At 62.8% G+C, this 56,658-nt stretch carries 54 protein-coding genes and 3 pseudogenes (2 of these 57 running past the window's edge); 18 read left to right on the top strand and 39 right to left on the bottom strand.

Translation table 11 applies throughout. The annotated features are described in order from the left end of the window. From DWV00_RS09570 to DWV00_RS09555, 4 genes are all read left to right on the top strand, one after another. Positions 1–22: the final stretch of a helix-turn-helix domain-containing protein gene (locus tag DWV00_RS09570; RefSeq protein WP_115533323.1), read on the top strand. 755 nt of this gene lie to the left of the window's left edge; the window shows 22 of its 777 coding nt (coding positions 756–777); its start codon lies off the left edge, out of view; the stop codon is at positions 20–22. Between the two features lie 186 nt (positions 23–208). Next, positions 209–1,156, top strand: coding sequence for a CorA family divalent cation transporter (locus DWV00_RS09565; protein WP_245964800.1), 948 nt, complete (start codon positions 209–211; stop codon positions 1,154–1,156). Between the two features lie 208 nt (positions 1,157–1,364). Continuing rightward, positions 1,365–2,033, top strand: a complete 669-nt coding sequence (locus DWV00_RS09560; protein WP_115533400.1) for a nitroreductase family protein — start codon at positions 1,365–1,367, stop codon at positions 2,031–2,033. 58 nt (positions 2,034–2,091) lie between these two features. After that, positions 2,092–2,748, top strand: a complete 657-nt coding sequence (locus tag DWV00_RS09555) for a BON domain-containing protein (protein ID WP_115533321.1) — start codon at positions 2,092–2,094, stop codon at positions 2,746–2,748. A gap of 33 nt (positions 2,749–2,781) precedes the next feature. On the opposite strand, the gene DWV00_RS09550 is transcribed toward DWV00_RS09555, so the two are convergent. Beyond that, positions 2,782–3,771 (bottom strand): zinc-dependent alcohol dehydrogenase family protein, encoded by a 990-nt coding sequence (locus DWV00_RS09550; protein ID WP_115533320.1) that lies wholly within the window; start codon positions 3,769–3,771, stop codon positions 2,782–2,784. A gap of 31 nt (positions 3,772–3,802) precedes the next feature. Next, complete coding sequence (locus DWV00_RS09545) at positions 3,803–4,084, bottom strand: DUF1488 family protein (protein WP_115533319.1); 282 nt, start codon at positions 4,082–4,084, stop codon at positions 3,803–3,805. 253 nt (positions 4,085–4,337) lie between these two features. On the opposite strand from DWV00_RS09545, the gene DWV00_RS09540 reads away from it, so the two are divergent. Genes DWV00_RS09540 through DWV00_RS09530 form a run of 3 tightly spaced genes read left to right on the top strand, consistent with a single transcriptional unit; the run spans position 4,338 to position 5,565 of the window. Further along, entirely contained in the window at positions 4,338–4,664 is a 327-nt protein-coding gene (locus tag DWV00_RS09540) for a c-type cytochrome (protein WP_115533399.1), read from the top strand. Between the two features lie 40 nt (positions 4,665–4,704). Continuing rightward, positions 4,705–5,076 (top strand): DUF3564 family protein, encoded by a 372-nt coding sequence (locus DWV00_RS09535; protein WP_115533318.1) that lies wholly within the window; start codon positions 4,705–4,707, stop codon positions 5,074–5,076. Positions 5,077–5,112: 36 nt separating this feature from the next. Continuing rightward, positions 5,113–5,565 (top strand): hypothetical protein, encoded by a 453-nt coding sequence (locus DWV00_RS09530; RefSeq protein WP_115533317.1) that lies wholly within the window; start codon positions 5,113–5,115, stop codon positions 5,563–5,565. Here DWV00_RS09530 and DWV00_RS09525 read toward each other — a convergent pair. From DWV00_RS09525 to DWV00_RS09505, 5 genes are read right to left on the bottom strand one after another with little or no spacing between them, the layout of a single operon-like run. Then, a complete protein-coding gene (locus tag DWV00_RS09525) occupies positions 5,526–7,013 on the bottom strand; it encodes an efflux transporter outer membrane subunit (RefSeq protein WP_115533316.1) in 1,488 nt (495 codons plus the stop codon). The two genes, DWV00_RS09530 and DWV00_RS09525, sit on opposite strands and share 40 nt — an antisense overlap. Continuing rightward, complete coding sequence (locus DWV00_RS09520) at positions 6,991–8,076, bottom strand: HlyD family secretion protein (protein WP_115533315.1); 1,086 nt, start codon at positions 8,074–8,076, stop codon at positions 6,991–6,993. Before DWV00_RS09520 ends, DWV00_RS09525 begins: the two co-directional genes overlap by 23 nt. After that, on the bottom strand, positions 8,073–8,771 hold the full coding sequence (locus DWV00_RS09515; RefSeq protein ID WP_115533314.1) for an ABC transporter ATP-binding protein: 699 nt from the start codon (positions 8,769–8,771) through the stop codon (positions 8,073–8,075). Before DWV00_RS09515 ends, DWV00_RS09520 begins: the two co-directional genes overlap by 4 nt. A gap of 2 nt (positions 8,772–8,773) precedes the next feature. Then, on the bottom strand, positions 8,774–9,910 hold the full coding sequence (locus DWV00_RS09510) for an ABC transporter permease (RefSeq protein WP_115533313.1): 1,137 nt from the start codon (positions 9,908–9,910) through the stop codon (positions 8,774–8,776). Further along, positions 9,907–10,119 carry a DUF2964 family protein gene (locus DWV00_RS09505; protein WP_181885404.1) on the bottom strand — a complete coding sequence of 71 codons (213 nt, stop codon included), beginning with the start codon at positions 10,117–10,119 and terminating at the stop codon, positions 9,907–9,909. The genes DWV00_RS09510 and DWV00_RS09505 overlap by 4 nt, the downstream gene beginning before the upstream one ends. A 294-nt stretch (positions 10,120–10,413) precedes the next feature. Here DWV00_RS09505 and DWV00_RS09500 point away from each other — a divergent pair, with 294 nt between their 5' ends. The 3 genes and pseudogenes from DWV00_RS09500 (at position 10,414) to DWV00_RS09490 (ending at position 14,334) form a co-directional block, all read left to right on the top strand. Then, complete coding sequence (locus tag DWV00_RS09500; RefSeq protein WP_115533312.1) at positions 10,414–12,186, top strand: PHA/PHB synthase family protein; 1,773 nt, start codon at positions 10,414–10,416, stop codon at positions 12,184–12,186. A gap of 37 nt (positions 12,187–12,223) precedes the next feature. Next, positions 12,224–13,156: pseudogene (locus DWV00_RS09495) on the top strand (bifunctional enoyl-CoA hydratase/phosphate acetyltransferase); the annotation flags it as partial. Next, positions 13,153–14,334 carry an acetate/propionate family kinase gene (locus DWV00_RS09490; protein ID WP_115533310.1) on the top strand — a complete coding sequence of 394 codons (1,182 nt, stop codon included), beginning with the start codon at positions 13,153–13,155 and terminating at the stop codon, positions 14,332–14,334. The pseudogene DWV00_RS09495 and the gene DWV00_RS09490, both read left to right, overlap by 4 nt. 867 nt (positions 14,335–15,201) lie before the next feature. On the opposite strand, the gene DWV00_RS09480 is transcribed toward DWV00_RS09490, so the two are convergent. Both DWV00_RS09480 and DWV00_RS09475 read right to left on the bottom strand, forming a co-directional pair. Further along, positions 15,202–15,642 (bottom strand): hypothetical protein, encoded by a 441-nt coding sequence (locus DWV00_RS09480; RefSeq protein WP_115533308.1) that lies wholly within the window; start codon positions 15,640–15,642, stop codon positions 15,202–15,204. A 95-nt stretch (positions 15,643–15,737) separates the two neighbouring features. Beyond that, the gene (locus tag DWV00_RS09475) at positions 15,738–16,559 is read right to left on the bottom strand and encodes a hypothetical protein (protein ID WP_181885403.1); all 822 of its coding nucleotides are present in this window, start codon (positions 16,557–16,559) and stop codon (positions 15,738–15,740) included. A gap of 220 nt (positions 16,560–16,779) precedes the next feature. Between DWV00_RS09475 and DWV00_RS33975 the strand changes: the two genes are divergently transcribed. Next, complete coding sequence (locus tag DWV00_RS33975; protein ID WP_181885402.1) at positions 16,780–16,935, top strand: hypothetical protein; 156 nt, start codon at positions 16,780–16,782, stop codon at positions 16,933–16,935. A gap of 53 nt (positions 16,936–16,988) precedes the next feature. Here the strand turns inward: DWV00_RS33975 and DWV00_RS09470 are convergent, their stop codons facing one another. The 3 genes from DWV00_RS09470 to DWV00_RS09460 all read right to left on the bottom strand — a co-directional run bounded on the left by DWV00_RS09470 (position 16,989) and on the right by DWV00_RS09460 (position 18,833). Then, a complete protein-coding gene (locus DWV00_RS09470) occupies positions 16,989–17,465 on the bottom strand; it encodes an MbcA/ParS/Xre antitoxin family protein (RefSeq protein WP_115533307.1) in 477 nt (158 codons plus the stop codon). 47 nt (positions 17,466–17,512) lie between these two features. Beyond that, positions 17,513–18,175, bottom strand: coding sequence for a type IV toxin-antitoxin system AbiEi family antitoxin domain-containing protein (locus DWV00_RS09465; protein ID WP_245964799.1), 663 nt, complete (start codon positions 18,173–18,175; stop codon positions 17,513–17,515). Between the two features lie 187 nt (positions 18,176–18,362). Continuing rightward, positions 18,363–18,833 carry a hypothetical protein gene (locus DWV00_RS09460; RefSeq protein WP_115533306.1) on the bottom strand — a complete coding sequence of 157 codons (471 nt, stop codon included), beginning with the start codon at positions 18,831–18,833 and terminating at the stop codon, positions 18,363–18,365. Positions 18,834–18,977: 144 nt separating this feature from the next. On the opposite strand from DWV00_RS09460, the gene DWV00_RS09455 reads away from it, so the two are divergent. The 3 genes and pseudogenes from DWV00_RS09455 to DWV00_RS09445 all read left to right on the top strand — a co-directional run bounded on the left by DWV00_RS09455 (position 18,978) and on the right by DWV00_RS09445 (position 20,951). Further along, entirely contained in the window at positions 18,978–19,274 is a 297-nt protein-coding gene (locus DWV00_RS09455; protein ID WP_115533305.1) for a helix-turn-helix domain-containing protein, read from the top strand. A 548-nt stretch (positions 19,275–19,822) separates the two neighbouring features. Further along, positions 19,823–20,143, top strand: a pseudogene (locus DWV00_RS09450) (2OG-Fe(II) oxygenase); the annotation flags it as partial. Between the two features lie 145 nt (positions 20,144–20,288). Next, a complete protein-coding gene (locus DWV00_RS09445; protein WP_115533304.1) occupies positions 20,289–20,951 on the top strand; it encodes a phosphoribosyltransferase in 663 nt (220 codons plus the stop codon). A gap of 59 nt (positions 20,952–21,010) precedes the next feature. On the opposite strand, the gene DWV00_RS09440 is transcribed toward DWV00_RS09445, so the two are convergent. From DWV00_RS09440 to DWV00_RS09400, 9 genes are all read right to left on the bottom strand, one after another. Then, positions 21,011–22,714 (bottom strand): SpoVR family protein, encoded by a 1,704-nt coding sequence (locus DWV00_RS09440; protein WP_115533303.1) that lies wholly within the window; start codon positions 22,712–22,714, stop codon positions 21,011–21,013. Next, complete coding sequence (locus DWV00_RS09435) at positions 22,711–23,979, bottom strand: YeaH/YhbH family protein (RefSeq protein WP_115533302.1); 1,269 nt, start codon at positions 23,977–23,979, stop codon at positions 22,711–22,713. Before DWV00_RS09435 ends, DWV00_RS09440 begins: the two co-directional genes overlap by 4 nt. A gap of 169 nt (positions 23,980–24,148) precedes the next feature. Further along, positions 24,149–26,071 (bottom strand): PrkA family serine protein kinase, encoded by a 1,923-nt coding sequence (locus tag DWV00_RS09430; RefSeq protein WP_115533301.1) that lies wholly within the window; start codon positions 26,069–26,071, stop codon positions 24,149–24,151. 958 nt (positions 26,072–27,029) lie between these two features. Further along, on the bottom strand, positions 27,030–28,970 hold the full coding sequence (locus DWV00_RS09425) for a methyl-accepting chemotaxis protein (protein WP_115533300.1): 1,941 nt from the start codon (positions 28,968–28,970) through the stop codon (positions 27,030–27,032). Positions 28,971–29,264: 294 nt separating this feature from the next. Next, positions 29,265–30,293, bottom strand: a complete 1,029-nt coding sequence (locus DWV00_RS09420; protein WP_115533299.1) for a LacI family DNA-binding transcriptional regulator — start codon at positions 30,291–30,293, stop codon at positions 29,265–29,267. A gap of 128 nt (positions 30,294–30,421) precedes the next feature. Beyond that, positions 30,422–31,432: an ABC transporter permease gene (locus tag DWV00_RS09415; RefSeq protein ID WP_115533298.1), complete on the bottom strand. Its 1,011-nt coding sequence runs from the start codon at positions 31,430–31,432 to the stop codon at positions 30,422–30,424. Next, on the bottom strand, positions 31,429–33,018 hold the full coding sequence (locus DWV00_RS09410; RefSeq protein WP_115533297.1) for a sugar ABC transporter ATP-binding protein: 1,590 nt from the start codon (positions 33,016–33,018) through the stop codon (positions 31,429–31,431). The genes DWV00_RS09415 and DWV00_RS09410 overlap by 4 nt, the downstream gene beginning before the upstream one ends. Positions 33,019–33,250: 232 nt before the next feature. After that, a complete protein-coding gene (locus DWV00_RS09405) occupies positions 33,251–34,222 on the bottom strand; it encodes a sugar ABC transporter substrate-binding protein (protein WP_115533296.1) in 972 nt (323 codons plus the stop codon). A gap of 262 nt (positions 34,223–34,484) precedes the next feature. After that, positions 34,485–34,766, bottom strand: coding sequence for a hypothetical protein (locus DWV00_RS09400; RefSeq protein WP_115533295.1), 282 nt, complete (start codon positions 34,764–34,766; stop codon positions 34,485–34,487). A gap of 382 nt (positions 34,767–35,148) precedes the next feature. On the opposite strand from DWV00_RS09400, the gene DWV00_RS09395 reads away from it, so the two are divergent. Together DWV00_RS09395 and DWV00_RS09390 are read left to right on the top strand one after the other, a co-directional pair. Next, the gene (locus tag DWV00_RS09395; RefSeq protein WP_115533294.1) at positions 35,149–35,592 is read left to right on the top strand and encodes a hypothetical protein; all 444 of its coding nucleotides are present in this window, start codon (positions 35,149–35,151) and stop codon (positions 35,590–35,592) included. 182 nt (positions 35,593–35,774) lie between these two features. After that, positions 35,775–36,374 (top strand): BPSL1445 family SYLF domain-containing lipoprotein, encoded by a 600-nt coding sequence (locus DWV00_RS09390; RefSeq protein WP_115533293.1) that lies wholly within the window; start codon positions 35,775–35,777, stop codon positions 36,372–36,374. A 133-nt stretch (positions 36,375–36,507) separates the two neighbouring features. On the opposite strand, the gene DWV00_RS09385 is transcribed toward DWV00_RS09390, so the two are convergent. From DWV00_RS09385 to mltG, 9 genes are all read right to left on the bottom strand, one after another. Further along, entirely contained in the window at positions 36,508–37,593 is a 1,086-nt protein-coding gene (locus DWV00_RS09385; protein WP_115533292.1) for a glycosyltransferase family 4 protein, read from the bottom strand. 266 nt (positions 37,594–37,859) lie between these two features. Next, complete coding sequence (gene otsA, locus DWV00_RS09380; protein WP_115533291.1) at positions 37,860–39,236, bottom strand: alpha,alpha-trehalose-phosphate synthase (UDP-forming); 1,377 nt, start codon at positions 39,234–39,236, stop codon at positions 37,860–37,862. Between the two features lie 4 nt (positions 39,237–39,240). Next, positions 39,241–39,618 carry a Rap1a/Tai family immunity protein gene (locus DWV00_RS09375; RefSeq protein ID WP_115533290.1) on the bottom strand — a complete coding sequence of 126 codons (378 nt, stop codon included), beginning with the start codon at positions 39,616–39,618 and terminating at the stop codon, positions 39,241–39,243. 88 nt (positions 39,619–39,706) lie between these two features. Then, entirely contained in the window at positions 39,707–40,444 is a 738-nt protein-coding gene (locus DWV00_RS09370) for an ankyrin repeat domain-containing protein (RefSeq protein ID WP_115533289.1), read from the bottom strand. Between the two features lie 73 nt (positions 40,445–40,517). Then, positions 40,518–41,309, bottom strand: a complete 792-nt coding sequence (locus DWV00_RS09365) for a TatD family hydrolase (RefSeq protein WP_115533288.1) — start codon at positions 41,307–41,309, stop codon at positions 40,518–40,520. A gap of 57 nt (positions 41,310–41,366) precedes the next feature. Then, positions 41,367–41,894, bottom strand: a complete 528-nt coding sequence (locus tag DWV00_RS09360; RefSeq protein ID WP_115533287.1) for a GNAT family N-acetyltransferase — start codon at positions 41,892–41,894, stop codon at positions 41,367–41,369. Between the two features lie 64 nt (positions 41,895–41,958). Then, on the bottom strand, positions 41,959–42,993 hold the full coding sequence (locus tag DWV00_RS09355) for a DNA polymerase III subunit delta' (RefSeq protein WP_115533286.1): 1,035 nt from the start codon (positions 42,991–42,993) through the stop codon (positions 41,959–41,961). A 76-nt stretch (positions 42,994–43,069) separates the two neighbouring features. Then, positions 43,070–43,690 carry a dTMP kinase gene (gene tmk / locus DWV00_RS09350; RefSeq protein WP_115533285.1) on the bottom strand — a complete coding sequence of 207 codons (621 nt, stop codon included), beginning with the start codon at positions 43,688–43,690 and terminating at the stop codon, positions 43,070–43,072. Further along, positions 43,691–44,707 carry an endolytic transglycosylase MltG gene (gene mltG / locus DWV00_RS09345; protein ID WP_115533284.1) on the bottom strand — a complete coding sequence of 339 codons (1,017 nt, stop codon included), beginning with the start codon at positions 44,705–44,707 and terminating at the stop codon, positions 43,691–43,693. It abuts the gene before it with no gap. A 78-nt stretch (positions 44,708–44,785) separates the two neighbouring features. Here mltG and ygfZ point away from each other — a divergent pair, with 78 nt between their 5' ends. Further along, a complete protein-coding gene (gene ygfZ / locus DWV00_RS09340) occupies positions 44,786–45,814 on the top strand; it encodes a CAF17-like 4Fe-4S cluster assembly/insertion protein YgfZ (protein ID WP_115533283.1) in 1,029 nt (342 codons plus the stop codon). Between the two features lie 452 nt (positions 45,815–46,266). Beyond that, positions 46,267–47,082, top strand: a complete 816-nt coding sequence (locus DWV00_RS09330) for an NRDE family protein (protein ID WP_115533282.1) — start codon at positions 46,267–46,269, stop codon at positions 47,080–47,082. Between the two features lie 30 nt (positions 47,083–47,112). On the opposite strand, the gene DWV00_RS09325 is transcribed toward DWV00_RS09330, so the two are convergent. The 9 genes and pseudogenes from DWV00_RS09325 to DWV00_RS09285 form a co-directional block, all read right to left on the bottom strand. Further along, positions 47,113–47,973 carry an SDR family oxidoreductase gene (locus DWV00_RS09325; RefSeq protein WP_115533281.1) on the bottom strand — a complete coding sequence of 287 codons (861 nt, stop codon included), beginning with the start codon at positions 47,971–47,973 and terminating at the stop codon, positions 47,113–47,115. Positions 47,974–48,076: 103 nt separating this feature from the next. After that, positions 48,077–49,075 carry an NADP-dependent oxidoreductase gene (locus DWV00_RS09320; RefSeq protein WP_115533280.1) on the bottom strand — a complete coding sequence of 333 codons (999 nt, stop codon included), beginning with the start codon at positions 49,073–49,075 and terminating at the stop codon, positions 48,077–48,079. 80 nt (positions 49,076–49,155) lie between these two features. Next, the gene (locus DWV00_RS09315) at positions 49,156–49,674 is read right to left on the bottom strand and encodes a PaaI family thioesterase (RefSeq protein ID WP_115533279.1); all 519 of its coding nucleotides are present in this window, start codon (positions 49,672–49,674) and stop codon (positions 49,156–49,158) included. A 45-nt stretch (positions 49,675–49,719) separates the two neighbouring features. After that, a complete protein-coding gene (locus tag DWV00_RS09310) occupies positions 49,720–50,022 on the bottom strand; it encodes a Dabb family protein (RefSeq protein WP_245964797.1) in 303 nt (100 codons plus the stop codon). A gap of 111 nt (positions 50,023–50,133) precedes the next feature. Beyond that, on the bottom strand, positions 50,134–51,579 hold the full coding sequence (locus DWV00_RS09305) for an efflux transporter outer membrane subunit (RefSeq protein ID WP_181885401.1): 1,446 nt from the start codon (positions 51,577–51,579) through the stop codon (positions 50,134–50,136). 13 nt (positions 51,580–51,592) lie between these two features. Next, positions 51,593–53,668 carry a MacB family efflux pump subunit gene (locus DWV00_RS09300; protein WP_115533278.1) on the bottom strand — a complete coding sequence of 692 codons (2,076 nt, stop codon included), beginning with the start codon at positions 53,666–53,668 and terminating at the stop codon, positions 51,593–51,595. A 3-nt stretch (positions 53,669–53,671) separates the two neighbouring features. Continuing rightward, on the bottom strand, positions 53,672–54,880 hold the full coding sequence (locus DWV00_RS09295) for an efflux RND transporter periplasmic adaptor subunit (protein ID WP_115533394.1): 1,209 nt from the start codon (positions 54,878–54,880) through the stop codon (positions 53,672–53,674). 235 nt (positions 54,881–55,115) lie between these two features. Further along, positions 55,116–55,742: a bifunctional nicotinamidase/pyrazinamidase gene (gene pncA / locus DWV00_RS09290; protein ID WP_115533277.1), complete on the bottom strand. Its 627-nt coding sequence runs from the start codon at positions 55,740–55,742 to the stop codon at positions 55,116–55,118. Positions 55,743–55,797: 55 nt separating this feature from the next. Then, positions 55,798–56,658, bottom strand: a pseudogene (locus DWV00_RS09285) (3-hydroxyacyl-CoA dehydrogenase); its annotated part runs 441 nt beyond the window's last position; the annotation flags it as partial.

Here is a 56,658-nt window from a genome sequence, read left to right as displayed (position 1 = left end):
CGGGCGGTTGTCACAGGTTTGATCAACGAATACCCCTCCGCGCTCATTGGGCGATGTGCGGACAGAAACGAGCGCTGACCGACGCCACTACGGCGGGATTCCATCGTAAATCGGCGGCTTCGAGGCGAGCGAAATGGTAATCGAATCGTCCTTGAAGCCTACATCGCCAACTGTCGAATTTCCGCTCGATCGAGGTTTCTTGTTTTCGATGGAGGGCATCGGCAGCGAAATCGACGCAACGACGGCGATCGAGTGGTTACAGCGTGACGACGCCCCTCCCGGGGAATTCATCTGGCTTCATTTCCACGATATTCCGACGGTCCTCGAAGGATGGCCGCTCAAGCTGGCCGATGTTCCGGCAGCGTTCGCCGATGCCGTGCGGCGCGGATACCCATCGACGCGCATCATGCGCGCGCATCAGCATCTGATCGCCGTACTGAACGACGTAGACTATGATGCATCGCGCAAGCGCCCTCTCGAGGTGGCGACGCTTTGGGTCAGCGCCGACGACCGGTGTTTGCTGAGCGTCCGTAGCGTACCGCTTCGCTGCGTAGAACAGCTTCGTTCCGACGTGCTGAAAGCACGTCCTTTCCGCAGCCCGATGGCTCTTCTGATCCGGCTAATGCACGAGCAATCCGACGTGTTATTCGGCATTGCGCGCGGTGCCGCAGTCAGTTCAAACGCTGCCGAGGAGGCGCTTCTCGCCGGCAAGCTGCCGAAAAGCGCGAGCCTCGGGCGCTTCCGGCGCGATCTGGTGCGGCTGCGGCGGTTGCTTGCGCCCGAGCCCGCCGCACTTTTCCGGCTTGCCAGCCACCCACCCGCCTGGTTGCGAGACGACGACGCCCAGTCGTTGCGCCAATGCGCCGAGCAGTTCTCCCTCGTGCTGCGCGACACGAGCGGTCTCGAAGAGCGCATCAAGCTGCTCCAGGACGAGATCGCGGGGAAAGTCGGCGAACACACCAACCGCAGCGTGCTCATCCTCACGTCAGTGACCGTGATCGCTTTGCCGATCAACCTGATCGCTGGCCTGCTCGGTATGAACGTCGGCGGGATTCCGCTCAAGAGCAGCAGCGCAGGCTTCTGGATCTTCCTGACCATCGCCTTGCTGCTGACGTGCATCGCGGCCTGGCTCATTTACCGGCTCGAGCGCAATTGATGTGGGACCGAATTCAATTGCGCTGACTTGCCGATCGCAGGAACGAGTCGATGTCATCCCCTCGAGCGCAGCCGCCTCGCGTCCGCCGCCGATCGGCATACGTTTGACGGAAATCAACCGCGTGGACGCGAATGACACATACCGTGAATCCGTGAGCGTGCACTCGTCCCGATATCCGCACGTCATCGCAAATTCGACGGAGCAAAAGATGAACATGCCTGACCTTCTCAAGTACGAACCGGCACCTGCTGCGTTGGCCGCATCGGCACAAGGCGAAGCGCCGTCTCATATTGATCTCCCGCGACCTGACCTACGCTCAGGCATGCCCTTGATGTCCGCATTATCGTTCCGCTGTAGCACACGGGAGTTCTCCGGCGAATCGTTGTCACCTCAGGTGCTTGGCGAGCTGTTATGGGCAGCCGACGGCATCAACCGCGACGTGACCGGCGGGCACACGGCGCCTTCGGCCCGTGCGTTCAACGAAATTGATATCTACGTTGCTTTGCCCTGTGGTGTATACCGTTACGATGCGCCGGAACACCGCCTCGTGCTCAAGCTCGCCATCGACGCCCGCAACATGACCGGGTATCAAGATTTCGTCGGCGCCGCACCGCTCGACCTAGTCTACGTGGTGCGCACATCTAAATTGCTCGACATGCCGCCGAAGCAGCGCGATGTTTTTTCCGCTGTGGCTGCGGGTGCGATCGCGCAAAACGTGTCGCTCTATTGCGCTTCCGCTGGGCTTGGCACCGTGGTGCGGGGCTGGATCAATCATCGCCTGCTCGCCGACGCGTTGAGTCTGAACGAGGATGAACTGCCGATCCTCGCACAGACCGTCGGTTACCTCCCGTCGTCCCAAGGCGCTATGAATGGGTAACGTAACCACGTTTGAGCCGACCGGAGAAACGGCTTTGCTATCCGGCCCGGAGGGCGCAATGAAGACCGACTCGCGACTGAAGAAGGACATCGAGCAGGAGTTGGAATGGGATCCGTCGATCGACGCGGCCGGGATCGGTGTCGAAGTGCGAAACGGCATCGTGACGCTCGCCGGCCACCTGCGAAGCTATGTTGAAAAGCTCTCCGCGCGGAAGGCTGCGCAACTGGTTGAGGGGGTAAAAGGCGTTGTCGTCGAACTGGACGTCCGGATACCGAGTTCCAGCCGGCGGACCGACGAAGACATCGCAACCTCGGCGCGCTCGGTCCTGGCATGGAACGCCGGCCTCGACGAGCATGCCGTCAAGGTCACGGTCGAAAAAGGCTGCGTCACGCTGACCGGCGAAGTCGATTGGGAATATCAGGCAAGATCGGCTGAGAAAGCCGTGACACCGCTTCGCGGGGTCGTGGTCGTCGTCAACCAAATTCAGATCAAACACCAGCCCGTACCGACCGATATTCCCGCTCGAATCGAGGCCGCGCTCAAACGCCACGCCGAAGACGAATCGAGGCGTGTGAGAGTGGACGTCGACGACGGCACGGTTACGCTGCACGGCACGGTCAGCTCTCTTGCGGAGAAGTCGCTTGCGCTCCACGCAGTATGGTCCGCTCCGGGGGTGCGGCACGTCCTGGACGAACTCACCGTGGCACGCAGGTAGCAAAGTCGAGGCCGCGGCACCCCGGCCGTCGTCTCACGATCCGATCTGCAGAACGGCAGCTCCCGCGACCCGCCCTTCACGGAGGTCCGACAAGGCGCGGTTGGCTTCGTGCAGCGGATAAGGCATGGCGGCAATCTCGAGCGGGATTTCTCCGGCAAGTCGCATGAACTCGCGACCATCCTCGCGCGTGAGGTTCGCAACCGAAACGACGCGCCGTTCGCCCCAAAGAAATTCATACGGGAATGACGGCACATCGCTCATATGAATGCCGCCGCACACCACGGTTCCGCCCTTCGCCACTGCCTTTAGCGCAACGGGAACCAGCGCGCCGACCGGTGCGAAAATGAGTGCTGCGTCGAGTTCGTCGGGCGCCGGCTCGTCACTGCCGCTGGCCCACCTAGCACCGAGCCGCAGCGCGAGTTTTTGGGCCGCGGTGTCTCCGCCGCGGGTGAATGCATAGACCGTTCGCCCTTGACGCAGGGCGATCTGCGCAACGATATGAGCGGCGGCACCGAACCCATAGATGCCGATTCGGCGCGCGTCGCCCGCCATTCGTAGGGTGCGGTATCCTATCAGCCCCGCACATAACAGCGGTGCCGCTTCGATGTCGGAATAACACTCCGGCAAATGGAAGCAATAGCGGCTATCGGCGAGCGCGCGGTCGGCGTAGCCGCCATCGATCGTATAACCGGTGAAGCCGGGGGCGTCGCACAAATTCTCTCGCCCGCTCGTGCAATATCGGCAGTGTCCACAGGTATGTCCCATCCAAGGCACGCCGACTCGATCGCCTATGCCGAACCCCCGAACTCCTGTGCCAATCCCCGCGACCACACCGACGATCTCATGGCCCGGAATGACCGGCACCTTCGGATGAGGCAGCTCGCCGTCGATCACGTGCAAATCCGTACGGCAGATGCCACACGCGCGTACGTCGATCAACAGTTGTTTCTCGCCGGGGACAAGATCGGGCCACTCCCGCTCATGGAGGATCGGTGCCGTTCCATCGAATACCATAGCGAGCATTGTCCTTCTCCCCGAACGGACTCGCGCAAAGTCATTCTCGTTCGCAGTAGCGGAAATAACCGCTGTGCAGAATGATCGGTTTCTTGCCGATCTCCCGCAATAGCCTGCGAGCCGCGTGTTCGATTTTATGCCGATTACCATTGAAGGCACGCAGCGTGTCTTCTTCTCGCGGCGATGCGGCTCCGAAATGATCTTCGAGCGCCTCGGCAGTAATGGAGCAATTTACGCGCTCGCCATCGACGAACGCCGGAAACGTCAGAGTGAGATTGGGGCCGCAGTAGCGCGGCGGGTCGTCGGGAAAGTGGATATACATGGCCGTCACCTTGCATCGAAATGCTTAAATTTCAGCATAGTCCTGCCCGCTGCCCGAGCGAATCGCAGCGACCACTTCGATTGATACAGGTCAATCGCGATTCTTCATGAGAAAGGAGCGCCGCAATCCCCCTGCGACAAAGCGCGAAGCGACAGCCATGCTTGACGTGAGTCAACCAGGGATACGGGCCGCGTCCCTACACTGAACGTCATGGGCAAAGTCTTTCGGAGATGTACCGATGAACGTGCGGCACATGGGACTTCCAATCAGCATCGTCTGGGCGCTGGCCGTGGTACCGGCCTCGTCCGCCTTCGCTGATTCGGAACCGACGGAACTGATCAATCAGCAGCACTGCATGTTCTGTCACACCGTCGATCAGCCGTTCCTCGCGCCGTCGTTCCGTCAGATCGCCGACCGCTACCGCGACAAGCCGCATGCGGCCGAGCTGCTCGAACGGAAGCTGCGTCTTGGCGGCAAGGCGCATTGGGGCGATATGGCGATGCCTCCCGCGTCGGAGCGCGGCGGACCGTTGTCGCCGCAAGATGCGCGCACATTAGTCGATTGGGTTTTGAGCCGATGAGGTTGATGAGGCCAACTGTATCGGCCGACAGGAGGATGCCATGCGAATTACCCTACACCTCGATACGTTCGATAAGAATCCTTTTGCCTATGCGATTCTTTGGCTCGACGATCAATCGCTGAAATGGTCGCGCGAGGGGCACGCGGGGCTCGCGCTGCCCGAATGGGGAATCCTTCAAACCGATCCCACCGGCACCGTGATTTGCGGGTTGTCCCGCATGCAGCCGCTATTCTTGCTCGAAGGACTGGAGCTCGGAAGGCACGGCGGCCCATTCGAGGGCGAGGTGGGGCTTGTTCACGGATTCGGTCCGGAATCGAAAAATCCGGAGTCGGGCCATTGGCACGTGCAGTGTGTTGACACCGAAAACATCGCGCCCGAGTTCAGCCTCTTCGCCGACAACCAAGCCGCATGAAGCGGCGCATGCCGGATTGAAATCGAGGTTACCGCAATGGGACTGATCGCAAATCTGGACGGCATACGCAACCGTTACAAGCTCTGCTTCGTGCGCAAGCCATGGGCGTTCTTCACCAGCATTCCTCTCGAAAGGCAGTGGGGAGATCGATGGGAGGCCGCCCCCTACGAGACGTATGCGGGTGACCCGTATCGCGATTTCTCCGACCAAATCCTGACGCTTGCCTATGACGGGCCGCTGTTCACGCCCGACAAAGGCATCGACCGCATCGCCTGCAGCGCGCTCGACATCAATACGGGCAATGCTCCTTGGCTGCGCACCGAAAGTTACACAGGCGGCCCCCCGCTGGCAATCATGGCAGGTGCGACGCTCGAAACGTTCGTTCAGACGGTGGGGCTTGCGGGTGGATGTGTCTTTGCACCGCTTGGATGGGCCGATCTCGCCAACGGTCAATGTGCCGTCCCCCAACCACCGCCGAGGGCCGCGTAAAGCGCCACGGTATCTTGCAAGCGCTGGGCAAGGTCCTGCAGATAGGCGATCTCCGCCTGGTGATATTGCTGATCCGCAACGAGAATCTGTACGTAGTCGACCGTACCGGCCTCATAGTTCACCCGCATCAGCCGTAGCGCTTCGCGCGCCGAGGCGAGCGCGCGTGCCTGCGCATCGAGCGCTGCCGCATCGTGCTCGAGCGCGCGCAACGTATCCGCGACTTGCGCGAATGCCGTTAGAACGATCTGCCGATAAGCCGAGCGCGACCCATCGAGCGCCGCGAGCGCGGCCTTGCGCTGGTACCAAAGCGAACCTCCATGAAAGATGGGCGCGCTGATGCTGCCCCCTAAGCTCCACGTCTGTCCAACCGCGCGCAGCAGTGCCCCCATCGACGAATTGCCGTATCCGCCCGTCGCAGACAGCGTCAGGCTAGGAAATAGATTGGCCGTCGCAACGCCCACGTTTGCGCTCGCGACATGTAACGCCGCCTCGGCTTGAAGGATATCGGGCCGGCGATGTACGAGTTCGGACGGTATGGCAGCGGGCAGATCGGCCGGTAGCGCGATATCCGATAGGCTCACCGCGTCGGCATGCCAATCGGCGGGAAACTCGCCCGCAAGCGTCGCGAGCAAGTCCTGTGTCTGGACGCGCTTTTGTTCGAGCGCGGGCAGCGAGGCTTCGAGCGTCGCCAACTCGCTCTCGAGTGTCAGCACGGCCGAATAGGCCGTCGTTCCTGCCTCCGCCTGTGTCCGTGTAATCCGAACTTGCTCGCGTACGAGGTCGATCGTCTCGCGCGTCGCGGCGATTTCGTCGGTATAGGCGGCTCGCGCGATCATGGCGTTGACGACGTTGGTTGTCAGCGTCAAATACGTCGCGAGTAGTGCGTAACGGGCCACATCCGTTTGCGCGCGCAGACCTTCAACGAGTCGCCGCTCGCCGCCCCAGAGGTCTAGCGTGTAACTGATCGTCCCACTAAGCGTAAACAAATTGAAGATCGTCGGCGGCAAGTCCTGACCGACATGCAACGGCGAGTATTTCTCGCGCGAGGCGCCAAATCCGGCATCCACCTGAGGAAAGAATACGCCGGCGCCGGCCCTCATCGAGGCCTCGCTCTGCCGCAGCGACGCCTGGGCCCCGTCGAGCGTCGCATTCCCCATCAACGTGTCGGAAACCGCCGTATCGATGACGCGAGAGCCGAATAGCGTCCACCAATCGGTAGGAAGCTGTGCTTCGGCGTCGAATCGTTGAGATCCGCGCTCGGCTGCGATCACGTCTTGCTCGGGCTGTCCGTGGACGAATTGTGCGACATGCGGTGCCGGCGGCTTGACGAAATCCGGCCCCACCGCACAACTCGTGAGCGAGCAGCCGACGGCGAGCGCCGCGGCCATCGCAAAGACCGTACGAGCTATGCGGTACCGCTTTCGGTCACTCGGCTGAGATGTAGACATCGACCAACTGCCCCGGATAAAGATGAGCGCCCTGCATCTGCGAGATCCGAAAAATCATCGGCAGCACGCGCACGTCGACGCGCTCGGTGCGCTGATCGGAAAGCTCGATCTTCGGCGACACATAAGGTTGTATACGGCTGAATTCGAGCGGCAACTCGATGTTCGTACCCCGCACGAACATGCGAGCCTTGAGTGCCTTGGCGTCCGGTAAACGGTGAATGAGAATTTCGTCGACGTAGCAGCGTACGGCTAGCCGGGCATTAGCCGATCCCATCACGAGCATCGGTGCTTGACCTTGCGCATAGGTGTCATAGACGCCTTGCGGCGAAACATACGAGCCGAGCGCAGCATTGATCGATAGCACCACACCGTCCGCAGGCGCGCGAATCGTGTATTTCGACAGCAATGCATTCGACGCCGCCGCTGCTTTTTCGAGCGCTTCAGCTTGCCGCTCTTGGTTGCGAATATCGTAGCTCCAGGCACCCGCTCGAGTCAGTTGATATTGACGTGTTACCACTTCGAGATTCGCCCGTGCCACCTTCAGGCTGTTGGTCAAGTTATCGAGCACATCCTTGCTGACGGCCTTCGGGTCGATCATATAGGCGTGTTCCTGCTTGTCGTATTGGTCCTGCGCCATCTTCAGGCTCGCGGTAGCTGCGCCCACTTGCGCCTGCGCGACGTCGAGCGTCTCGCGCCGAGGTTGCGCCTTCAATTCGTCGAGCATCGTCGCCGCGGCCTGAGCCTGCGCTTCGAGTTGCAAGGCGGTGGCTCGCTGGACCGAGTCGTCGATCGTGAGCAGCACCGTGCCAGCCTTCACCGCGTCGCCTTCGTGAACGAGAATTCGTGTGACGGGGCCCGTCACATCGGGATAGAGATTGATGTTTTCGCCGGTTGCCTGGTCGCTTTCCACGATCCCTTCAGCATATACGCCGTGAGCATATGGATTCGACGCGGGAGCGAACACAGGCGGGCGTGGCGGCTGCTGAACACCGTAGACATACGCGGCGACGATTCCCGCAAGAAACCCGGCAAACGCGAGCAGAAAGAGCAGCCGTTGCTTCATGACGCGCCTCCCGTGTCGATGGACTTCAACTGGCCGTCTTCCATGTGCACGACGCGGTCGGCATAGTCGAAGATGCGTGCGTCGTGCGTGACGATTACGATGCAGCGTTTGTCGTTCAGAACCTGATGCGCGACGAAGTCGATGATGGCGCGTCCCGTATCGCCATCAAGCGACGCCGTTGGCTCGTCGAAGATCAGAATGTCCGGCTGGCTCACCATTGCGCGCGCAATGGCGACCCTCTGCTGCTCGCCGCCCGAGAGCTTGACGGGAGGGAGCTCCGCCCGCTTCTTCAGCCCGACGATGTCGAGGTATTTGAGTGCTTCGCTCATCGCGTCGTCCCAGTCGCGACGCTTGAGAATCAGCGGAATTGCGACGTTTTCGGCGGTTGTCAAACGCGGAAACAGGTGATAGTCCTGAAACACGAAACCAATGCGATTTAATCTGAACTCGGCGATCGTGTCGCCCGACTGCTTCCATAGATCGGTGCCCGCCACCGTCACGTCCCCGCTGTCGGGCCGAAGCACGCCCGATATGACACTAAGCAGTGTCGTCTTGCCGCTGCCGGATGGTCCGACGATCATCAACATCTCGCCGAATTTCGCTTGAAACGACACATCCTTGAGCGCGACGGTACGTGCCTCCCCCTCGCCGAACCATTTATTGAGGGCCTTCGCATCGATAGCGACATCGGTCATCGCTAGCCCCTGAAGATGTCGAAGGGTTCGATGCGCAGCACACGCCGCACGCCCAAGTAGCTCGAGACGCCTGCTATGGCGACGACCATCGCAAAGGCGGTCGCGAGATTGCGATAGGTGATGAGCGCCGCATAATCGGGAATGCGTAACCGTGCAAGACTGATCGAACCTACGCATAGTCCAATGCCGATTCCATATCCGGTCAACGCGGTGAATGTCGCCTGGAACAAAATCATGGCAACGAGTTCGTGACTTTTCGCTCCGATCGCCTTGAGCGCGCCAAATTTGTCCAAGTTCTCGAGAATGAATGTATAAAACGTCTGCCCGGAAATCGACAGGCCGACGACGAAGCTGATGACCGTCATCAGGAGGATGTTCGTACCAAGTCCCGTTTGATACTTGTAGAAGTCGGAAATGCGCTGCATGAATTCCGTCCGCGTATAAGCGACGTAGCCGAGCGCTTGGACTTGCTCTTTGATATGAGGAATATCGGCTGCCGACTTAGGCTCGACGAGGATGTAAGACGTGGTGAATCGCGTCGACGGGATGTATTGAATGGCTCGGTTATAGGTGGTGTAGAGCGTGGGGGTGCCGAACAAGCCGCTGCTGGGCACACTGGCGATGCCGACGACGACGCCGCGGTGATCGTTCAACTCGAAGTCTGTGCCGAGTTTCGGGTTCTCTAGCTTGCGGAACTCGGAATCGCGTATCGCGATAAACCCGTTCTCCGCAAAGATGTCCTCGATGCGCCCTTCGAGCATCGTCGGCCAGCCGTACAACGTGGCGTCGTCCAGGCCGATCACGGTCACGGCCTGGTAGGTGCCGTCTCCCAGCTTGAGCAACGCCGCGCCCGAATATAACGGCACGGCGTACTTCACGCCGTCGATGCTGCGCACCGCGTCGATGACGTAGTCGGGCATCCCGATGCTATTCGCCACCGTCTGCACGGCCGGGTCCATGACCCAAACCTTTGCACCGATGTTCGTCACCGTGGCCGATGCTTTGTCGAGAATGCCCGCAAAAAGCGAGGTCATCTCGATCATCAAAAACACCGCGAATGTTATGCCCACCAAAAGCGCGGTGAACTTCGCGTTGTCGTTGACGAGCAGCTTGAACGCAAGACGGAGAATGCCCTTCATGTCCGCCCGTCCGTGTTCGAGTCGTCGTCGATACTGGTTCTCGGATTGAGCAGCAGCACAAAGGTTGCCACGCCTATGACGACAGCCGCCGCGCCGTAACGGACGACACGGTCTTGATCGAAAAATAGGCCGTGAATCGCCGCCAAGATGCCGACTATCGCGACGAAAACCGCCAGCGTCGCCAACACGATTCGATACTTCGCTCGCATGATCGAACTCCCTCGCTCGCAGAGCCTGCATCTGCATCGGGCGTGACGGCACTTGCCTTTCGCGCCGCGACCGCGAGGCGCCAACGCCTGAACCTGAGCTTCAATCTTCCCCGGTTGCGCCGGTTTTCCGTTGATATGCGTCAATCGGGTACGAGGTGGACGATACTCATCGACCTTTGCGTCACGGCCAAACCAATCGAACCGGCCTCGCGCACCCGCCGAGATTGATGTAAGTCATGGCCGGAACCCGGTGCGCGCGTACAGTGCACGTCAGGCCGACTCGAAGGAAGCCCAATGGATACTCCCCGAAAGCTGGAGCAGTTCGCGATCGACGGTGTAACGGGAACGCCCGGCCACTTAGCCGAGAACCCGTTTCGCGCGCTCGATCATGCGAAGGAAGCGTGGATCGCACGAGCCACCGGCGGGCTATCGCCGGCGGCACTTGCGCTCGCTTTCGCGGATTGGTTCATTCATTTGCTTGCCGCGCCCGGAAAGCAATGGCAGTTGGCCGCGCTCACCGTGGATCAAGCCCGCCAACTTTTTGAGTACGGATGCGGTGCCGTGCGGCGCGAGCCGGCACCACCAAGCGACGATCGGTTTCGGGCCTCAGCCTGGCAAACTCCCCCCTTCTGCTTTTGGAAGCAGGCGTTCCTCCTCACCGAGCAATGGTGGTCCGCGGCGACGCACGAAACGCCGGGAACGACGCACCACCATGAAGCCGTCGTTTCGTTTGCCGCCCGTCAATGGCTCGATGTCTTTTCGCCCGGCAACTTTCCGCCAACGAATCCCGAGGTCATTCAACGGACGGCGGCTACATTCGGCGCCAACCTCGTACTGGGGACTTGGAACGCACTGGACGATGCGTGGCGTGTTGCCAACGGGCAGCCGCCCGCGGGCACGCAGCGGTTCAAGCCCGGGGTGGACGTTGCCGTGACGCCCGGCAATGTCGTATTCCGCAATCATTTGATCGAACTGATTCAGTATCGTCCGTCGACCGCCCGAGTCGCCGCCGAGCCGATCCTGATCGTGCCTGCATGGATCATGAAGTACTACATCCTCGATCTGTCGCCGCACAACTCGCTGGTGCGCTACCTCGTGGGCCAGGGGTACACCGTCTTTTGCATTTCCTGGCGCAACGTCGGCCAAGAGGATCGCGACCTCGGCTTAGACGATTATCTCAGCCTCGGCGTCATGGCCGCGCTCGACGCAATCTCGCGCATCGTGCCGAGCCGCAAGATTCACGCTGCCGGCTATTGCTTGGGCGGCACGCTTCTCGCGATTGCGGCCGCTGAAATGGCGGGCCGCCAGGAGGAGAGGCTTGCATCGATCACACTCTTTGCCGCGCAAACGGACTTCAGCGAGCCCGGCGAACTACAGCTTTTCATCGACGAAAGCCAGGTCTACTTTCTCGAGAGCTTGATGTGGGAACGCGGCTATCTCGGCGGCGACGAAATGGCGGGCTCATTTCAATTGCTGCAATCGAACGACCTGATCTGGTCGCGAGCCGTGCACGACTATCTGCTCGGCGAACGCGCCCCGATGAGCGATCTCATTGCTTGGAACGCGGACCGCACTCGCATGCCTTATCGAATGCACTCGGAGTATCTGCGCAAGCTCTTTCTCCACAATGATCTTGCGTCCACGCGTTACGAGGCCAACGGCCGGCCTGTTTCGCTGCGCAACATCCGCGCGCCGATGTTCGTCGTCGGCACCGAGCGCGACCATATCGCGCCCTGGCGATCCGTCTATAAGATCCACTATCTCTCCGACACCGACGTCACTTTCGTTCTGACCAGCGGGGGCCATAACGCCGGCATCGTCAGCGAGCCGGGGCATCCGCATCGCCACTATCGGGTCAAGTCCACCGCAATCGGCGATATCAGCGTCGGCCCCGACGAATGGCTTGCTTGCGCCGAGGTGCGAGAAGGATCCTGGTGGACTGCGTGGAGCGAATGGCTCACCGCGCATTGTTCGGCGGAACACGTCGCGCCGCCGCATATCGGCTTGCCGGACGCCGGGGGGCATGTCATCGCGGATGCCCCTGGGACTTACGTTTTTCAAAAATGAAAGGGAAACCGTGGACGAGCACCTTTTGCGCAATCGGCTCCATGAGCATGGCCGTTACGAAGCATTCATTCGGGAAGCGCGACACCGCCCTCCATTGCGCGCTGCGATCGTACACCCCTGCTCGCCTGAGGCCATTAGAGCGGCCGTCGAAGCGCGTGACGAAAACCTCCTCGATCCCTTGTTGATCGGTCCCGAAGCGAAAATTCACGCGGCGGCCGATTCGGCCCAGCTCAGCTTGTCCGGCATCCCGATCGAGGCCGTCGAGCACAGCCACGCTGCCGCAGCGCGTGCGGTCGAACTCGGGGCATCGGGGAAGGTCGCTGCGCTGATGAAGGGAAGTCTGCATTCGGACGAATTGATTGCGGCCGTGGTTGCCGCGAGCTCGGGCCTCAGAACCGAGCGGCGCATCAGCCATGTCTATGCAATGGATATCCCCGCCTATAGCAAGCCGCTTGTCATTACCGACGCCGCGATCAATATCACTCCCACACTCGAGCAAAAGCGCGACATCTGCCAAAATGCGATCGACTTCCTACGACTGATGGGCGTCGATGAGCCGCGCCTCGCAGTCATGGCTGCCGTCGAGACCGTCAACCCCAAGATGCCATCGACACTGGATGCCGCGGCGCTCACGGTGATGGCCGCACGCGGGCAAATCACCGGTGGCCTCGTCGACGGTCCGCTTGCCTTCGACAATGCGGTCAACCTCGCCGCTGCAAAGACGAAAGGTATTGTTTCGGTGGTCGCGGGCCGCGCCGACATCCTGCTTGTACCCGACCTAGAAGCAGGCAACATGCTCGTCAAGCAACTCATGCTGTTCGCCGGGGCCGATGGAGCTGGGCTTGTGCTCGGCGCGCGCCTGCCGATCATCCTCACGAGCCGCGCCGATTCTCTACGGGTGCGCTTGGCTTCCGCCGCGCTCGCCAAGCTCGTTGCCGAACGCACTCGCGGTGCGGCCGCCGCATCATGAACGATCCGCTTCTACTTACCTTCAACCCCGGGTCCTCAACAATCAAATTCGGACTCTTCCGTTTGACGGATCGCTCGCCGATACGTATCGGCGGCGGCAACATCGATTTCAGGCGTGTTCCGCTAGAACTGGATATCTCGAATGGTGGCGAAGCCATCCGGGTGCCGCTGAGCGCACCGCTCACCGACGATCTGCATGCGGTCATCGACCAAACGCTCGATTGGTTCAAAGCCCATTTTTCATTGGATGATTTCACGTCGGTCGGACATCGGGTTGTGCATGGTGGAGACCGATTCACGACTCCGGTCGTGATCGACGATAGGACTCTGGCAGGCATCGAGGAGCTTGTTCCGCTGGCACCGCTGCACCAGCCGCAGAGCGTGCGGCTTATACGCGCAATCCGTACACTACGACCGCACCTGCGACAGTCGGCATCATTCGACACCGCGTTTCATCAGGCCCAGCCTAGCCTCGTCCGTCGCTTCGCGATACCACGCCGCTTCTTCGACGCGGGCATCAAACGATATGGCTTCCATGGACTGTCATACCAGTTCATCTCGACGCAGCTTGAAAATCTCTTCCCGGCGCTTGCTCGGCGCAAGATCGTCATTGCGCACCTCGGAAGCGGGGCGAGCCTATGTGCGCTGGATGAGGGCGTGAGCCGAGACACGAGCATGGGCTTCTCGACGCTAGACGGTATCCCGATGGCAACGCGCTGCGGTGCGCTCGACGCTGGAGTCGTGCTGCATCTCCTCGAACAACGAAAGTGCAGCCTGACCGAAGTCGAAACCCTGCTTTATCATCAGTCCGGCCTGCTCGGCGTCTCGGGCATTAGTGCGGACACTCGCGAATTGCTGGCAAGTGAGCGGCCAGAGGCCCGCGAGGCGCTCGACCTATTTTCCTTTCGCATTGCCGGCGAGGTTGCGCGACTTGCGACGACGCTTGGCGGGCTCGATGCACTCGTATTTACAGCCGGCATCGGCGAACACCAACCGGCGATCCGAGCGGCGGTCTGCGAACGCTTATCGTGGCTTGGAATCCAGATCGATACCCAATCGAACAAGTCCAACGGGCGCGTCATTCATTGCGCTGGGAGCAGCGCAGCGGTGCTTGTGATCGCTACGGACGAAGAGCACGTGATCGCTCAGGAGGCTGCATCGATCCTTCATGGCGATTAACCAGCGATGGTCGCCCCCCTCGAAAAATCTAGACTGAATGGCCACCGTGAAGAGTTGCCCGGGTGCAGCTCATGCTCATCCGTGCGGTTCTGGCCAGTGGATGGTCGTGCCCTTGACGACAGGCTGACGATGACGATCATCGAATCCTGCGAGCGCCGGCCGGAGCGCGAGCGGGAACGCAGTGTGCGAATCTCTTCCAATACGGAGAGCGTCGTTCAGCAGCGCCACCACTGTAAATCGCGTCGCGTGCACCGACTCACGAAAACGGCATCGCTGAATTACCGTTGGTCGCAGTCGGCACATTACGGACCGAGATCCGCGGCCGGACTGGACGCGTGCCAGACCCGCCGACCACGGGCGTACCGGTCCGCAAAGCCCCCCGGGACCGAGAACTTCCGCCCCTGCGTCGTCGTGAACTGCGTTACCGTCATAAGTCTGCGATCGAGTTCGCTGAATTCGGTCGCGCCTACTCGGATCTCGCTTAGCGGGTCGAGATGCCACTCCTCGGCTGGGCGGTCCAGTCGCGTACTCACAATGGCCGAGCCACGCAGGACGTTGCCGCCGCCAATGAACTGATCGAGCGATGATGCCGCCGAGGCCAATTCCATCCATATCACCCGTGGAATTCCTCGAGCGCGCGCGGCCGACACCCGAAGGACCAGCATGGCACCCGGGGCCAACTGCTCGACGATCGCCCATACACCAGATCCCTCTCCTGCTACCGCAGACTGAAGCGGTAGGCGATGTTGATCCTGAATCAGAAACATATAGCCACAGGCTACGGCGACAAGAAGCCGTGGCTTTTCCCTGTGCTAGAGAATGTGTTGCCGTGCCCGCCCGATCGGATCAGCCCGGCAGGCCGACGGTTCACCACGTGGCATCTGGATCGCCCAGGAATTCCTCTCGTGCAACAGTGATCACCCGCGTCGGGTCGTCCATGAAGATCTCCGCCGGCGCGCGTTCATCAAGCAAAGGATGCGGCGAATACAGCCAGAACGTGCGTCTCCAGCCTCCGCGATCGTCTTCGCTGGGCAGCACAGCGAGGAGTTCGGCAACCTCCTTCCGAATGTCGCCAGAGGAGTCAAACTGGAAGTCCGGGTAGACGAAGCAAAGCGTGGGCGCAGACCAGACACCCAGCAGGGCGCCTCTCGCGCGTGCCTTGACCGCGTACGTTGCAGCTCCCGGACCGGGCGCCTCACCCGCCAGTTCGGCAACGCGGCGGTCGTCCGGCCATCCGTTCTCAAGAAGCTCGCCACGGAACTCAATCGCTGCTGTTGTCGGCAGTTCATGCTCAGGATCGTTCGTCATGGACAAACTCCAAAGGACCGTTCACCTTTGGTCGCCCAAAGGGTGAAGTCGACGTTGTCGTTGGTCATATCGCGTCAGTCTGGCGGATCGCTGGTTCAGCGCGGACGCTGTACGACCCGTTCATACGTACTCGCTTGAGGGCGTTTAGCCATGTTTCGCTCGTGCCAGATTCGTCGCCACATGCTCGCGTGGGCAGCCGGTGCCGCGTGCGCCTGCGTGCTCGCCGGTGCCGCGCCCGTTGAACCTGAAGCCACGTGGAATCCGCCACCAACTTGGTCGGCGAAGTCGTGCCAGCCGGTCACGATCGTCACGATACCGCTGAACGCGAGAACCGCGGCAACGGGCCACCACGCCAGAAACTCGCCAACAGCCTTTCCAATGAGGCTGGGCCGGGCGGCCATCGCCTTTTCCTTTGAGCGGTAACGGTCGCGGCGCCGCAACAGCCCGATGCGCCAACGGTCCCACCATGACCCGCCGTCAAACACGCTGGACACGCGCCAGACGGTCAGATCTTCTTTTTGATGCATGAACTCCGACTCGAACGGGTACAGCAACGCGGCGACGCTACCCGTCACCGACTGGGAAAAGACTAGGGCCGCGCCGCTCTCTGTTGCCGTCGCGCCTGGGTTGCGCAATGACGAACCGACCGGACGGACGCTTGCCCACAGGGAAACTGTCCGATGGTCGCTGTCTGTCCGGACATAAAGCCTCTCCCAGAATTCGCGGCGCGCACGGCGGCGTACCGCCTCGAAGCACCGCTCAAGCCGCGGCGCCACGATGAGCCGCCAGTTCATCATCCAGTACGCACGCAGTGTGCCGCCGCGCCGGGGAAACAGCGCGACGCGCCGGTTCAGCAGCCAATTCAAGACCATGCGGCAGCACTCGGTGACGCCGCGGTTAGTGGAAAGCAGTTTCAAGCAACCCCCGATGGGTATGGTCGTAGCGAGCCGGGTTTGTTTCTGCGGCTCTCGTGGAAGGTTATTCGACAGGCCCACGTACATTTTCGAATGTGCCCCCTTGGCAACCGCTGATCGTGACGAACGTCACCAGACTGCGGCCGGACGGAACGGCATAGCGCGTCGCGAGTCGTGACGACAGATTCGCTATACGCACCATCCACCCTTCACAGGAGTTTGTATGTCGCATTCGTATCAGAAGCTCATTCCCGTCGTCGCCACTGCCGTGAGCAAGATGACCGAGGCCTTCCAGCACAGTCCCGTCGGCGCGGTGATGGTGGTTGCGCTAGCGGCCTTCGCCCTAAACGCGTGGGTGGTTCACAAATTCACTAAATGACCGACGTGGGGCCGGCCAACTTTCAGAGTTGGCAGGTATCGCAAAGTCCCGCCTCATGAAATGCTGGTTAGTGCGTCCAGAACTGGATGGAAAACGCTGTATGGCATCAGGTAATTTTTATTGATTGCGCCAATTCGCTGTTTCTCAACGCGATCCAGATATGCGCGCACCATCAGCAATCCGGCGAACCCGTACTCCTTGATCGCATCAACAGGCGTCATGCCGCCGAAGGCGCGATTGCACATCTTCATCCAGCCGTACGCCACGTCCCGGTTGCGCGGGAACAGCAGACGAAGGCTCCTGTGAATGCCGAGAAGATGCCCGACACGTTTGTACTCCTCTCGCGTCGTACCGATACGGGCGCCTTCCCGGTAACGGCCCAAGGCATCCCGGTTTCCCGGCGCCAAGCCAAGCAGGAATGCCTGATCTTCGCTGGACAGGTTCCAGTGATCGAACAACGACATGACCATCTGAGCCAAGCGGTTTAGGTCAACCTCAGACGAGTTCTCCGGAATGGAAGAGGCGATCATTTGCGTCACATCTGTGAGGGAATCGGCGTCGTCACATTAAGGTTTTTTCAGGCGCGCAACTGCCGAGCCCAATCCACACCCTCATCCTCCGCGAGAAACTTCAGCCCCCACACTACGTCCCTGCGGGGACAGCAATCGACCAACTCCTGCAGAACGTTCAGCCGAACGTTCCTCAGGCTGCCGATGAGGTCTCTCACGTCTTCTATCAGGACCAACTCCAGTGAGACACTGACGTATTCGAGAATTGCGCGTTCCGGAACCGAAACCAGCACCTGCGGATGGCGCCACGCAAGCGGCTTCAACCCGTAGCCTTCGTCCATTCCCGTGTCGAACAAGGAGTGGGAATAGTAGGAACAGGCAAGCCTATGCACCGCCCAGGAAGGAATGCTGCAATAGCCGCGCCCCCATAAATCAATCCGGTCGCGAAAACGAAGATGATGCATCATCCGATGCCACTCTAGCGCCGTTCTTCCCCCTACATGGAGATTTGGGATAAACGCCCGCAAATAGGCAATCGTTCCATCGACGCCCGGCTGGTCACCGCGAAGCAGGTAAGCATCCTCGGACAGCCGTCGCAACCATCCCTGTTGCACGAGTTCGCTCACCTGCTGCGCGTCAATTCCAAGTGCCGCGAAGTAGCGCAGACCAAGCGGCTGCGATCGTGGCGCGAAGTCCATCAGGAACTGCACGATTTCAGTGGGGCTCAACATGTTCTCGTTACCCGATATTCCGAATCGCGCAGTCGGTACCGAACAGCACCGGGGCGACGATTCGCGCAGGGAGGCGGCGCGAACAGTCCGGTAAAGGAACGCCCCGCCGCCCCACGTCACATAAGCAGGTCTTCGTGTAAAGATATCTGGAGGTTTGGCCGTCTACGCTTATCCGTAAGTTTTTGAATCAAGACAGGCACGCCGCGTCCGAATCTGCATGCTCCCAAACAAGCACTTTGGCACGCGCCTCAAGAGGATCGGGTTGCTGAGGTTCACAGGCTCGCAGACGACCGTCTGCATCCGCATAGGCAAGATAATCCCGGCCATCTTCAGCGTACGTGTACGACCACACGCTCGAAACAGGAACCAACGTTTCCCAGTCGATCGCCAGCAAACGAGGCTTGGCGGCTCCGTAGCCCTCGAGAACCGAAACAAGAATTGATGGATCCGCGACGATGAAGGAATAGCCATCGGGATCGTCGGGTCGCACCTCCGCAGCCCGTATCAGGAACGTCGTGGCTACGTGATTGATGCCGGCGAGGCGCCAACGGTTAAACGCGTCATGTCTGATCCGATACGGCGTCTCCCATGGAGATTTTGTAAACAGCATCTTTTCGAGAAAAATCAACGGGCTGAAGTCATCGGCGTCACTGCTCAAGCGCAGGGCTTGCGGAATCCGGCCCTGTCGCTTGCGTGACGTATGGTCCGCAAGAGGTTCTTGTTACATTTTGCACATTATCAATTGTAGCGCAATCGTGTGCATCCGACGACAGTGGCATCGTCCAATTTACCCATATGACTGATGTCGATTCGTCTTGGCCTGGCACGCGGATTGAGAGCGGCTCGCAGAATGCGCGGCATATCTCAAGACGGTCTTGGCGTCTCCAGCAGGACATATCTGAGTGCACTCGAGCTTGGAAAGCAGACGCCTACGCTAGACAAGCTCGACGAAATCGCGCGAGCCATAGGGGTTCACCCCCTCAGCGTCCTCTACTACGCGTACGCAGTTGACCTGACGCCACTAGAGGTTCATGCGCTGGGACGCGTTGTTCGCTCGGAGATCGCCACGCTAGAGAAATACGACATCGCAGGCAGCTAACGCCGCCCGGTATGGCGGCCCCGGAGATTCGCACGCTCCTCACCGTCCTACAGTCAGAGTTCAATTGCTTCGCCGACGATCCTTCGACTTTCACAGCGATCGTCGAACACACCGCGTGCCGTGAAGAATTTGATGTGCTGGTTTTACCCACCCCGTCGATTGCAGGTGCCCGTGTTGCTGAAACAGATGACAGGTGTGTTCTGTTGGATCAGCGGTTTCACGGCCGAGTTTGCCGCCACGGCTACGCCAAGCTGCCCACAAGATCGGACGAACCCTTAGCGAACATCCGTTCCTCGGCCTTATGTAAAGCTCCACATAAGGCCGACTTTGTGACAGTGGGTAGTCGCCACTAAAGCGCCGCCTGGGCGATGTCGATGCTTTTTCGCGTTGTCAACTCCCTTGCGGAGTCTCAATAGACGACCACAGGCGCCGGCGCCTCAATCAGTCCATCTTCACGCCGTCAGAAATGGACAGCCAGCAAAACTTGCTTTTCCTTTAAAAACATAATCTTACGCAACGTCCATCTACGTAAACTTATCCGTGAGGGCTACGGCGAGGACGACTACAACTGCCTGCACCAAGATCTCTACGGCGAGCATGTGTTCCCGATTCAAGTAGCGATCTTGTTGTCGCAACCCGGCCGCGATTTCACGGGCGGCGAATTCGTCCTGACCGAACAACGTCCGCGCATGCAATCGCGACCGGAAGTCGTCCCGCTCGAACAGGGCGATGCAGTCATCTTCGCGGTCAGCCATCGCCCCGTGCAGGGCACGCGCGGGCCATATCGCGTGAATCTCCGCCATGGCGTGAGCCGTCTGCGATCGGGGCGGCGGCATACGATAGGCATCATCTTCCACGATGCGCTATAGCGGGCGCGGCAGGGACGGCTCGCCGGCGTGGAAGCGGTATCGCGGCGAGCGACCTAGAATGAAGCGTGTCGCGGCGATCCGCTTCAACTCGCTTGGCCCTTCTGCGCCTCGGCCCGATCGCCGTGCGTTTCCCGTAGGCAGACGAATGTATTCCCTGTTCAAAGACCGCGCGGAGGCGGGCCGCATGCTAGCCCAGCATTTGCGCCACGAAGCAGGCTCGAACACGGTCGTGCTCGCGTTGCCGCGCGGTGGCGTGCCTGTCGGATTCGAAATCGCGGCAATCCTCGGGGCCGAACTCGACGTCTTGCCCGTGCGCAAGATCGGTGTGCCGGGCCAGAAGGAACTGGCCATGGGCGCCGTTGCGTCGGGCGGCGCACTGCATGTCGAGCACGACACGATGAAAGCCTCGCACGTCACGCAACTGCGCTTCGACGAAGTGCTGGAACAAGAGCGCGCGGAACTCGCGAGACGGGAGGCGGCTTATCGAGGGGATCGTCCGCCTGCGCAGGTCGAAGGCCGTACGGTGCTGCTCGTCGACGACGGCATGGCCACCGGCGCGACGATGAAAGCCGCTGTTCTCGCCTTGCGCGCCCGCGGTCCGGCCCGGATTCTAGCCGCCCTGCCCGTCGCGCCGGCCGGTGCCGAAACCGAGTTCGCCGGTATCGTCGATGGGTTCGTCTGCGTCGCGCAGCCGGCGTTTTTCTTCAGCGTCGGCCAGCACTACGACGATTTTGGGGAAACGACCGATGACGACGTGCGCGCGCTGCTTCAGCGAGCCTGGGCGCGCAGCGAAGGCGAAGCGCGCTGAACCGCCGCGCTTCGCGCCATCGAAGCGTGAAGAGTTAAGCGTGAATCGGTGAACGGACGTTAAATCCGCACCACCGGTGGGGTATAGCGGCAGTCGAAGCGCTTTCTGACCGTGCCGTTTTCGTCGACGCTTTCGAGGTAAACGTCGAACTGCCAGAGCCGCGCCATGTGCTTGAGCACTTCTTCGCTGTCGGCGGCCAAGTGCCGGTTGTCGCTCATGAAATGGCGCAGCGTGAGGCTGCGGTCGCCGCGCGTGTTGACCGACCACACTTGGATGTTCGGCTCGCGATGGTGCATGTCGTATTGACGCGACAACGACTGGCGCACGTGCTGATAGCCGCTGTCGTCGTGAATCGCCGATACCTCGAGCGCATCGCGCGTATCGTCGTCGAGCACCGAGAACAGGCGCATGTCGCGAATCAGATGCGGCGAGAGGTATTGCGCGATGAAGCTCTCGTCCTTGAAGTTGCGCATCGCATAGTGCATCGCGGGCAGCCAAGGCGACCCGGCGATATCGGGGAACCAGCGGCGGTCTTCGTCGGTGGGCGCTTCGCAAATGCGGCGGATGTCGCTCATCATCGAAAAACCGAGCGCATACGGGTTCATCCCGCTGTAGTACGGCTTGGTGACCGGCGGCTGATAGACGACGTTGCTGTGCGAATGCAAGAACTCCATCATGAAGCCGTCTTCGAGCAGCCCTTGGTTGTATAGCGTATTGAGCAGGGTGTAGTGCCAGAACGTAGCCCATCCTTCGTTCATGACCTGCGTTTGCCGCTGCGGATAGAAGTATTGCCCGATCTTGCGCACGATGCGGATGACCTCGCGCTCCCACGGCTCCAAGAGCGGTGCGTTCTTTTCCGCGAAGTACAGCAAGTTCTCCTGCGGCTCCGGCGGGAAGCGATCTTCTTCCTCTTCGGTCAGCGGCGTGTGATGCGATGGCAGCGTGCGCCACAACTCGTTCACTTGCGATTGCAGATAGGCCTCGCGCTCGCGGCGCAGCGCGGATTCCTTCGACAACGAGAGCTTTTGCGGCCGCTTGTAGCGGTCCACGCCGTAGTTCATCAGCGCATGGCACGAGTCGAGCAACTCTTCCACCCTGTCCATGCCGTAGCGCTCCTCGCATTCGGCGATGTAGTTCTTGCCGTAGACGAGGTAGTCGACGATCGCATGCGCATCGGTCCAAAGGCGGAACAGGTAGTTGCCCTTGAAGAACGAGTTGTGCCCATACGCGGCGTGCGCGATGACGAGCGCCTGCATCGTCATCGTGTTCTCTTCCATCAGATACGCGATGCAGGGGTTCGAGTTGATGACGATTTCGTAGGCGAGGCCCATTTGGCCGCGCCGGTAGCTTTTTTCCGTCGAAAGGAAGTGCTTGCCGAACGACCAGTGACGATAGTTCACGGGCATGCCGACGGATGCATAGGCATCCATCATCTGCTCGGCGCTGATCAGCTCGAGCTGGATCGGGTAGACGTCGAGTTCATATTGCTCGGCGACTTGGGCGATATGCGTGTCGTACTCTTCGATCAGCTCGAAGGTCCAATCGGACGGCCACGGCAACGGTCTGCGGTCGGCGATGTTCATACGGGGTTCCCTTTTCGCCACGGCGGGGGCGGCGGCTTCTTCGGTACGGCCTCGCGTTTCAGTTTCGGCTGGCTCGGGCTTCGCGTGCTGCTTGTGACGCCCTCCCGGCTCGTGCGCCCCCTTTCGGTGACGCTCGGGCTGGTAGCCGCGCGATTCGTTATGCAAGTGCTTAGTACTCATGAGGCTGCCACCTGCTTCTCGAACAGCTCCCGGAAAACGGGGTAGATATCGGCTGCCGCATCCACCTTCTTCATTGCCAGATGAGGCTCCGACAGGGCGAGCTGTGCGTACTCGAGCCACAAATTCTGCTCTTCGGGCGCGACTTGAATATAGGCGAAGTACCGTGCCTTTGTCAGGATGTCGTCCTGCAGGATCCGGCGGCACTTCGGCGAATCGTCGGTCCAGTTATCGCCGTCTGACGCTTGCGCTCCGTAAATGTTCCATTCAGTTGGCGAATAGCGCTCGTTCTGGATCTTGCGCATGAGTTCGAGCGCGCTCGACACGACCGTGCCGCCGCTTTCCGTCGAATGAAAGAACGTCTCTTCGTCGACTTCCTCGGCACGCGTGTGGTGACGGATGAAGACGACCTCGATCTTCTCGTAGTTACGCTTCAGGAACAAATAGAGCAGGATGAAAAAGCGCTTCGCCAGATCCTTGCGCTGTTCGTCCATCGAGCCCGATACGTCCATTAGACAAAACATCACCGCTTGGCTCGACGGCTGCGGCTGCTTCACGCGATTGATGTAGCGCAGGTCGAAAGGATCGATGAACGGGATGCGCCAGATGCGTCCGCGCAAGTGGTGAAGTTCCTCTTCGAGACGCTTCAGTTCGTCGACGTGATCGCCGGGCTCGTTCGACAGCAGTTCGTACTGCCGCTCGAGTTCGCGCAATTGGTTCACGAGTGGCGCGCCGAGCGCGATACGCCGGCCGAGTGCACTGCGCAGCGAGCGTACGACGTCGATGTTGTTCGGCGTGCCTTCCGCCGCCCAGCCCGCGCGGATGTTCTTCCACGTCGGCACGGCCATTAGATGCGTCTTCACGAGGCGCGGCAATTCTAGATCGTCGAAGAAGTACTGCATGAACTCTTCGCGGCTCAACTCGAAAACGAAGTCGTCCTGCCCTTCGCCCTCGTTGCTCGCCTGGCTTCCGCCGCCGCCACCGCCGCCGTTCGGACGCGGGATTTTATCGCCGCGCACGTATTCCTCGTTGCCCGGATGCACGAGGTCGCGGCGCCCGCCGGGCCCGTGATGAAACTGCGGCTCGGCAATGTCCTTGCGCGGAATCGTGATGCTCTGCGTGTTTTGAATGTCCTTGATGCTGCGATCGCGCACCGCTTCGGATACGGCGCGCCGAATGTAATGTTTTACGCGGCGCAGAAAGCGCTCGCGATTCGCAATGCTCTTGTTCTTACCAGCCAGCCTGCGGTCGATGATTTGATGAAGCACATCCAGTCTCCCGCTTTTGATTGCCGAAAGCGACACGCTCCGCTTTTACGCAGGCTTCGTGCCCACGCAGCGCGCTTCGCGTGCGCACGCCGCGCTGCCTAGATGCTCGCGGGCGGCAAACCCGCGAGCACGTCGCGCGCGCGACTACTTATATATCCTACCGCTTACGTTATGACGACTTGCGCACGCGCAGATACCAGTCGCAAAGCAAGCGCACCTGCTTCGGCGTGTAACCCTTCGCGACCATGCGATTGACGAAGTCTTCGTGCTTGCGCTGCTCTTCAGCCGAACCTTTAGCGTTGAACGAGACGACCGGCAGCAATTCCTCCGTGTTGGAGAACATCTTCTTTTCGATGACGACGCGCAGCTTTTCGTAGCTGATCCACGCCGGGTTCTTGCCGCCGTTGGCGGCACGGGCGCGCAGCACGAAGTTCACGATCTCGTTGCGGAAATCCTTCGGGTTGCTGATGCCCGCCGGCTTCTCGATCTTCTCGAGCTCGGCGTTCAACGCGGCGCGATCGAAGCTTTCGCCGGTATCGTGATCGCGGAACTCCTGATCTTGGATCCAGAAATCGGCATACGTGACGTAGCGATCGAAAATGTTCTGGCCGTACTCCGAATACGATTCGAGGTACGCGGTTTGTATCTCCTTGCCGATGAACTCGGCGTAGCGCGAGGCAAGCAGGTCCTTCACGAACGAGAGATACTTCTGTTCGGTTTCCGGAGGAAACTGCTCGCGTTCGATCTGCTGCTCGAGCACATACATGAGGTGCACCGGATTGGCCGCCACTTCGCTCGTATCGAAGTTGAACACGCGCGACAAGATCTTGAAGGCGAACCGCGTCGACACGCCGGTCATGCCCTCGTCGACGCCTGCGTAGTCGCGATACTCCTGGTACGACTTCGCTTTCGGATCGGTGTCCTTCAGGTTTTCGCCGTCGTACACCTGCATCTTCGAGAACAGATTGGAGTTCTCGGGCTCCTGCAAACGCGTGAGCGAGGAGAACTGCGCCATCATCTTCAACGTGCCCGGTGCGCAGACGGCCGCCGCGAGCGACGAGTTGCGGATGAGCTTCTCGTAGATCTTGATCTCTTCCGACACGCGCAGGCAGTACGGCACCTTGACCACGAAGATCCGGTCGAGCAGTGCTTCGTTGTTGCGGTTGTTGCGGAAGGCCTTCCATTCCGACTCGTTCGAGTGAGCGAGGATGATGCCGTCGAACGGAATCGCACCGAACCCTTCCGTGCCCTTGAAGTTGCCTTCCTGGGTCGCGGTCAAGAGCGGGTGCAGCACCTTGATCGGCGCCTTGAACATTTCGACGAACTCGAGCAAGCCCTGATTGGCCAAGCACAAGCCGCCCGAATAGCTGTAGGCGTCCGCATCGTCCTGCGCATACTGCTCGAGCTTGCGGATGTCGACCTTGCCGACGAGCGAAGAGATGTCTTGGTTGTTCTCGTCGCCCGGTTCGGTCTTGGCGATACCGATTTGCCGCAGAATGGACGGGTAGCGGCGCACGACGCGGAACTTGCGGATGTCGCCGTTGTACTCATGCAAGCGCTTGACGGCCCATGGGCTCAAGATGCTTTTCAGATACCGGCGCGGAATGCCGTACTGCTCTTCGAGGATGGGGCCGTCTTCGTCGTAATCGAAGAGGCCAAGCGGGGACTCGTTGACCGGCGAGCCCTTGATCGAATAGAACGGTACCCGTTCCATCAATTGCTTGAGCCTCTCGGCGATAGACGATTTACCGCCGCCGACAGGACCGAGTAAATAAAGAATTTGCTTTTTCTCTTCGAGCCCTTGCGCGGCGTGGCGGAAGTACGCGACCACCTGCTCGATCACGTCTTCCATCCCGTAGAACTCTCGGAATGCTGGGTAAACCTTGATGACCTTGTTCGCGAAAATCCGCGACAAGCGGGGGTCGTGGCGTGTGTCGACTTGCTCTGGCTCCCCGATCGCCGTCAACATACGTTCGCTGGCCGTCGCGTACGCGGCGGGATCGTTCTTGCAGAGCGCGAGATACTCTTCGAGAGATAACTCCTCCTCGCGGGTTTTCTCGAAGCGGTTCGCGAAGCTGCTGTAAATATCCATGCTACCTCCTCGCCGAAGTCTGCGGACGATGTCGCTTTCGGAAGGCTATACCGAAACGACCTCGCTCGATTTCATCCTAAACCCTTTTAAATTATTTTTCACGACCTACGTGGTCTTACATCGTACACATGTGCCCTAACTTGGATCCGCGAGCACACTGACCTACAATCTTCATCCTGCATTTGCGCAGCGCCTCGCTTGCGTTCCTCTCGCGCCGCGTTCGCAACCGCAACATCGAGGGATCCTAGCGAGTACTTCCTCTACTTGCTCTACGTCCGCGCTGCTTCGCTTGCTTCCTTTGCTTCCTTTGGTTCCTCTGCTTCTCCGCATGTAACCCGCTGCGCTTGCCCCTGCTTCTCCTACATCAACCGTAGACCAAGCAAGTGCGCGGCGTGCGCGTCCTCGATCTCGCTGCGTTCGGTTGCCCTGCAATGCACAGGTATTTCTCACATGCCGGCATCCGCTCTCTTACACGCTCTTCGCGCGGTTGACCGCACCGGCGCCGCACCGCGCTTGCGCTCCGTCGTCGTGTCGCGGCGTTGCGCGGCGTGTGGAGAGCACAGAGATCTCGCCGACAAAAAGCCGCGTCCATCGCCTCATTGCATGTGCGATGCCCGCTCGTACCCCGCGCTTACACGCCGGGGGCTAGCGCCGCACCGGACTGCAACGGCGGCTCTTGATCCGCTCTTAATACGTATACGCGCCGGCTGCCGTTTTCGACGACAGTTGTACGCATCGGTTACAAGTTTTTGTAGCGGTGAACCGGTAGCGATGAATGAATGCTGATGATGAGCGAACGTGCTCGCCGAGACGCACATCGAGCGCCATGGCGTGCGATCGCAAATATTTTGGGGGCAGATCGATTGGCGAACCCGGCTGCGTCGATGGCGACGCGGCCGGGCCGTTGCGTCCTGGAACGGACGCGGAGGGCGCAGAGAGGAACCTTTAGCGTGGTTCGTTAGAAGGTTTCCCAGTCATCGTCCGATCGCGATGAACTCGGTGCGCTCGTCGCGGGGAGCTTGCGAGCAGGCGCGACAGCGGGAGCGGGAGACGCCGCGGGTGCCGGTGCGGCCGTGCTCCGGGCCGGCGTTGCCGCCTTGGCCGCCACCGATTCGGCCGGGGCCTGCGCGCGTTTCGCCGGGGCCGCTGCGGGCTTGGCTGGAGCCGCGCTTGCGGCGAGCACCGGCTCGATCTTCGGCTCGATCTTCGATGCGCTCGATGCGCTAGGCGACGGGGCCGGGCGTTTGGGAGCCGGCGTCGAGCGAGTGGGTGCCGGCTTTGCGGCGCGCTTCGACGCGCCCGCCGCACTGATGGATGCGGGCCGCACCGCAACCGTACGCGAGGCGCTGCCTTCGTCGGCGAGTTGAAAGACGCTGACGGCCGTGCGCAAACGCTCGGCTTGCTCCTGCAGCGATTGCGCCGCCGCGGACGCCTGTTCGACCAGCGCCGCATTTTGCTGCGTGACTTGGTCCATCTGCGAGACGGTGCGCGCGACGTCGCCGATCCCGGTGCTCTGCTCTTCCGAAGCCGCGGCGATTTCACCCATGATGTCGGTCACGCGCTGCACCGCGGCGATGATCTCCTCCATCGTGCGTCCAGCCTCGCCCACGAGCGCGGAGCCCGAACGCACACGATCGACCGACGTGTCGATCAGCGTCTTGATTTCCTTGGCGGCACCCGACGAGCGCTGCGCGAGCGCACGCACTTCGCCGGCGACGACCGCGAAGCCTCGTCCTTGTTCTCCTGCGCGCGCCGCTTCGACTGCGGCGTTCAGCGCGAGAATGTTGGTCTGGAACGCGATGCCTTCGATGATCGTGATGATGTCCGCGATCTTGGCCGAGCTGTCGTTGATCTCGCCCATCGTACCGACGACCTGGCCGACGACTTCGTTCCCCTTGTTGGCGATTTCCGATGCATTGGCGGCGAGCGCACTGGCCTGACGCGCGTTGTCGGCGTTTTGCCGCACGGTGCCGGTCAATTGATCCATGCTCGAGGTCGTTTGCTGCAGCGACGCGGCTTGCTCTTCGGTGCGGGACGACAAGTCGAGGTTGCCCGCGGCGATCTGCTTGGTCGCTTGAGCGATCGACTCGCTGCCGCCGCGTACGGTGCGGACCGTGTCCGTCAGGCTGCGCTGCATCTTCGCCAGCCCTTCGAGCATGAGACCCATCTCGTCGCGCGTTCGCACGACGATCGATCGGCGCAGATCACCCGAGGCGATCGCATCGAAATAGGCAAGCGCCTCGGCCAACGGGCCCGCGATCGCTGCGCGCAGGTTCAGGTAGGCGAAGAGCGCGGCTACCAGCGCGGCCACGAGCAGCGCGATCGTCACGGTACGGAACGTGGCGTAGCTCGACTGCTCGTCCGCGTATTCCGCTTTCGATTGCGTGAACTGCAACTGGCTCAACGTGTCGTCGCTTTTCGACAACAGTACGAAAGCGGCCTGAAGGTCGTCTGCAGTGCTAAGGATCTTGTCGTGATCGTTCGCGTTGATCGCATCGGTGTACGCGGCTACGACCGACTGCAGCGCTTCGCGTTTGGCCACGACGTCTTGCGCGAGCTTGTCTTCGTCGGCTTCGCGCGGGAAGTCCATGTACTTCTTCCACCAACTGTCGGATCTCGCGCGAAGGACCGCCGCACGGTCGATGTTCTTTTTCGTTTCGTCGGCTTGGCCTGCGTGCATGGCGGCGCGATCGAGCGCCAGGCGTTCGCGTGCCGCGTAGCTTTCGGTCATCGCAATGTCGACGGCGCTCGGCATCTGGGTCAGGTAGACGTCGCTCGTCGTCTTGCTTGCCTTATTCATGCCCGATAAGCCAAGCGCGCCGAGGGCGAGCATGAGCGCGGATAAAAACGCCATCGCCAAGCCGATGCGCGTTTTGATCGTCATACCGTTTTTCAACATTCGGAGTCCTTCGTTTCTGAGCCAGGTTTGGAGCGCACCGTTCACCGCGCTGCACTGCGCAGAGGAAGCGTGTGCTCTACCCGCTGTTTACGGCTTCCTTATGGCGGCACTTGAGGACAACGAATTAATCTGATAAATGGGGCCGAAGCTGGAGATAGGCAGGGTCAATCGAAAACGGGCGAACGTTGCATTCGCCCGTCGGTCGGCCAGCGTGCCGAGTCGCGTTCGGCTGCGATGCGAGAGGGCAGTCGTGCGCCCCTCCGCCTCTTCGAAATGGCCGCGGCCGTCACCCGCTCATGCACATAAGACCGCGTTCACCGGGCCGGCGAAAACCGCTGTCGACTCGCGCAGCACGAGCCGCGGCGTGATGACGCGGCGGCGCGTGGGCCCGCTCACCGCGCCGGTGATCCGCTCGATCAGCATGTGCGCGGCAGCCTCGCCGAGCGCACGTACCGATTGCCCCACCGTCGACAGCGCCGGGTACGTGAAACCGCTCAGTTCGATATCGTCGAACCCAATGATCGAACAGTGCTGCGGCACGCGGATGCCGCGCTCCGCGGCCACGCGTAGCGCACCGATCCCCATCATGTCGTTGCAGGCGAAGATGGCCGTCGGGCGCACGGTGTCGAACAGGCGTCCGGCCGCCTCCTGCCCGCCCGCCGCGGAGAAATCGCCTTCGACGATCGCGCTCGGCTCGATGTCGATGCCGCGCTCGGTCATCGCACGGATGAACCCATGCACGCGCATCGCGCTCACGGCCGTGGCCACGGCACCCGTGATGCAGCCGATCCGGACGTGACCGAGTTCGAGCAAGTGCCGCGTCGCCAGATAGGCGCCGCGCTCGTGATCGATTTGAACGAGATCGGCCGACAGGCCCTCGATATTGCGGTCGACGACCACGAGCGGTTCGCGCGTGTCGGTCAGGCTGCTCGCGAGGACAGCATCGTCGCCCGCGGAGGCAATGATTAAGCCGTCGATGCGCTTTTCCTGCAAAATTCGCAGATAATTGCGCTGTTTTGCCGGATCGTCGTCGGAATTGCAAAAAAACATGCAATAGCCTTGGCGCGCGCACCCGTCTTCGATGCCGCGTGACAGCTCGGCGAAATACGGGTTCGAGCTGTTGGGCACGACTAGCCCAATCGTTGCCGTCGCGCGCGCCTTCAGCGACCGCGCGACCGCCGAGGGCACGTAGTTGAGCTGGACAATTGCCCGCTCCACTTTCGTGCGCACGTCGGCCGAGACCGGGCGCGTGTTGTTCACCACGTGCGACACGGTGGTGAACGACACGCCTGCCATGGCCGCCACATCCTTGATCGTCGCCATTACCGATTCTCTCTCGCTTGTTTTTCTCTGCGGGCCGAACGAGCCCCGCGCTTACCCCGAACATTCACTTGTACACGCCGGCCGTCGCGATTCCCCGCGCGGCGGCCGGCCACCTGATTCATACGCCTTCAAGCCCGCCTGCGCCTGCTCCGATAGGTATCGAGCACGACGGCGACGACGATGACCGCGCCTGTGATGATCCGCTTGGTCGGCTCGTTTGCCCCGATCTGTGCGAGACCCGCCGCCAATACCGAGATGATCAACACGCCGAAGAACGTGCTGATGACGGAGCCGCGCCCGCCCATCAAGCTCGTGCCGCCGATCACGACGGCGGCGATGACCTGTAGTTCCAAGCCGACGCCGGCGTTCGGATCCGCGGCTTCGAGGCGCGACACCTGAAACAGCGCCGCCAGCCCGGAAAGCGCGCCCATCAGCGCGAACACCGCCACTTTATACGGCCGCGGATCCACGCCCGCCAGCCGCACCGCCTCTTCGTTCGTCCCGATCCCGACCAGATGCCTGCCGAACACGGTACGCGTGAGCACGAGCTGCGCGGCGATCATGACGACCACGGCGATCACGAAGGCCGGCGAAATGCCGACCGCGATCGGATTGGACAGGAAATCGAATGCGTCGCCGATGTACGAGGTGCGCGAATGGGTCAACTGATAGGCCAGCCCGCGCGCGGCCTCGAGCACGCCCAAGGACACGATGAACGACGGAATGCGCCAGCCGACCGTCACGCCGCGGGTGACCATGCCCGTGAGCGCCGCGGCCGCCATGCCGATCAGCGCCGACGGCACGGGGCCCCAGCCCCACTTGAGCGAGGCCACGCTGACGACCGAGGCCGCCAGCGCCAAGACCGAGCCGACCGACAGGTCGATTCCGGCGATGATGAGGACGAACGTCATCCCCACCGACATCACGACGAGATCGGGAATCTGATTGGCGATCGTGCTGAACGTCTCGTAGGTCAGGAAGTGCGAACTGAGCGCCGAGAACAGCGCGACCATCGCGGCGAGCGCGCCGGCCAAGCCCAGATAGTTCGACAAGCCGAGCCGAGTGCCGGAAGCGCGGGCGCCCGGCGCCTCGTCCAGCATGGCCGGTCCCCCATCGGGAGGCACGGTCGGATCGTTCATGACAGGCTCCGTGCGTCGGGTGAATGGGGCGGCGCGGCCGCATGCCGGCCGCTCCCGTTCATATGGCCCGCGAACGCCGCGGCCAGCAAGGCGTCCTGCGTCCACTCGCTGCGATCGAACATGCCGGTCAGACGCCCTGCCGACATCACGCCGATCCGATCGCAAATCAGCATCAATTCGCGCAGGTCGCTCGAGACGACGACGATGGCGCGCCCCTCGCGAGCCAGCGAGCCGAGCAGCATGTAGATGTCGAACTTGGCGCCGACGTCGATGCCGCGGGTCGGCTCGTCGAACAGCAGGACGTCTGCGTCGCGCGCGAGCCAGCGGCCGATCACGATCTTCTGCTGATTGCCGCCCGACAGCTCGCCCACGCTTTGCCAGGGGCCGTGAGCACGAACGCGCAGCGCATCCATCTGCTTGCGCGCAAGCCGTTGCTCGCGCCGCCCCTCGACGATACCCCAGCGGGCCACGCTGCCCATGTTGCCGAGCGAGACGTTGGCGGCGATCGACAGCGGCAGCAGCAGCCCCTCGCCTTTGCGGTCTTCGGTGATGAGCGCAATGCCTTGCCGCACCGCATCGGCCGGCGAGCCGATCCGCACGGGCGCGAGCGGCCGGCCGACCGATACCGTACCCCGGTCGGCGGGGTCGGCGCCGTAGATAAGCCGCATCAGTTCCGTGCGGCCCGCACCGATCAAGCCGCTCACACCGAAAATCTCTCCTTCCCGCACCTCGAACGAGACGTCCCTCACGGCCGTGCCGCGCGTAAGGCCTTCGACCTTCAGCAACGGCGCGCCGATGCGGCGTTCACCGAGATCGATACGCTCGCCGAGTTCGCGGCCGACCATCAGCGTGACGAGGCGCTCGCTCGTCAGGTTCCGCATCGGGTCCACGGTCACGAGGCGCCCATCGCGCAAGACCGCGACGCGCTCCGCCACGCGCGCGAGTTCCTCGAGCCGATGGGAGATATAGACGATGGCGACACCGCGGGCCTTGAGCCGGTCGATCTGCTCGAACAGAAGATCGACCTCGCGCGCGGTCAGCATGGCCGTCGGCTCGTCGAAGATCAGCACGCGCGTATCGTTGATCAGGTTGCGCGCGATCTCGACCATCTGCTGATGGCCGATGCCGAGCGCGCCGACGGGCGTGCCGGGGTCGATCGCGTCGAGCCCGACACGCGCCATGGCTGCCCTCGCGTCTTCGCGCAAGCGTGCGCGGTCGATCCATCCGAGGGCGTGCGGGCCGCGGCGCGGCAAGCGGTCGAAAAACAGGTTTTCGGCAACGGTCAGCGTCGGCAAGAGGTTCAGCTCCTGCATGACCATCCGCACGCCAAGCGCTTCGGCTTCGTGCCGGCTCTTCGGGGCGTAGTCGCTACCCGCGAGCCGCATGGCGCCGGCGCTGGGCGCAACCAGTCCGCCGATGATCTTCGAGAGCGTGCTCTTGCCCGCGCCGTTTTCGCCGGTCAGCGCCAGCGCTTCGCCGGCATGCAACGCGAGCGTCACGTCGGCGAGCACGGGCTCGGCGTAGATCTTACCGATCCCGCTTACGCTGAGCACTGCGTTCGATTCGTCGTGGTCGGTCGAGTCCATCGGGTTTCCGTTGTCGGGCGGCCGGGTCCGCGGCCGTCGCGCGCCGGCTAGCCGCCATGACGCTTATGTCGGAGGATAACGGCAACGGCGCGTGCTTTCTTGAGCGCGCCCGTTAATCCCGAGTGCGATAGCGTGCGCGGCGCGGCGGGTGTCGCGCCGCGCACCGCCTATCTACCGCACGTTAGCGCAAGTTTCGACGGTGTAGCCGATCGATGACTTGGCGGCTTTCCTTTCACTTGGAGGCTTTCGTCACGAGGTCGACCGGAGTCTCGACCACTTGCGACAACTCCGACTGCTTCTTGTGCTCCTGGATCGCCTTCAACGCCGTATCGATGCCGAACACGGCCTGCTTCGCGGCATACTGATTCGCCGTCGCGAGTACGCGGCCGTCCTTGAGCATCGGCTTGATCGCGTCGATGTCGTCGTATCCGACCACGTACACCTTGCCTTGCTTGCCGGCCGCGCGCACGGCGGACACGGCGCCGATCGCCATGTTGTCGTTGCCGCACAGCAGCGCCTTGATGTTCGGGTATTGATTCAGCATCGCCGACGCGATGGCATTGCCCTTGTCGATTTCCCATTCACCCGATTGAACGGAGTCGATCTTCGCGCCGACCTTCTGCATCGCGGCCTTGAAACCAGCCGTGCGCTGCTGTGCGTTCGTCGTCGTCGACACGCCCTCGACGATGCCGACTTCGTCGCCCGATTTCAGCTTCTTGGCCAGATAATCGCCGACCTTCTCGGCACCCTTGGCGTTGTCGGGACCGACGAACGGCACGTTCAAGCCCTTGGACTTGAGCACGTCGGGATCGAGCCGGTTGTCGATATTCACGACGATGATGCCGGCATCGACGGCCTTCTTCACGACCGGAACGAGCGCTTTGGAATCGGCCGGCGCCAGCACGATCGCATCGACGTGGCTGTCGATCATCTGCTCGACGATGTTGATTTGCGCCGCCGTGTCGGTCTCGTTCTTGATGCCGTTGGTAATGAGATCGAACTTGCTGGCGTTGTGCTTCTGATAATCCTTCGCACCGGTTTCCATCGTCAGAAAGAATTCGTTCGCGAGCGACTTCATGACGAGTGCAACCTTCGGTTTCTTCGCGCTTTGCGCAAGCGCATCGGTCGCGGTGAGCGGCGCGAGGCCCACGCAAGCCAGTGCGGCGACAGCGACAAGCATACGGCGGCGGGTGCGATGCAGCATAAGGTTCTCCTTTCTTATTCGGCCCTGGGCGGACCGTGATTTTTGATTCGAACGCTTGGCAAATTTTGCCGCGGCGCGTCATCGCTTTGCGCGACGACGCGCCGCGGCCCTCGGCCTGCGCCGGGGATCGCTTATGCTGGACTCTTCTTCGCTAGCGCGCAAGGATAGCGCGCGGCAGGTTCGGGGCGGTGCGCACCCGTGCCGGTACGGGAACGGCGTAACGCATGCCGCGCGGGGCTCGCGCGAATGTCGCGCGAATGCGTCAGAGGTGATCGATCGAGGTGCCGTCGACCTTGCCGTCGATGATGTCGTGTGCGTATTGGACGCCGATTCGATGCGCTTCGAGCTGGTCCTCGAGCGGCGCGTGTTCGGGGACGCCGAACATCTCCGCCTTCCCTCGGTCGCCGCTCGCTTTGCGCGAGATGGTCACGACGATGTCGAAGCGGCGCAGTGCGTTGTCCGACTGGTCAGGCTCCTTCGCGCGCCTGAGCGCCTGCACCCCGATCGCAAACCCCTTGTATTGCTCGGAAAACGGTACGGCCATGACTGACGCTCCGTTGAAAAGGAAGGCCGCGCGTCCCTGCTTGATGCAATTTGGGGCGACTACGGCACGAAGTGACCGATATGGGTCGTGCGAACAGAACGCAAAAGGCGTTCCTTCGGCATGGCTCGCCCTTGGCCCGCGCTGCGGCGGCTTGCGCACAGAGCGAAGTTCCGAAATGCCGAGACAATTGAAGAAATTACCGGTCGCCACGCGTTACTCTGACGAAATAGCGCGCATCCGGCTTTCAAGGGAGCGACGATTCGTCGCATTTCTTCTATGATGGCTGCCAAGACGGTTCGCCTGAACGAAGATTTCAAGCTTTCAAGCCAAAGGGCCGCCGTCTCGTCGTTCGTTGATGCGCAATGCATTGCGGAGGCATTAAATGGCATGGAGACACAACCGCTGGGTAAGACGCTGGCTCGTCGTCATCGTCTTCTGGGCGGTCCCGGTGGCAATCGTCGCGGTTCGCGAGATCCAGGACGAGATGTCCTATAACATCGTCGACCGCGATCGCGCGCTGACGACTTGGCAGCTCACCGACGCCCAGCAAGCCGCGGGCGATGCCGCGCGCTGCCACGGCAAGCCGGACGAAGCACGCGCGGCCGGCTGCCCCGCCGACGTGCTCGCCGCCAATGCGCCGCGTCAGCAGGACGCGATCGCGGAATTCGCCCTGCGGCGCCGCACGCTGTTTCTCTATCTATGGCACGCGTTCGTCGGCTATTGGGTCGTGCCGGCCGCGTTCATCTTTGCGGTGGGCTTGGTCGTCGCCGGTATTCGACGCGCGCTACGGCGTCCGCCCGTCGTCAAACGTACCGTCCAGCACTGACTCGCCGTTAGCCGTCCCTCGCGGCTAGCGGCCGCGGCCGGTGATGACCGGCGGCTGGCGCAAAATCGGGCCGGGCCCCCTGGCATGCCTCATGCTCGACTCTCCTTGCGTTGTGTGAGATCACGCTTCGTCCGAACCCGCCGTCGAGCGGTTTGACCGACGGAACATAACGGAGAGAGTCCATGCAGAAACAACAATTCATGCGCAAGGCGGCCGCCGCCATCGTGGTCGGCGCATTCGCGCTCGCAGGCTGCACCACGACCACGAACAATGGAAACCCGGTCGGCTCCAGCCCCGGCAGCAACATGTCGAAACGGCAGGAGATCAACTCGGGTGTCGACGCGACGCTCTCTCGCCTGTATGCGCAGGTGCCCGGCTCGCGCGAACTGGTCCAGAAAGCGCACGGGATACTCGTGTTCCCGAAGGTCTTCCAAGCGGGCTTCGTCGTGGGCGGCCAGTACGGGGATGGCGCATTGCGCGTAGGCGGGCACAGTGTCGGCTACTACAACACGGTCTCGGGCTCATTCGGGTTCCAGGCCGGTGCACAATCGAAGGCAGTCGTCATCCTGTTCATGACCGACGATGCGCTGAACGCATTCCGCGCGCGTGACGGCTGGTCGGTCGGCGGCGATGCGTCGGTCGCCGTGCTGAAGATGGGTGCGAACGGAGCCATCGATACAACGTCGGCCACCAAGCCTGTCGAAATCATCGTCATGACGAACGCGGGCATCATGGGCGATCTCTCGCTCGAAGGCACGAAGATCACTCGGATGAATATCTGAGCGGGCCCTGCAGGACGGCGCGGTGCCGCTGAGCACCGCGCCAGGCGTTCTCATTCCCTTTGAATCTTTGAATCCTTGAATCGGAAGCGCGCGGGCGTTCGCCCGCGCGCATGCCGTGGCGGCCGAGTGCGGCTCAGCCGTTCGAGGCGCCCTCTCCCGACACCGAATCGATGATCTTGAAGCGCGAGCGTTTCTGCGCGCGGATGACCGACTGATACGCGGCGAGGTACTGGCGTGCCATGTGATGCGACGTGAAACGCTCCTCGAAGCGCTGCCGCACGCGCGCGCGCGGCAGCGTGTGCAGGCGATTGACCGCGGCCACGGCGCTGATCTCGTCTTCGACGATGAAGCCCGATATGCCTTCATCAATGACTTCCGGCACCGATCCGCGATTGAACGCAACGACAGGCGTGCCGCACGCCATCGCCTCGATCATGACGAGCCCGAACGGCTCCGGCCAGTCGATCGGAAACAGCAATGCATGCGCGCCGGACAGGAACTCGGCCTTTTGCGAGTCGGCGATTTCGCCGATGAACTCGACGTGCGGCAAATCGAACAGCGGCTTGATCTCGCGCTCGAAATATTCGCGGTCGGCCGCATCGATCTTGGCGGCCACGCGAATCGGCAGGCCGCAGTGCGCGGCGATGCGGATGGCCGTGTCGACACGCTTTTCCGGCGAAATGCGGCCGAGGAACGCCAGGTACTTCTGCTCCACGGGCTGTGGCGTATAGAGCGCCTCGGGCAGCCCGTGATAAACCGTCGTCAGCCATTTCGCCTGCGGGATCGGCTGTCGCTGCGCGTTCGAAATCGAAACGACGGGGGCCGTACTGAACGTATCGAACACCGGCTGCTGCTCGGGTAAATCGAGCCGGCCGTGCAGCGTCGTCACGAACGGCGTGTCCTGCCGCTTGAACAGCGAAAACGAGTAGTAGTCCATGTGGAAATGCAGGACGTCGAACTCTTCGGCGCGGCGCCGCACGAGTTCCATGAGCAGCATGTGCGGCGCGATCCTGTCGCGAATCCCCGGGTCGAGCCGCAGCGCGCGCGGCCAGACCGCTTCGAGCTTGGCGCTGGTTTTCGAGTCGCCGCTCGCGAACAGCGTGACGTCATGCCCCAAATCGACGAGGGCTTCGGTGATGTACGAGACGACACGCTCGGTGCCGCCATAAAGCTTGGGAGGTACCGACTCCGTCAGCGGCGCGATTTGCGCAATTTTCATTCGATCGACTCCATGCAAGTGGATTTCGGGTGCGTGCCCCTGTTATCCCCGGTTCAGCCTGGTTACTGTGTGCCGATTCCGCCGGTTCGAGCAGGCCTGGGTAGGTGAGCTCGGCTCGAGCGGACGCAATGCGGCGCCATGGCTTCAATTATTCGGCACGGTGCGCCCTGAATGCTGCACCGCTTTCAATTGCTTTCGCGCTGTTACAGTCGGGAAATAGACCGCGAACAGGCTGCCGGCGGCTGCGAAAGACCGGCGCCGAGCGCTCACGGCCCGCGCAAATCCGCGAGAAACGTGTCGCGCCACACGCCTAGATCGTTGCGCCTGAGCACGGCCATGTTCACCTCATGGCGCTGCTTGCGCTCCGCCAGCGGCATCGACAGCGCACGCTCGAGCGCTTCCGACATGCCGACGATGTCGTGCGGATTGACGATCAGCGCGGCACACAGCTCGGCCGCGGCACCCGCGAATTCGGACAGGACGAGCACGCCGGGATCCTCGGGGTTTTGCGCGGCGACATATTCCTTGGCGACGAGATTCATCCCGTCGCGCAGCGGCGTCACGAACCCGACCTGCGATTCGCGGCAGATCGACATCAGTTGCGACCGGGCGAAACGCTGATTGAGGTAGCGAATCGGCGTGTAATCGAGCCCCGAGTAGCGGCCGTTGATACGCCCCGCCTCGTATTCGAGGTTCTGCCGGATGTGCTGATAGCTCTCGACGTCGGCCCGCGTCGGCGGGGCCACTTGGACGAACGTGACGTTCCCGCGCCACTGCGGCGCGTGCTCGAGCAGCCGTTCGAAGGCGCGGAACCGCTCGATGAGCCCCTTCGAATAATCGAGGCGGTCGACGCTCATGACGAGCTTGCGGCCCTCGAGGCTGTGCTTGAGTTCGAGCACCTGCTTGCGGCTCTCGTTGCGTTCGGCCTCGGCGGCGATTTCGTCGGGAAACACGCCGATGCGGTAGACACCCGTCCGCAGACGGCGCCCGAACGCTTCCACGTGCCCGTCTTCACTGGCGGTGCCGCCCGCATGGCGCACGATGTAGTCGTGAAACGCAACGCGATCGGTGTCGGTTTGAAAGCCGACGAGGTCGTAGCAGCAGAGCGACTTGATCAGCTCCTGGTGCGGCGGCACGTTTTGCAGGACCTGCGGCGACGGAAACGGCGTATGCAGGAAGAAGCCGATCCGATTGGCCACGCCCTCGCGCCGCAACGCCTCGGCGAACGGAATGAGGTGATAGTCGTGAACCCAGACGACGTCGTCCTTCTCGATCAGCTTGACGAGCTTATGCGCGAGCCAAGCGTTCACGCGCCGATAGCCGGCGTACTCTTCACGCTCGTATCCGGCTAGATCGTTGCGGTAGTGAAAGACGGGCCAAAGCGTCGCGTTCGAGAAGCCGCGGTAGTACTGCTCGTAGTCGCGCCGGGTCAGGCCGACCGTGGCGAACGTGACTTCCCCTTCCCGGTCGAGCGTCGGCCCCGCGTTCGCAACCGCTTCGCTGACGACATCGCCGCTCCATCCGAACCACACGCCGCCCATGTCCTTGAGCGCGCTGTAAATGCCGACGGCAAGCCCGCCCGCCGAGCCTTTGGTCTCGGTAGGCGTCGCGACGCGGTTCGATACGGCGATCAGGCGTCCCATGGCATTAGTCGCCCTTGCACGGGAACGCCTTCTCCAGACCGAGCGACACCGCCGTACTGGCGTTGTACTCGACCGAATCCGGGTTCTCGGCAACATAGCGGCGCACCGCGTCGACCAGGCGCTGAGGATCGATGCGATCGGGCAGACAAAAGTATTGGCCCACGCGCGGGCCGGTCGTGCCGCCAATGGCATCGATCGTGTTGAACACGCCGTCGGCGGCGCCCTTGATGTAGGCCCGGCAGGCGGAGCGCGAGATCGCGTCGGTCTGGGTGCACAGCTTATGCAGATCCCCGGCCGTGAACTTGCCGTCCCCCGGCGGAACCGCCGCCATCGCGGCGGCCGGCACGGCCAACGCGCCGACGCATATCAAAGCCCGCAACATAGTCTTCCTTTTCTTCGAGCGGTGAACGGGTACTGGGTTCTTGCCAAGCCCAAGCGCCTCGGCGCCCACGAGCCGAGGCCAAAAACGATCATTTTGCACCGTTTTGAGCCGGAGCAGACGCTCCCGCTGCCCCCGATGCCGTCGCCGCCTGGCGCGCGTACATGTCCTGCATGGCTTTGATGACGTCCGGGGCGTGGTAGTGCTTCGCGAAATCGAGCGCGGTCAAGCCGATTTGGTTCTTCACGCTCGGATCGGCGCCCGCATCCAGCAGCACCTTGACGGTCGACAGGTAATTGCCGCGCGCGGCCATCATCAGCGGCGTCGTGCCGTTCGGGGAACCGGCGTCGACATAGGCCGATTTGTCGAGCAACAGCTTGACGATGTCGTCATGGCCGTTCGCGGCCGCGTAGTGCAGCGGCGCCCAGCCCTTCTTGTTGACTTCGGCACCCTTGTCGATCAAGGCTTTGACGAGCCCGGTGTCGCCGTTCAGCGCCGCGAGCATCATCGCGTTCTCGCCCGCCGCGTCGGTCTTCTCGATGTCGGTCTTCGGATCGTCCATCAAGGCTTTGGCGACCTTATCCGACTTCTCCCGGGCCGCCAGCACGATCAGCGGCATGCCTTGCGGGTCCGTCGCGTTCGGATCCGTTCCCTGGGACAGCGCTTTTTGCACCGCGTCCACGTCGTCGAACTTGACTGCCTTGATGAGCGAATCGAAGCTGGACGCGTGCGCGGTCAAGGCCAGCGACGCCAAGGCTCCGGCGCAGGTCAGCGCCAGGCCGCGCAGCAAGCGTCGAGAAACGGATGGGAGCGACGGAGCGGTATGCATATTCAAGTGGTCTTCCTTTGATGGGTCGTATCGGTATCAGGGAGTATCGAGTATCAGCGGTAAGCGATTCGGATCAAACGGCGCCCGGCGCCGGGATGCCGAACAGGCGAAAGAAATTTTGCGTCGTCGCGGCACCGAAGTCGGCATCCGCCATGCCCCGCGCTTGCGCGATGAAGCGTCCGACATAACTCACGTACGCAGGTTCATTCGGTTTTCCACGATATGGCACGGGCGCCAGATACGGGGAATCCGTTTCGATCAAGAGCCGCTCGAGCGGCACGCGGCGCGCGACGTCTTGGACGTCCGTGGCGCTCTTGAACGTGACGATACCCGAAAGCGAAATGTAAAAATTCTGCGCCAACGCTTGTTCCGCCACGGACCACGGCTCCGTAAAGCAGTGCATGACGCCGCCCGGCACGTGCGCCTCCTCTTCGGACATGATCCGCAGCGTGTCGTCGCTCGATGCGCGCGTGTGGACGATGAGCGGTTTCATTACGGCCTTCGCGGCACGGATATGCGTGCGAAAGCGCTCACGCTGCCACTCCATGTCGTCGATGGACCGCCCTTCGAGACGGTAGTAGTCGAGCCCCGTTTCGCCGATCGCGACGACCTTCGGGTGCGCCGCCAGCTCGACCAATTCGGCGACGGTCGGCTCCCGCGCATCCTCGTGATCCGGGTGCACGCCCACCGACGCGTAGACGTTTTCATAGGCGGAGGCGACCTCGAGCACGCTCGGCAGCGTTTCGAAGTCGACGCTGACGCATAGCGCGTGGGTCACGTCATGCGAACGCATGTTCTCGAGCACCTGCGGCAGGCGCTCGACGAGACCTTCGAAATTGATATGGCAATGTGAATCGACGAACATCGTATCTCTACACCTTCGGTCAGTTCGGGTTGGTCCGCGGCTCGGCGCGCAGGGCGTTCAGGCGGCGGGTTTGCCGATGCGGCGGCCCAGAATCACGAGGTCGCGCTCGACGCCGTCGAGCACGGCCACGCGCGGCAAGTTACCCCAGTCTTCAAACCCGCAGCGGCGGAACAAAGCGAGGCTCGCCACGTTGTGTCCAAAGATAAAGCCCAGCAGCGTATCGATCCCGAGCGCCGGGGCTGCGTCGAGCGCGGCCGCCACGAGTCTCGTGCCGAGTCCGCGGCCGCGCGCGCTTTCGTCCAGATAGATGCTGATCTCGGCAGTGCCTGCATAGGCCGGCCGGCCGTAGAAATCGGAGAAACTGAGCCAAGCGGCGATGCGCTTGCCTTCGTTGCCCGGGGCCTCGTTTTCGATGACCCACAACGGGCGCTTGCTCGGCCCATGCTCGTGAAACCACGGCAGACGGCTTTCGACCGTGACGGGTGCGAGGTCGGCCGTCACCTCGCGCGAGGCGATCGTCGAGTTATAGATGGCGACGATCTCGGGTAAATCGTCGAGCGTCGCGTCGCGGTAACTAACGTGCATGGCAATGGGTCTCGTGTTCTTAGCTTTCGTGGCTTTCGTATCGTATGAATGGGGCCGGAAGCGCTTAGACGAACAGGTCTCGATAGCCGAGAAACAGCGCTTCGAAAACGAGCCGCGCGTTCAGCGGATGGTTTTCGACCGCTCGCTCGCGCGTCACCGTCTTCATGAAGCGCGCGAACGCGTTCGCATCGATGCGCTCGGCGCAGCGCGTCAGCTCGCGTTGCGCCGCCGGGAAATACCGGGGCCGTTGCGCCGCACGTTCGGCCACGAGATCGTAGAGCCAACGCTGGAGCCAGCCGAGCACGACGGGCACCGGCAGCTTCTGTAAGGCTTCGGCGCAGGCAAAGGCATCGCACTCGGAGCCCGCGGCCAATTGCTTGAGCGTGAAATCGCGCAACGGGCGGTTCTCGTCCGCCGCCAGCGCCAATGCCGCGAGCGGCGCGCCGCCGGCCTCCGCGAGCAGTGCGCCGGCATCGGCCGCGCCTTGCTCCGCGAGCCACGCACGGGCCTGATCGGGCGCCGGCGTCGACATCGGCCACTGCCGGCAGCGGCTGATGATCGTCGGCAGCAAGCGATCGACGCGCGCGGACACGAGCAGAAAGACGACGCCGGCCGGCGGCTCTTCGAGCGTCTTCAGCAGCGCATTGGCCGACGCCGCGTTGAGCGCCTCGGCAGGATACACGAGCACGACACGCGCCCCGCCCCGGTGGGCGCCCACGCCGCAAAAGTCGAGCAGCGCACGCACCTGCTCGATCTTGATTTCCTTGCTCAGCGTGCGTGTTTTCTTGCCCTCTTCGGCATCGGCCTTCTCCTTCTCTTCGGCCGCCGCCGCGGTACCCGCCGCTTCGCCTGCCAGCGCCTCGGGCAGCAGGGCCCGGTAGTCGGGATGATTGCCTTGAACGAACCAGTTGCACGCGGCGCACTGCCCGCACGGCTCGCCGTTCCCAGCCGGCGCTTCGCAGAGCATGCCCTGGGCCAAGTGCTGCGCGAAACGCAGCTTGCCGATGCCCGCCTGCCCGTACAGAAGCAAGGCGTGCGGCCACTGCGCGCGCAGGCGCTGCAGGCGGTTCCAGTCGTCGTGCTGCCACGGGTAGATCATCGTCGAGCCTTGGAGAGCATAGGGGGCGTTCGCTTCGTGTCGTGATTCGTGATTCGTGCTTCGTGCAGGAGGCCGGTCAAAGGGCGTCGATGACGTCGCCGAGCACCGCGCGGATCCGTTCGATGCTGCTCGACGCGTCGACGATCGCGAAGCGATGCGGCGCTTCCTCGGCCCGGCGCAGATACTCGGCGCGCGTTCGCGCAAAAAACGCCTCGGTCTCGCTTTCGAACTTGTCGGGCGAACGCGCGGCGCCGCGGCGCTCGCTCGCCGTTTCGGTCGGCAAATCGAACAAGACCGTCAGATCGGGCTGAAAGCCGCCCTGGACCCAGCGCTCGAGTGCCTCGAGCTTGTCGCGCGGCAGGCCGCGCCCGCCGCCCTGATAGGCGAAGGTCGCGTCGGTGAAGCGGTCGGACAGGACCCAATCGCCGCGCGCGAGCGCCGGCTCGATGACTTGAGCCAAATGTTCGCGCCGCGCCGCGAACATCAGCAGCGCCTCGGTCTCCAGATCCATCCGCTCGTGCAGCAACAGCTCGCGCAGCGTTTCGCCGAGCGGCGTGCCGCCCGGCTCCCGCGTCGTGACCACGGCGCGTCCGGCCGCGGCCACTTTTTCTTCGAGACGCTCGCGAAACCAGGACAGATGCGTCGTCTTGCCCGCCCCGTCGATCCCTTCGAACGTGATGAACTTGCCTCGGGCCATTTATTGCTGTCCTCGGATGTATTTGTCGACGGCACGGTTGTGGTCGCCGAGCGTGTCGGAAAACACGCTGCTCCCGTCGCCGCGCGACACGAAATAAAGCGCGCTCGTGGGCGCGGGGTTCAGCGCCGCCTGCAGCGACGCCACGCCGGGCAGCGCAATCGGCGTAGGCGGCAAGCCGCGGCGAGTATAGGTGTTGTAAGGCGTATCTTGCTGCAGGTCGCTCTTGCGCAAGTGACCATCGTAGCGCTGCCCGAGGCCGTAGATCACGGAAGGATCGGTTTGCAGCGGCATGCCGATCCGCAGCCGGTTCGCGAAAACGGCCGCCACGAGCGGGCGGTCGCTCGACTTGCCCGTTTCCTTTTCGATCAGCGAGGCCACCGTGAGCGCCTCGTACGGCGTACGATACGGCAGACCCGGCGCGCGGGCCGCCCAGGCCGCCGTCAACCGCTGCTGCATCAGCTGATAGGCACGCCGGTAGACGTTCAGATCGCTCGTTCCTTTGTCGAACAAATACGTATCGGGGAAAAACAGCCCTTCCGCGCTCGCCGCTTGAGCGTCGCTCGCGCCGATGGCGGCGAGCAGTTCGGCGTCGCTCATACCGGCCGTGTCGTGGCGCAGCGCCGGGCTGGCGTCGAGTTCCGCCCTCATCCGCTTGAACGTCCAGCCCTCGATGACCGTGACGACCGATTCGTTGACGTCGCCCAAGGCGAGCTTTTGCAGCACCTCGTAGGGCGTGACCCCGGTGTGGAATTCGTAGTTGCCCGACTTGAGCCGGCTCTCCAGGCCTAGCAGGCGTGTCATCAGGATGAATGCCTGGGGCACGATCGGTACGCCGCCGTGGTCGAGCTGCGCCGTCACCCCGCGCACGGTGCTATGCGGTTGAATCGTCACGTCGACGGTGGCGGCGGACAGCGCGAGCGGCCGGGTGGCCCAGTAATAGCCGCCCACGGCGGTGAGCAGGGCAAACAGCACGAGAACGACTACCACGAAGGCGAGGCATTTCTTCAGCAGGGACATGCGAAACAAGGCTCGGATGGACCCCATATAATACTTGTTCGCCTCAGCCGAAGTCAGGATTGACTAGTCACCTATTTCATGAACGAACCAAACGCCCCCGTTTCCCCCGCCGCCGAGTTCGACGCGGTCCTTTCGCGCGGCGCATTCATGCCGCTCGATCAGTTCGGCGTCATCGACGCGATCGGCGACGATGCCGCGAGCTTTCTGCATGGCCAGCTCACGAACGACGTCCAGCATTTGGATGCGGCCAGCGCGCGCCTGTCGGGCTACTGCTCGCCCAAAGGGCGGCTGCTGGCCTCGATGCTCGCGTGGCGCGTGGCGGACACGATCCGCCTGCTCGTGTCGAAGGAACTCACCGCGGCCGTGCAGAAACGGCTGTCGATGTTCGTCCTGCGCGCGAAAGCGAAGCTTGCCGACGCCACGGAATCGGTCGCGATCGTCGGATTCGCGGGCGACGTGCGTGCGCCGCTCTCGCGGCTGTTCGACGCCCTGCCCGACGGCGTGCACGTGCATGTCGCCGGCCCGGCCGGTTCGCTGATCCGCGTACCCGATGCCGTATCGCGGCCGCGCTACCTGTGGATCGGGCCGAAAGCGCTCGTGCAGGAGCGGCTGGCCGTACTCGAGGGAGAACTCGTTCGAGCGTCGCCGGCGGTTTGGGATTGGCTCGACATCCATGCGGGCGAACCGCGCATCACGCAAGGCGTGCTCGAACAGTTCGTGCCGCAGATGATCAACTTCGACGTGATCGGCGGGATCAACTTCCGCAAGGGCTGCTATCCGGGGCAAGAGGTCGTGGCGCGCAGCCAGTATCGTGGGACGATCAAGCGGCGCATGGCGCTCGCGCATATCGCCACCGGCGCGGGTTCGGGTTCGGCCGAGGCCGGCGGCGATGCGGTACGGCCGGGCGTCGAGTTGTTCCATTCCGACGATCCCAGCCAGCCGTGCGGGATGCTCGTGAACGCGGCGCCGGCGCCTCGGGAGGGCTTCGATGTGTTGGCTGAGGTCAAGCTCTCGGCGCTTGAAAACGGCACCGTGCACCTTGGCGCGGCAGACGGCCCGCTACTCGCGTTCCTGCCGCTGCCGTATGCGCTGCCTAGTGAGGTTTGAGGGCTGCCACACCGAACAGAGGCCGTATAGCACGACGCGCGATAGCAATCCCTATCAGCGAAAGCGCGAAGCTGACGACGAACATCGTACCGATGACGATCGCGGCATTGCGCGTGATGCCGATAGCATGACCCACGACGAAGAGCGGGTGGAACGTCTCCCACCCGTTTCCGTAAAGGAACCAGTCATTGATGAACGGGGTGTTTGCTAGCCCGACGTAAACCGGGAGCGTTAGGAGCGCCGCCAGGGTGGCATCGATTAGGATGCACCTAATACTGCGGCGGAGCGGAGAAATGGACGTTGCGTGCACCAAGCGACTCCTGAGGACAAAACTTCTACTCTCTCCGAAGTCTGTCTAGTCAATCGCTCTAATGCTTGGCTTTCAGACCGATTCACGTACAACGACGAATGTTCCGACTGATGTCCTCTGCCACGCACGCCCGAACCATTCCATGTGCCTGATCGTATTCGACTGGCGGCCCGATGCCGCAAATGGTGCGCTGCTCACGCTTGCCGCCAACCGCGACGAATTTCTCTCGCGCGCAAGTTCCCCGCTCGATTGGTGGGGCGACGCTCCGAATGTGCTTGCCGGGCGCGATCTCGTGGGCTCGGGCACGTGGCTCGGGCTTGCGCGCGACGGACGCTTCGCGGCGCTGACCAACTATCGCGACCCTGGCGCGTTTCGCCGCGACGCGCCGACGCGCGGAACGCTCGTCGCGGATTATCTGACCGGGTCGGTGCTCGCACCGCTCGACTATCTAAGCGACGTGGCCGAGCGAGGCGCGCCCTATAACGGTTTCAATTTGATCGTCGGGGATCTATCGCGGCGCGAACTCGGCTGGTACTGCAATCGCGCCGGTACCGCGCCCTCACTATTGCCGCCCGGCGTCCACGGCATTTCGAACGCAGTTCTCGATACGCCATGGCCGAAGCTCGTGCGCAAGCGCGCCGAACTCGGCGCATTGGTCGAGCGCGAAGGCACGCCTGCACTCAATGCGCTGATCGAACTCATGCGCGACCCGCGGGTCGCGGCCGACGAAGATCTGCCCTCGACGGGTATCAGCCTCGAACGCGAAAGGCAGTTATCGGCCGCATTCATCGAAACACCCGACTACGGCACGCGAGGAACGACGGCGCTGCGCGTTCGGATACGTGACGCAGCGCTTGAAGCAGAGATGATCGAGCGCAGCGACGACGACGGCTCGCACAACATCACGCGCCCGGGCGGCTTCGAGCGCCGGTTCGCGTTCGATGTGGTCTCGTCCTAGTCGTCCTAGCGGCGCGATCGCGTTGCTTGTTCAAGCACTGCCGGGCGGCGGCACCGATGGATCGGTCGGTGCCCGCATCTGCTCGATATCTTCATGGCGGACCCGCACGCTCGGCATGATGGCCGGATGCGTGACGACATAGAAGCGATCCGCGCGCACGGCATCGAACGTCGCCTCGGCGATATCGGCGGCGGTAAGCCGGCCCGCGCGTACCGCCTTGCGCAGTTCTCTTCCTGCAAGTACCTGCGATGCCGACGGCGCTGCCTCGTTGCGCCACCGAGCAGGCCGGGCACGCTCCGATTCGGCGATGCCCGTCGGCGCGAATGCCGGGCACAACAGCGAGCATCCGACCGGCGCACCCGTCCGGCGAAGGTCGTGGTACAGCGTTTCAGTCAGCGCCACGACCGCATGCTTCGACGCGTTATAGACACCCATGGCCGGCGGCGAGATCAGACCCGCCACCGAAGCCGTGTTGACGATATGGGCCGGCTCGTTTTGCCGCAGCATGATCGGCGTGAACGCACGCACGCCATGGGCGACACCCATGACGTTGACGCCGAACACCCACGACCAGTCGTTCGCGGTCATCTCCCAGACGAATCCGCTCGAACCGACTCCGGCGTTGTTGAACAGCAGATGCACCTTGCCGTAGGCATCGAGCGTGCGATGCGCGAGTGCGTCGACCGATGCGCCGTCCGATACATCGGTCGGTACCGCGATCGCGTCGGCCCCCGTGGACCTGAGCGACTCGACGACATCGCCGAGCGCATCGGCGTCGATATCGGCCAGCACGAGCTTCATTCCCAGTTCGGCACCCTTTTGCGCGAACGCGCGGCCGAATCCGCTCGCGGCGCCGGTAATGACGGCGACCTGCCCGTCGAATCGTTCCATGCGTGCCTCCCTGTGCATTGTTATGGACGTGGCGCTCGTGCCTTGCGTAAGCGGGCCAGCACGCAATCGTACGATCGCGCAAGCGTAGCCTAACGACGGATCGTCAGGCGATCTTGACCAGTTGCTTGCCGAAGTTCTTGCCTTGCAGCAACCCGATCAGCGCATCGGGCGCGCGCTCGAGGCCTTCGACGATGCTTTCCCGATAGCGCAGCTTCTTTTGCGCGACCAGCGTGGCGAGCGTGCCGAGCGCTTCGGGCCATAGGTCGAGGTGCTCGGTGACGATGAAGCCCTGCACGAGCAGACGCATCGTCAAAATGATCGACGGCTGCTTGATCGGCACAGGCTGCCCGTCGTAGCCCGCGATCATGCCGCAGACGGCGATCCGGCCGAACGGGTTCATACGCGAGAGCGTCGCGTCCAGCGCTTCGCCGCCCACGTTCTCGAAGTATCCGTCGACGCCATCCGGCGTTGCCGCTTTCAAATCCTGATAGAGATTGCCGGCTTTGTAATCGACGCAGGCGTCGAACCCGAACGCCTCGACGACGTACCGGCACTTCTCGGGACCGCCCGCGATACCCACGGCGCGGCACCCGGCGAGCTTGGCCAACTGGCCGACGACGCTGCCCACCGCGCCGCTGGCCGCGCTGACGACGACGGTTTGGCCCGCGCGCGGAGCGATGATCTTGTTCAGCCCGTACCATGCCGTCACACCCGGCATGCCCGCCACGCCAAGGTAAGCCGTGAGCGGCACCAGCGCATCGTCGATTTTGCGGACACCGACGCCGTCGGATGTCGCATAGTCCTGCCAGCCGAAGATACCGGTCACGTTGTCGCCGGCCGTGAAGCCTCGATGCTTCGATTCGACGACTTCGCTCACCGCCGCCCCGATCATGACGTCGCCCAGCGCTTGCGGCGCCGCGTACGACTTCGTGTCGTTCATGCGGCCACGCATATACGGGTCGATCGACAGATACCGGTTGCGCACGCGGAACTGCCCCTCGGCCAGCTCGGCGAGCGGCGCTTGCTCCAGCTTGAAGTTATCGGGGGTGACAGCGCCTTGCGGGCGGGATGCCAGCACGATGCGGCGATTGATTTGAGTCATGGCGACTTTTCTCTCCGATTCGCGAATGGACGGGAAAACGGCGACGAAAACGCGCGGCGAGCCGGCGTGGGGGCTTGCGCTCAGCCGTCGCTCGGACCAGGCTTGGCGCCGGATGGACGGCGCCGCTTCTGCTCGACGACCTCGCGCCCCACTGCGAGCCGCCGCATGTACTTGAACGTACCGAGCGCCTTCGCGACGAAATGACCGCTATCGTCGCGCACTTCGCCTTCGCAGTACGCCATCGTGGTCGAACGGTGCAGCACGCGGCCGAACGCGCGCAACTCGCCTCGCCCCGGCTGCATGAAGTTGACCTTCATCTCGACCGTGACGACGCCCACGCCGTCGTCCGCCAAGCTGCGCGCGGCGGTGGCCAGCGCAACGTCGGCGAGCGTCATCGTTACACCGCCGTGAGCGACGTGCCACGTGTTCATCTGCGTATCGGCCAGCGTCAGCGCGACCTCGCTTTCGCCGTTCGCCGCCGAGATCAGCCGAACGCCTAGATGATCGACGAACGGGCTCTCGATTGCGCGTTCGCGTTCGGCTGACTGCGAGCCCTGCGAGGCCGGGGCGGCCGGTGGTACCGGATGCTCGGACGTCATCGGTTCGTGCTCTTCAACATGCTCGTGAACCTACTTCCACGCGCATCAAACTTCGTAATCGACGCACTCGCGCGACTCGCGCACGGCGGTGACGAATTGCTTCAGCGCCATGTGCGTCGGATGGACCTGGTAGGCATCGAGCGCGGCTTTGTCGGCGAAATCGGAAACGAGCACGACGTCATAGGTCGATTCGAGCCCAGGCGCGGCGAGGCCCACTTCGAGGTGAAGGATGCCCGGCACGATGTCCCGGCAGCCTTCGAGCCGCTCCTTCAGTTTCACCGCGTTCTCGGCGCGGCTCGCGCCCTCCGCGGCTTCCTTCAACTTCCACATGACGATGTGACGAATCACCTTACTTGCTCCTTGACGCTGCGATTGCCGAAACTTCGGCGGTAGCGACGGATGATACTCGCTTCGAGGGAACTGGAAAGTCCGCCGAGTGGCGAGTATCCCGCTTGGCCGCTAGCCTCCCCCAAGCGCCAGGAACAAATCGACGCGATTCTCGAGTCGTGCCACATGGTTCCTGAGCCGATCGAGACCGGCCGATCTCTCGGCGCGCTGAGCCTCGAGCCAGGGTGCCGCATCGGTCGCGCCGAGATCGAAGCGTGCGCGCGCATCAGCGGTGGCCAGCGTGGCGTCTTCGAGTGCGAGCGTGCGCTGCGTGGCTTGCGCGTCGAGTTGAGTCTTGGCGGCCAATGCGTTTTCGACGTCGGCCAACGCACGATAGAGCTGCTTTCGAAACTCGATCGAAGCCTCATCGAATTCGGTTTCGGAAACCGCCGCCTTCAACCGCACGGTATTCCATTGAATGAACGGCAGCGCGAGCGCCGTGCCGAACGAGGCAATCGGGTTTTGCAACGTGCGCACGAGCATGTCGCTGCTCGTGCCGAACTCGCTCGTCAGCGAGAGGCTCGGGTAAATCGCGGCGCGCGTGAAATCGACATTGGCCAATCGTGCGCGCAACCGCAATTCCGCCGCGCGCAGGTCCGGCCGCCGGGCGAGCACCAAGGCCGGCAGGCTGGCGGGAACTTCCGGTAAGTTCGCGCCGCTCAAACGTTCAGGCTCGGCCCCCCGCTCCTCGGGCAGCCTATCCAGCAGCGCCGCCAACGCGTTGCGTTTCGATTCGCGGTCCATTCGCCATTGCGCTTGCTCCGCTCTCAAGACGGCAAGCTGCCGGCGCGCTTGCGCCAGATCGAGCGGCGATGCCGCACCGGCCCCCAGCCGGATCTCCATCATCGCCACCGTCCGGGCGGCGTCGGCAATCGAAGCCTCGCCAAGGGCAATGGATTCGTTCGAAGCGCCTATTCCCCAATAAAGCTTAGCCGTCGTACCGATCAACAGGAGCGCGGCGGCCTCGCGATCCGCCTCGCTCGCCTGAGCGCGCCAGGTCGCTTCGTCGCGCCGTGCCGCCAGTTTTCCCCATAGATCGAGTTCGAAGGACACCGTCGCATTGACGCCCGCCGACAAGCGCGCCCGATCGGCATCGAACGCGCGCATCGCGTACGCCTGCGCCGCCAGTTTGGCCCGCGGGCCCGACTCGGCGTCGACGAGTCCCGCCGCAAGCTGCGCCCGCCGCACGCGAATGGCGGCAATGGAGAGATCGGCGTTCTTCGCCAGGGCCTCGTCGACGAGCTTATCCAACGCGGCATCGCCGAATGCTTGCCACCATCGGCCCGCGTTCGACTCGGCCGACGAAACGACGGATATATCGCGCGGCGTCGCATCGGATGCGCCGAGATGCGGCGAACTCGGCACATCGCCGATCGCTTCGGATTGGGCCTTCCACCTCGCCGGCAGATCGGGCGAAGGCAATGCCGTATGACGAACCGGCGATACGCATCCCGCAAGCGGCGCCGCGACCATCGCTGCCACCACGGCCGCACACGGGCCTCGCATAAAGGACTTCATTTCGGCCTCCGGGTCAATCGCGCGCCAGCGCTTCCACCGGGTCGAGCCGCGCCGCATTGCGGGCGGGCAGGAAGCCAAATAAGACACCGATCACCGTCGAGCAGGCGACGGCCATCACGAGCGAATTCATGGAAAAAACCATGCTCCATTGTTTGACGAACACCGAAAATAGGAAACTTGCGCCGAACGACAACGCGATACCGATCGCTCCACCCATCAGGCAGACGAGCACGGCTTCGACGAGAAACTGCAGCAGCACGTCGCCACGCCGCGCGCCGACGGCCATGCGAATGCCGATCTCTCGCGTGCGCTCGGTCACCGAGACGAGCATGATGTTCATCACGCCGATTCCCCCAACGACGAGCGAGACGACGGCGATCAGCGAGAGCAGCAACGTCAGCGTACGGCCGGTCGAGCGGACGGTCTTGACGATGCTGTCCATGTTGTACGTGAAGAAGTCCTTTCGGCCGTGCCGGCGCGTGAGCAATTCGGCGATGCCGCGCTCGGCCGCTTCCCCCGGCGTGCCTGCCTTGAGCCGCACCGTGATGCCGTCGAGCCTGCGGGCGCCGAACAGCCTCGCGCCTGCCGTCGTATACGGCACCCAAACCGTCAAGTCGCTCATCCCGCCGCCCCATCGCGCTTGCTTCTCGGCCGTCACGCCGATGACGGTGCATGGCACGTTGCCCACGAGAATCGTCTTGCCGATCGGATCGGTCTTCGCATCGAACAGCTTGCGGCGCGCGTTCTCATCGAGCACCGCGACCTGCGCGTAACGGCGTACCGCTTGCGCGTCGAACACCATGCCGGTGGCCAACGCGTAGCCGCGCACCTGAAAAAAGCGCTCGCCCACGCCGCTGACCATGGCGCGCACGTCGATGTTGCCGTGCCGAATCGTGGCCGTTCGGTAGATCGCCGGCGTCACGCTGTCGACATAGGGCTCGTTGCCGAGCGCTTGCGCATCGCCCGCGACGAGCGTCATGATCTTGTCGGCATCGCTGTCGCCCCAATCTCGCCCAGGGTAGACGTCGATCGTGTTCGTGCCCATCGCGGAGATCTCGTCGAGCATGTAGCGCTTCGCGCCTTCGCCGACGGCAACGATCGACACCACGGCCATGATGCCGATGACGATCCCGAGCATCGTCAGCAGCGTACGCAGCCTATGCGCGAGGAGCGCTGCCCAGGCGGTCGCGAATGCTTGTCCCACGCGGGCCCACGAGCGTGGAAGGCGGTACGAGCCGGCGGAGGCGGAGATAGACATGCAGGCGCCAGTTGCCGTCGTAGCCGTAGCCGTAGCCGTAGCCGTAGCCGTAGCCGGAGCAGGAGCAGGAGCAGGAGCAGGAGCAGGAGCAGGAGCAGGAGCAGGAGCATTATGTTCGGCCGCCGCGCGCGAATCCGATCTCTCGCAACGCAGCCGATCGCTGACGATCACGCCGTCGCGCATCTCGACGATCCGATTCGCGTGCGCGGCCACTTGCTCGTCGTGCGTGACGAGCACCACCGTCCGCCCGGCCGCATGAAGCTCGCCAAGGATGCGCATCACTTCGCGTCCGCTCGCGCTGTCGAGCGCGCCGGTCGGCTCATCGGCCAGAATTACGTCGGCGTCGTTCATCAATGCGCGCGCGATGCTCACGCGCTGCTGCTGGCCGCCGGAGAGTTGGTTCGGGCGATGTCCGGCACGCTCGTCCAAGCCGAGTTGTTCGAGCAGCGCATGCGAGCGCGAACTGCGAGCCTGCTTCGCAACACCGGCATAGACGGCGGGCACCTGAACGTTGCCCGCCGCGCTCAGATGCGGCAAGAGGTGGTAGCGCTGAAAGATGAAGCCAAAGTGCTCGCGGCGTAGACGCGCCAGCGCATCGGGCGGCAACGCGCCGACATCGACCCCGGCCACGCGATAGCGGCCCTCGCTCGGACGGTCTAGGCAGCCGAGCACGTTCATCAGCGTCGACTTCCCCGAACCCGACGCGCCCATGATCGCCACGAACTCGCCCGCCTCGATCGTCAGATCGATGTCGCGCAGGACCGCGATTTCCTTATCGCCCGCGCGATAGCGGCGCGAGACGCCCGCAAGCGCCAGCAGCGGTACGCTCATCGATCAGGCTCCCTCGGCTTTCTTGCTCGCGTCACTGTCTGGAGCCCCCTCGCCGACGATGACGCGCTCGCCTTCGCGCAAACCCGCCAGCACTTGCGCTTTGACGTGGTTGTTCATGCCCACTTGCACTTGGCGCGTTTGCACCTGACCGTCGTTTGCCAGCACGCGCACGGCGAACAAACCGCCAGCGGATTTCTCGCCCAGTGCCGACGACGGCAAGACCAGTGTGTTCTTTGCCGTGCCGTGCACGATCGATACTTCGGCGGTCATCGAAATACGCAGGCGATGTCCTGGATTGGGCACCTCGAACAGCGCGTTGTAGAAGACCGCTGCACCGCCACGCGAAGGGCTGCCGCCCGAGGCTCCGCCGCCCGAACCCGAGCCCGCACTGGACTGCTCCGCAAAATCGTGCGGCGCGGGCTCGATCGCGCGGACCTTGCCTTCATAGCGCTTGTCGGGATCGCCGAGCACCGTGAAATGGACGGGCTGGCCCGGCGCGACACGGAGCACATCGGCTTCGGACACCTGCGCCTTCACAGTCATCGTGTCGAGCGCGGCCAGTTTGAGAATGACGGGGGCTTGCTGTTCCGCGATGACCGTTTGCCCTTCACGGGTCACGATCGCAACGACCTCACCCGCCATTGGCGCGACGATCCGCGTGTAGCCCGCGTTGGCCCTCGCTTTGTCGACTTCGATGCGCGCCCGCTTCCAGCGCGCGCTGAGATCGTCGAGATTGGCGCGCTCGATCTGCGACTCCGCTTCCGCGCGCTCGAATGCTTGTTTCGACGTGGCCTCACGGTCCCAAAGCTCGCGCTCGCGTGCAGCCCCGAGCGCGGTCAGCCGCACGCGCGCTTCAGTCGCGCTGCGCTGCGCCGCGAGCGAGCGCTCGTCGGCTTCGGCCTGTTTGAGCGCATGCTCGAGCAGCGTCGGATCGATTTCCGCGAGCAGTTGTCCTGCTTGGACTTGATCGCCGAGTTCCGCCTTCAGGATCTTGAGCTGCCCCGACACCTGGGCACCGACGTCGACTTGCCGGTGCGCGTAGAGCGTGCCGGCGGCCAGCACGGCGTCTTCGAGATCGGCGCGCTCGACACGTGCCGTCAGATAAGGTGGGGCATCGTTCGACTTGAAGTGGCGGTATCCCACGAGCGCCGCCAACGCCAAGACGAGCGCGCCGGTGCCGGCAACGAGCCGGCGATATCGTTGTTTGATCATGCGGTGAGAGAGCGACGCCGCGGCAAAGCGGCAGACGAGGCGCCGCCGGCCCGTCACGCGACGGCTGGCGGCGATGAAGTGCGCGGCGCTACGCACGTTGTCGCGCGCCGCGGATCGAGCGGAAGGAACTGTAATCGTCTCGTAATTGACGGAGACGACAGCGTTGTTACGGAATGTTAATGAGAGACAAACGACGGAGTCGTCGAAACGGGCTGCGCCTCGGCTCGGTCTAGCTTTAGACCAGCGCTTGCGTCGAGCTCATCCGAACCACCCCCGCCGAGTCGAGTTGCTGCCGCGCACGCGCAAGCGAGCCGTCTAAATCGATCGCTCTGCACGCGTCTTCGATCATGACGACCTCGAACCCCGCCGCACGGGCGTCGAGCGCGGACCAGGCCACGCAGTAATCGGTCGCGAGCCCGCAGCACCAGACGCGCACGACACTGTGTTCGCGCAGGTAGCCCGTCAGCCCAGTGGGCGTTTTTCGATCCGCCTCGACGAATGCCGAATAGCTGTCGACGTCGCGCCGGTATCCCTTTCGAATGACGAGCCGCGCATGCGGGACGTCGAGCCCCGCATGCAATGCCGCGCCCGTCGTACCCTGCACGCAGTGGACGGGCCACAATACCTGTTCGCCGTAAGGCAGCCCGATCGTCTCGAACGGCTGGCGCCCTGCGTGGTTCGCTGCAAACGACGAGTGATCGCGCGGATGCCAGTCTTGCGTCAGCACGACGTGCTCGAACGCGGCGGCCAGCCGGTTCACGATCGGCACGATCTCGTCTCCGTGCGGCACCGCCAAGGCACCGCCCGGCATGAAGTCGTTTTGCACGTCGACCACGAGCAATACGTTCTCGGGTCCTTTCATGATTGTTCGCCTCGCATCTTGGGAAAGCCTGCTTCCCCTCGTTCCTCGTTACTCGTTATTCGGTAAAACGGCGCCCGCCTTGCGCCCATTCCACGAGCCGCGGCGCGATCTCCCATCCATTGCCGTTCGTCTGCGACGCGTATCGGCGGATCGCCTGCACCACGCCATCGAGCCCGACCGTATCGGCGTAAAACATCGGCCCGCCGCGCGACGCGGGGAAGCCATAACCTTTCAGATAGACGACATCGATGTCCGACGGCTTCGACGCAATGCCCTCGGCAAGGATTTTCGCGCCTTCGTTGACGAGCGAGTACACCAGACGCTCGACGATCTCGTCGTCGGCGATGGCTCGTCGCGTACAGCCGAGGCTAGCCGAATAGCCGACGATCATATCGGTGACGACGCTCGACACGTGGGGGTCGCGCTTGCCTTTTTCATAGTCGTACCAGCCCGCTCCCGTCTTTTGGCCGAAGCGGCCGGCTTCGCAAAGGCGATCGGCCACGCGCGGGTAATGCTGCGACGGCATCTCGCGATAGCGGCGCTTGCGGATTGCCCAGCTGATGTCGTTGCCGGCCAAGTCGCTCATTCGGAACGGCCCCATCGCAAAGCCGAAACGTTCGATCGCGCCGTCGATCTGCTCGGGCAGCGCGCCCTCCTCCAGCATGAACAGCGATTGCCGGAAGTACTGCTCGATCATGCGGTTGCCGATGAAGCCGTCGCAGACACCGGAGACGACGGCCGTCTTGCCGATCGTTTTCGCGACTTGCATGACCGTGGCGAGCACGTCCTTCGACGTAGCCCCGCCGCGCACGACTTCGAGTAGCTTCATGACGTTCGCCGGGCTGAAGAAGTGCATGCCGACGACATCGGCCGGCCGCTTCGTGAAGCCGGCGATACGATTCAAGTCGAGTGTGGA

It is taken from the genome of Trinickia dinghuensis, from assembly GCF_003367175.1.
Classification (GTDB): domain Bacteria; phylum Pseudomonadota; class Gammaproteobacteria; order Burkholderiales; family Burkholderiaceae; genus Trinickia; species Trinickia dinghuensis.
Note: the sequence above shows the minus strand (reverse complement) of the source record. Positions and strands in the feature narration are given on the sequence as shown.

Coding starts and splice junctions, on each gene's coding strand:
- DWV00_RS09410 (WP_115533297.1), bottom strand. CDS start 33,018: ATGGACTCGACCGACCACGACGAATCGAACGCAGTGCTCAGCGTAAGC.
- DWV00_RS09560 (WP_115533400.1), top strand. CDS start 1,365: ATGAACATGCCTGACCTTCTCAAGTACGAACCGGCACCTGCTGCGTTG.
- DWV00_RS09325 (WP_115533281.1), bottom strand. CDS start 47,973: ATGGAACGATTCGACGGGCAGGTCGCCGTCATTACCGGCGCCGCGAGC.
- DWV00_RS09530 (WP_115533317.1), top strand. CDS start 5,113: ATGGGACTGATCGCAAATCTGGACGGCATACGCAACCGTTACAAGCTC.
- ygfZ (WP_115533283.1), top strand. CDS start 44,786: ATGAACGAACCAAACGCCCCCGTTTCCCCCGCCGCCGAGTTCGACGCG.
- DWV00_RS09550 (WP_115533320.1), bottom strand. CDS start 3,771: ATGCTCGCTATGGTATTCGATGGAACGGCACCGATCCTCCATGAGCGG.
- DWV00_RS09365 (WP_115533288.1), bottom strand. CDS start 41,309: ATGTTCGTCGATTCACATTGCCATATCAATTTCGAAGGTCTCGTCGAG.
- DWV00_RS09540 (WP_115533399.1), top strand. CDS start 4,338: ATGGGACTTCCAATCAGCATCGTCTGGGCGCTGGCCGTGGTACCGGCC.
- DWV00_RS33975 (WP_181885402.1), top strand. CDS start 16,780: ATGTCGCATTCGTATCAGAAGCTCATTCCCGTCGTCGCCACTGCCGTG.
- DWV00_RS09500 (WP_115533312.1), top strand. CDS start 10,414: ATGGATACTCCCCGAAAGCTGGAGCAGTTCGCGATCGACGGTGTAACG.
- DWV00_RS09320 (WP_115533280.1), bottom strand. CDS start 49,075: ATGACTCAAATCAATCGCCGCATCGTGCTGGCATCCCGCCCGCAAGGC.
- DWV00_RS09465 (WP_245964799.1), bottom strand. CDS start 18,175: ATGTTGAGCCCCACTGAAATCGTGCAGTTCCTGATGGACTTCGCGCCA.
- mltG (WP_115533284.1), bottom strand. CDS start 44,707: ATGTCCCTGCTGAAGAAATGCCTCGCCTTCGTGGTAGTCGTTCTCGTG.
- DWV00_RS09300 (WP_115533278.1), bottom strand. CDS start 53,668: ATGAGCGTACCGCTGCTGGCGCTTGCGGGCGTCTCGCGCCGCTATCGC.
- DWV00_RS09565 (WP_245964800.1), top strand. CDS start 209: ATGGAGGGCATCGGCAGCGAAATCGACGCAACGACGGCGATCGAGTGG.
- DWV00_RS09295 (WP_115533394.1), bottom strand. CDS start 54,880: ATGATCAAACAACGATATCGCCGGCTCGTTGCCGGCACCGGCGCGCTC.
- DWV00_RS09470 (WP_115533307.1), bottom strand. CDS start 17,465: ATGATCGCCTCTTCCATTCCGGAGAACTCGTCTGAGGTTGACCTAAAC.
- DWV00_RS09390 (WP_115533293.1), top strand. CDS start 35,775: ATGCAGAAACAACAATTCATGCGCAAGGCGGCCGCCGCCATCGTGGTC.
- DWV00_RS09370 (WP_115533289.1), bottom strand. CDS start 40,444: ATGCATACCGCTCCGTCGCTCCCATCCGTTTCTCGACGCTTGCTGCGC.
- DWV00_RS09385 (WP_115533292.1), bottom strand. CDS start 37,593: ATGAAAATTGCGCAAATCGCGCCGCTGACGGAGTCGGTACCTCCCAAG.
- DWV00_RS09425 (WP_115533300.1), bottom strand. CDS start 28,970: ATGTTGAAAAACGGTATGACGATCAAAACGCGCATCGGCTTGGCGATG.
- DWV00_RS09545 (WP_115533319.1), bottom strand. CDS start 4,084: ATGTATATCCACTTTCCCGACGACCCGCCGCGCTACTGCGGCCCCAAT.
- DWV00_RS09445 (WP_115533304.1), top strand. CDS start 20,289: ATGTATTCCCTGTTCAAAGACCGCGCGGAGGCGGGCCGCATGCTAGCC.
- DWV00_RS09405 (WP_115533296.1), bottom strand. CDS start 34,222: ATGCTGCATCGCACCCGCCGCCGTATGCTTGTCGCTGTCGCCGCACTG.
- DWV00_RS09430 (WP_115533301.1), bottom strand. CDS start 26,071: ATGGATATTTACAGCAGCTTCGCGAACCGCTTCGAGAAAACCCGCGAG.
- tmk (WP_115533285.1), bottom strand. CDS start 43,690: ATGGCCCGAGGCAAGTTCATCACGTTCGAAGGGATCGACGGGGCGGGC.
- DWV00_RS09315 (WP_115533279.1), bottom strand. CDS start 49,674: ATGACGTCCGAGCATCCGGTACCACCGGCCGCCCCGGCCTCGCAGGGC.
- DWV00_RS09515 (WP_115533314.1), bottom strand. CDS start 8,771: ATGACCGATGTCGCTATCGATGCGAAGGCCCTCAATAAATGGTTCGGC.
- DWV00_RS09525 (WP_115533316.1), bottom strand. CDS start 7,013: ATGTCTACATCTCAGCCGAGTGACCGAAAGCGGTACCGCATAGCTCGT.
- DWV00_RS09415 (WP_115533298.1), bottom strand. CDS start 31,432: ATGAACGATCCGACCGTGCCTCCCGATGGGGGACCGGCCATGCTGGAC.
- DWV00_RS09480 (WP_115533308.1), bottom strand. CDS start 15,642: ATGACGAACGATCCTGAGCATGAACTGCCGACAACAGCAGCGATTGAG.
- DWV00_RS09395 (WP_115533294.1), top strand. CDS start 35,149: ATGGCATGGAGACACAACCGCTGGGTAAGACGCTGGCTCGTCGTCATC.
- DWV00_RS09455 (WP_115533305.1), top strand. CDS start 18,978: ATGTCGATTCGTCTTGGCCTGGCACGCGGATTGAGAGCGGCTCGCAGA.
- DWV00_RS09440 (WP_115533303.1), bottom strand. CDS start 22,714: ATGAGTACTAAGCACTTGCATAACGAATCGCGCGGCTACCAGCCCGAG.
- DWV00_RS09360 (WP_115533287.1), bottom strand. CDS start 41,894: ATGCACGTTAGTTACCGCGACGCGACGCTCGACGATTTACCCGAGATC.
- DWV00_RS09505 (WP_181885404.1), bottom strand. CDS start 10,119: ATGCGAGCGAAGTATCGAATCGTGTTGGCGACGCTGGCGGTTTTCGTC.
- DWV00_RS09400 (WP_115533295.1), bottom strand. CDS start 34,766: ATGGCCGTACCGTTTTCCGAGCAATACAAGGGGTTTGCGATCGGGGTG.
- DWV00_RS09520 (WP_115533315.1), bottom strand. CDS start 8,076: ATGAAGCAACGGCTGCTCTTTCTGCTCGCGTTTGCCGGGTTTCTTGCG.
- DWV00_RS09535 (WP_115533318.1), top strand. CDS start 4,705: ATGCGAATTACCCTACACCTCGATACGTTCGATAAGAATCCTTTTGCC.
- DWV00_RS09330 (WP_115533282.1), top strand. CDS start 46,267: ATGTGCCTGATCGTATTCGACTGGCGGCCCGATGCCGCAAATGGTGCG.
- DWV00_RS09555 (WP_115533321.1), top strand. CDS start 2,092: ATGAAGACCGACTCGCGACTGAAGAAGGACATCGAGCAGGAGTTGGAA.
- DWV00_RS09490 (WP_115533310.1), top strand. CDS start 13,153: ATGAACGATCCGCTTCTACTTACCTTCAACCCCGGGTCCTCAACAATC.
- DWV00_RS09375 (WP_115533290.1), bottom strand. CDS start 39,618: ATGTTGCGGGCTTTGATATGCGTCGGCGCGTTGGCCGTGCCGGCCGCC.
- DWV00_RS09355 (WP_115533286.1), bottom strand. CDS start 42,993: ATGATCTACCCGTGGCAGCACGACGACTGGAACCGCCTGCAGCGCCTG.
- DWV00_RS09510 (WP_115533313.1), bottom strand. CDS start 9,910: ATGAAGGGCATTCTCCGTCTTGCGTTCAAGCTGCTCGTCAACGACAAC.
- DWV00_RS09420 (WP_115533299.1), bottom strand. CDS start 30,293: ATGGCGACGATCAAGGATGTGGCGGCCATGGCAGGCGTGTCGTTCACC.
- otsA (WP_115533291.1), bottom strand. CDS start 39,236: ATGGGACGCCTGATCGCCGTATCGAACCGCGTCGCGACGCCTACCGAG.
- pncA (WP_115533277.1), bottom strand. CDS start 55,742: ATGAAAGGACCCGAGAACGTATTGCTCGTGGTCGACGTGCAAAACGAC.
- DWV00_RS09305 (WP_181885401.1), bottom strand. CDS start 51,579: ATGAAGTCCTTTATGCGAGGCCCGTGTGCGGCCGTGGTGGCAGCGATG.